The 55,542-nt window shown below is 60.6% G+C and carries 56 protein-coding genes, 1 tRNA gene and 2 riboswitches (2 of these 59 running past the window's edge); of the genes, 23 read left to right on the top strand and 34 right to left on the bottom strand.

Annotated features, from left to right (window positions below):
* From Q1A34_RS09520 to Q1A34_RS09500, 5 genes are all read right to left on the bottom strand, one after another.
* A protein-coding gene (locus Q1A34_RS09520) for a cytochrome c1 (RefSeq protein WP_300033370.1) crosses the window boundary here: on the bottom strand, positions 1–509 show its 5' portion. Its footprint begins 283 nt before the window's first position; only the first 509 of its 792 coding nucleotides appear in the window; the start codon lies at positions 507–509; its stop codon lies beyond the left edge, outside the window.
* Between the two features lie 12 nt (positions 510–521).
* On the bottom strand, positions 522–1,862 hold the full coding sequence (locus tag Q1A34_RS09515) for a cytochrome b N-terminal domain-containing protein (RefSeq protein WP_300033368.1): 1,341 nt from the start codon (positions 1,860–1,862) through the stop codon (positions 522–524).
* Positions 1,863–1,874: 12 nt separating this feature from the next.
* Positions 1,875–2,435 carry a ubiquinol-cytochrome c reductase iron-sulfur subunit gene (petA, locus tag Q1A34_RS09510; RefSeq protein WP_300033366.1) on the bottom strand — a complete coding sequence of 187 codons (561 nt, stop codon included), beginning with the start codon at positions 2,433–2,435 and terminating at the stop codon, positions 1,875–1,877.
* 194 nt (positions 2,436–2,629) lie between these two features.
* Entirely contained in the window at positions 2,630–3,241 is a 612-nt protein-coding gene (locus tag Q1A34_RS09505; protein WP_300033364.1) for a glutathione S-transferase, read from the bottom strand.
* A gap of 41 nt (positions 3,242–3,282) precedes the next feature.
* Positions 3,283–3,912 carry an FMN-binding negative transcriptional regulator gene (locus Q1A34_RS09500; RefSeq protein ID WP_300033362.1) on the bottom strand — a complete coding sequence of 210 codons (630 nt, stop codon included), beginning with the start codon at positions 3,910–3,912 and terminating at the stop codon, positions 3,283–3,285.
* 63 nt (positions 3,913–3,975) lie between these two features.
* Positions 3,976–4,123, top strand: a riboswitch (FMN riboswitch).
* A gap of 76 nt (positions 4,124–4,199) precedes the next feature.
* On the opposite strand from Q1A34_RS09500, the gene Q1A34_RS09495 reads away from it, so the two are divergent.
* The gene (locus Q1A34_RS09495) at positions 4,200–4,643 is read left to right on the top strand and encodes a 6,7-dimethyl-8-ribityllumazine synthase (protein WP_300033360.1); all 444 of its coding nucleotides are present in this window, start codon (positions 4,200–4,202) and stop codon (positions 4,641–4,643) included.
* On the opposite strand, the gene Q1A34_RS09490 is transcribed toward Q1A34_RS09495, so the two are convergent.
* The 3 genes from Q1A34_RS09490 to Q1A34_RS09480 are packed head-to-tail and all read right to left on the bottom strand — an operon-like array spanning position 4,640 to position 7,834.
* The gene (locus tag Q1A34_RS09490; RefSeq protein ID WP_300033358.1) at positions 4,640–5,332 is read right to left on the bottom strand and encodes an ATP-binding cassette domain-containing protein; all 693 of its coding nucleotides are present in this window, start codon (positions 5,330–5,332) and stop codon (positions 4,640–4,642) included. The genes Q1A34_RS09495 and Q1A34_RS09490 overlap by 4 nt on opposite strands.
* Positions 5,319–6,836, bottom strand: coding sequence for a thiamine/thiamine pyrophosphate ABC transporter permease ThiP (locus Q1A34_RS09485; RefSeq protein ID WP_300033356.1), 1,518 nt, complete (start codon positions 6,834–6,836; stop codon positions 5,319–5,321). The genes Q1A34_RS09490 and Q1A34_RS09485 overlap by 14 nt, the downstream gene beginning before the upstream one ends.
* A gap of 14 nt (positions 6,837–6,850) precedes the next feature.
* On the bottom strand, positions 6,851–7,834 hold the full coding sequence (locus Q1A34_RS09480; RefSeq protein ID WP_300033354.1) for a thiamine ABC transporter substrate binding subunit: 984 nt from the start codon (positions 7,832–7,834) through the stop codon (positions 6,851–6,853).
* A 37-nt stretch (positions 7,835–7,871) separates the two neighbouring features.
* A riboswitch (TPP riboswitch) is annotated at positions 7,872–7,972 on the bottom strand.
* A gap of 92 nt (positions 7,973–8,064) precedes the next feature.
* Between Q1A34_RS09480 and aroC the strand changes: the two genes are divergently transcribed.
* On the top strand, positions 8,065–9,165 hold the full coding sequence (aroC, locus tag Q1A34_RS09475; RefSeq protein ID WP_300033352.1) for a chorismate synthase: 1,101 nt from the start codon (positions 8,065–8,067) through the stop codon (positions 9,163–9,165).
* 6 nt (positions 9,166–9,171) lie between these two features.
* On the opposite strand, the gene Q1A34_RS09470 is transcribed toward aroC, so the two are convergent.
* Positions 9,172–9,759, bottom strand: coding sequence for a TetR/AcrR family transcriptional regulator (locus Q1A34_RS09470; protein WP_300033350.1), 588 nt, complete (start codon positions 9,757–9,759; stop codon positions 9,172–9,174).
* 143 nt (positions 9,760–9,902) lie between these two features.
* Between Q1A34_RS09470 and Q1A34_RS09465 the strand changes: the two genes are divergently transcribed.
* Both Q1A34_RS09465 and Q1A34_RS09460 read left to right on the top strand, forming a co-directional pair.
* A complete protein-coding gene (locus tag Q1A34_RS09465; RefSeq protein WP_300033348.1) occupies positions 9,903–10,283 on the top strand; it encodes a DM13 domain-containing protein in 381 nt (126 codons plus the stop codon).
* A gap of 72 nt (positions 10,284–10,355) precedes the next feature.
* Complete coding sequence (locus tag Q1A34_RS09460; RefSeq protein ID WP_300033346.1) at positions 10,356–11,330, top strand: DMT family transporter; 975 nt, start codon at positions 10,356–10,358, stop codon at positions 11,328–11,330.
* A gap of 108 nt (positions 11,331–11,438) precedes the next feature.
* Here the strand turns inward: Q1A34_RS09460 and Q1A34_RS09455 are convergent, their stop codons facing one another.
* A complete protein-coding gene (locus Q1A34_RS09455) occupies positions 11,439–11,780 on the bottom strand; it encodes a nuclear transport factor 2 family protein (RefSeq protein ID WP_300033345.1) in 342 nt (113 codons plus the stop codon).
* 8 nt (positions 11,781–11,788) lie between these two features.
* The gene (locus Q1A34_RS09450) at positions 11,789–12,658 is read right to left on the bottom strand and encodes a branched-chain amino acid aminotransferase (protein WP_300033343.1); all 870 of its coding nucleotides are present in this window, start codon (positions 12,656–12,658) and stop codon (positions 11,789–11,791) included.
* 169 nt (positions 12,659–12,827) lie between these two features.
* Here Q1A34_RS09450 and Q1A34_RS09445 point away from each other — a divergent pair, with 169 nt between their 5' ends.
* The 5 genes from Q1A34_RS09445 (at position 12,828) to dxs (ending at position 17,173) form a co-directional block, all read left to right on the top strand.
* Entirely contained in the window at positions 12,828–13,340 is a 513-nt protein-coding gene (locus Q1A34_RS09445) for a MarR family transcriptional regulator (protein WP_300033342.1), read from the top strand.
* Complete coding sequence (locus Q1A34_RS09440) at positions 13,337–14,038, top strand: response regulator (RefSeq protein ID WP_300033340.1); 702 nt, start codon at positions 13,337–13,339, stop codon at positions 14,036–14,038. Before Q1A34_RS09445 ends, Q1A34_RS09440 begins: the two co-directional genes overlap by 4 nt.
* Before the next feature lie 80 nt (positions 14,039–14,118).
* Entirely contained in the window at positions 14,119–14,361 is a 243-nt protein-coding gene (locus Q1A34_RS09435) for an exodeoxyribonuclease VII small subunit (protein WP_300033338.1), read from the top strand.
* A gap of 1 nt (position 14,362) precedes the next feature.
* On the top strand, positions 14,363–15,232 hold the full coding sequence (locus Q1A34_RS09430) for a polyprenyl synthetase family protein (RefSeq protein WP_300033336.1): 870 nt from the start codon (positions 14,363–14,365) through the stop codon (positions 15,230–15,232).
* 9 nt (positions 15,233–15,241) lie between these two features.
* Positions 15,242–17,173, top strand: coding sequence for a 1-deoxy-D-xylulose-5-phosphate synthase (dxs, locus tag Q1A34_RS09425; RefSeq protein ID WP_300033335.1), 1,932 nt, complete (start codon positions 15,242–15,244; stop codon positions 17,171–17,173).
* A gap of 6 nt (positions 17,174–17,179) precedes the next feature.
* On the opposite strand, the gene Q1A34_RS09420 is transcribed toward dxs, so the two are convergent.
* From Q1A34_RS09420 to Q1A34_RS09390, 7 genes are read right to left on the bottom strand one after another with little or no spacing between them, the layout of a single operon-like run.
* Positions 17,180–18,040, bottom strand: coding sequence for an SDR family oxidoreductase (locus tag Q1A34_RS09420; protein ID WP_300033333.1), 861 nt, complete (start codon positions 18,038–18,040; stop codon positions 17,180–17,182).
* Positions 18,041–18,083: 43 nt separating this feature from the next.
* A complete protein-coding gene (locus Q1A34_RS09415) occupies positions 18,084–18,863 on the bottom strand; it encodes a carnitinyl-CoA dehydratase (protein ID WP_300034102.1) in 780 nt (259 codons plus the stop codon).
* An 11-nt stretch (positions 18,864–18,874) separates the two neighbouring features.
* A complete protein-coding gene (locus tag Q1A34_RS09410; RefSeq protein ID WP_300033331.1) occupies positions 18,875–20,902 on the bottom strand; it encodes an acetate--CoA ligase family protein in 2,028 nt (675 codons plus the stop codon).
* Between the two features lie 54 nt (positions 20,903–20,956).
* Entirely contained in the window at positions 20,957–22,117 is a 1,161-nt protein-coding gene (locus Q1A34_RS09405; protein ID WP_300033329.1) for an acyl-CoA dehydrogenase family protein, read from the bottom strand.
* Complete coding sequence (locus tag Q1A34_RS09400; protein ID WP_300033327.1) at positions 22,117–23,085, bottom strand: sterol desaturase family protein; 969 nt, start codon at positions 23,083–23,085, stop codon at positions 22,117–22,119. Before Q1A34_RS09400 ends, Q1A34_RS09405 begins: the two co-directional genes overlap by 1 nt.
* Complete coding sequence (locus Q1A34_RS09395) at positions 23,082–24,074, bottom strand: sterol desaturase family protein (protein ID WP_300033325.1); 993 nt, start codon at positions 24,072–24,074, stop codon at positions 23,082–23,084. The genes Q1A34_RS09400 and Q1A34_RS09395 overlap by 4 nt, the downstream gene beginning before the upstream one ends.
* Positions 24,064–24,819, bottom strand: coding sequence for a class II aldolase and adducin N-terminal domain-containing protein (locus Q1A34_RS09390; protein ID WP_300033323.1), 756 nt, complete (start codon positions 24,817–24,819; stop codon positions 24,064–24,066). The genes Q1A34_RS09395 and Q1A34_RS09390 overlap by 11 nt, the downstream gene beginning before the upstream one ends.
* A gap of 106 nt (positions 24,820–24,925) precedes the next feature.
* Between Q1A34_RS09390 and Q1A34_RS09385 the strand changes: the two genes are divergently transcribed.
* Positions 24,926–25,816, top strand: coding sequence for a LysR substrate-binding domain-containing protein (locus tag Q1A34_RS09385; protein ID WP_300033321.1), 891 nt, complete (start codon positions 24,926–24,928; stop codon positions 25,814–25,816).
* On the opposite strand, the gene Q1A34_RS09380 is transcribed toward Q1A34_RS09385, so the two are convergent.
* Positions 25,786–26,205, bottom strand: coding sequence for a glyoxalase (locus tag Q1A34_RS09380; protein WP_300033319.1), 420 nt, complete (start codon positions 26,203–26,205; stop codon positions 25,786–25,788). The genes Q1A34_RS09385 and Q1A34_RS09380 overlap by 31 nt on opposite strands.
* Before the next feature lie 51 nt (positions 26,206–26,256).
* Between Q1A34_RS09380 and ade the strand changes: the two genes are divergently transcribed.
* The 3 genes from ade to Q1A34_RS09365 all read left to right on the top strand — a co-directional run bounded on the left by ade (position 26,257) and on the right by Q1A34_RS09365 (position 29,950).
* On the top strand, positions 26,257–28,059 hold the full coding sequence (gene ade, locus Q1A34_RS09375) for an adenine deaminase (protein ID WP_300033317.1): 1,803 nt from the start codon (positions 26,257–26,259) through the stop codon (positions 28,057–28,059).
* Entirely contained in the window at positions 28,056–29,519 is a 1,464-nt protein-coding gene (locus tag Q1A34_RS09370; RefSeq protein ID WP_300033315.1) for an AMP nucleosidase, read from the top strand. The genes ade and Q1A34_RS09370 overlap by 4 nt, the downstream gene beginning before the upstream one ends.
* Positions 29,520–29,659: 140 nt before the next feature.
* The gene (locus Q1A34_RS09365) at positions 29,660–29,950 is read left to right on the top strand and encodes an HU family DNA-binding protein (protein ID WP_300033313.1); all 291 of its coding nucleotides are present in this window, start codon (positions 29,660–29,662) and stop codon (positions 29,948–29,950) included.
* 172 nt (positions 29,951–30,122) lie between these two features.
* Here Q1A34_RS09365 and Q1A34_RS09360 read toward each other — a convergent pair whose 3' ends face one another.
* Positions 30,123–30,749, bottom strand: a complete 627-nt coding sequence (locus Q1A34_RS09360) for a LysE family translocator (RefSeq protein WP_300033311.1) — start codon at positions 30,747–30,749, stop codon at positions 30,123–30,125.
* 129 nt (positions 30,750–30,878) lie between these two features.
* Between Q1A34_RS09360 and Q1A34_RS09355 the strand changes: the two genes are divergently transcribed.
* A complete protein-coding gene (locus tag Q1A34_RS09355) occupies positions 30,879–31,748 on the top strand; it encodes a DMT family transporter (protein ID WP_300033309.1) in 870 nt (289 codons plus the stop codon).
* 63 nt (positions 31,749–31,811) lie between these two features.
* Positions 31,812–32,795: a GlxA family transcriptional regulator gene (locus Q1A34_RS09350; RefSeq protein WP_300033307.1), complete on the top strand. Its 984-nt coding sequence runs from the start codon at positions 31,812–31,814 to the stop codon at positions 32,793–32,795.
* A 3-nt stretch (positions 32,796–32,798) separates the two neighbouring features.
* Here the strand turns inward: Q1A34_RS09350 and Q1A34_RS09345 are convergent, their stop codons facing one another.
* Positions 32,799–33,428, bottom strand: coding sequence for a class I SAM-dependent methyltransferase (locus Q1A34_RS09345; RefSeq protein WP_300033305.1), 630 nt, complete (start codon positions 33,426–33,428; stop codon positions 32,799–32,801).
* A gap of 31 nt (positions 33,429–33,459) precedes the next feature.
* Positions 33,460–33,987 carry a glutathione peroxidase gene (locus tag Q1A34_RS09340; protein WP_300033304.1) on the bottom strand — a complete coding sequence of 176 codons (528 nt, stop codon included), beginning with the start codon at positions 33,985–33,987 and terminating at the stop codon, positions 33,460–33,462.
* Between the two features lie 134 nt (positions 33,988–34,121).
* Between Q1A34_RS09340 and msrB the strand changes: the two genes are divergently transcribed.
* From msrB to Q1A34_RS09325, 3 genes are all read left to right on the top strand, one after another.
* On the top strand, positions 34,122–34,571 hold the full coding sequence (msrB, locus tag Q1A34_RS09335; protein WP_300033302.1) for a peptide-methionine (R)-S-oxide reductase MsrB: 450 nt from the start codon (positions 34,122–34,124) through the stop codon (positions 34,569–34,571).
* Positions 34,568–35,080, top strand: coding sequence for a peptide-methionine (S)-S-oxide reductase MsrA (msrA, locus tag Q1A34_RS09330; RefSeq protein ID WP_300033300.1), 513 nt, complete (start codon positions 34,568–34,570; stop codon positions 35,078–35,080). The genes msrB and msrA overlap by 4 nt, the downstream gene beginning before the upstream one ends.
* A 93-nt stretch (positions 35,081–35,173) precedes the next feature.
* The gene (locus Q1A34_RS09325) at positions 35,174–37,240 is read left to right on the top strand and encodes a PAS domain S-box protein (RefSeq protein WP_300033298.1); all 2,067 of its coding nucleotides are present in this window, start codon (positions 35,174–35,176) and stop codon (positions 37,238–37,240) included.
* Here Q1A34_RS09325 and Q1A34_RS09320 read toward each other — a convergent pair.
* The 8 genes from Q1A34_RS09320 to Q1A34_RS09285 all read right to left on the bottom strand — a co-directional run bounded on the left by Q1A34_RS09320 (position 37,213) and on the right by Q1A34_RS09285 (position 48,857).
* Positions 37,213–39,252: a hydantoinase/oxoprolinase family protein gene (locus Q1A34_RS09320; protein WP_300033297.1), complete on the bottom strand. Its 2,040-nt coding sequence runs from the start codon at positions 39,250–39,252 to the stop codon at positions 37,213–37,215. The genes Q1A34_RS09325 and Q1A34_RS09320 overlap by 28 nt on opposite strands.
* A gap of 63 nt (positions 39,253–39,315) precedes the next feature.
* Positions 39,316–40,350, bottom strand: coding sequence for a tRNA epoxyqueuosine(34) reductase QueG (queG, locus tag Q1A34_RS09315; RefSeq protein ID WP_300033296.1), 1,035 nt, complete (start codon positions 40,348–40,350; stop codon positions 39,316–39,318).
* A gap of 63 nt (positions 40,351–40,413) precedes the next feature.
* Positions 40,414–41,079, bottom strand: a complete 666-nt coding sequence (locus Q1A34_RS09310) for a glutathione S-transferase family protein (protein ID WP_300033295.1) — start codon at positions 41,077–41,079, stop codon at positions 40,414–40,416.
* Positions 41,080–41,135: 56 nt separating this feature from the next.
* The gene (mtgA, locus tag Q1A34_RS09305; RefSeq protein WP_300033293.1) at positions 41,136–41,864 is read right to left on the bottom strand and encodes a monofunctional biosynthetic peptidoglycan transglycosylase; all 729 of its coding nucleotides are present in this window, start codon (positions 41,862–41,864) and stop codon (positions 41,136–41,138) included.
* A gap of 43 nt (positions 41,865–41,907) precedes the next feature.
* Positions 41,908–46,440, bottom strand: a complete 4,533-nt coding sequence (gene gltB, locus Q1A34_RS09300; protein WP_300033292.1) for a glutamate synthase large subunit — start codon at positions 46,438–46,440, stop codon at positions 41,908–41,910.
* A complete protein-coding gene (locus tag Q1A34_RS09295; RefSeq protein ID WP_300033291.1) occupies positions 46,437–46,874 on the bottom strand; it encodes a GFA family protein in 438 nt (145 codons plus the stop codon). The genes gltB and Q1A34_RS09295 overlap by 4 nt, the downstream gene beginning before the upstream one ends.
* Positions 46,871–47,302 carry a GFA family protein gene (locus tag Q1A34_RS09290; RefSeq protein WP_300033290.1) on the bottom strand — a complete coding sequence of 144 codons (432 nt, stop codon included), beginning with the start codon at positions 47,300–47,302 and terminating at the stop codon, positions 46,871–46,873. The genes Q1A34_RS09295 and Q1A34_RS09290 overlap by 4 nt, the downstream gene beginning before the upstream one ends.
* A 121-nt stretch (positions 47,303–47,423) precedes the next feature.
* Positions 47,424–48,857 (bottom strand): NAD(P)-dependent oxidoreductase, encoded by a 1,434-nt coding sequence (locus tag Q1A34_RS09285; RefSeq protein WP_300033288.1) that lies wholly within the window; start codon positions 48,855–48,857, stop codon positions 47,424–47,426.
* A 222-nt stretch (positions 48,858–49,079) separates the two neighbouring features.
* Between Q1A34_RS09285 and Q1A34_RS09280 the strand changes: the two genes are divergently transcribed.
* Positions 49,080–49,883, top strand: coding sequence for an undecaprenyl-diphosphate phosphatase (locus Q1A34_RS09280; RefSeq protein WP_300033286.1), 804 nt, complete (start codon positions 49,080–49,082; stop codon positions 49,881–49,883).
* Here Q1A34_RS09280 and Q1A34_RS09275 read toward each other — a convergent pair.
* Positions 49,880–50,863: a complex I NDUFA9 subunit family protein gene (locus tag Q1A34_RS09275; protein ID WP_300033285.1), complete on the bottom strand. Its 984-nt coding sequence runs from the start codon at positions 50,861–50,863 to the stop codon at positions 49,880–49,882. The genes Q1A34_RS09280 and Q1A34_RS09275 overlap by 4 nt on opposite strands.
* Positions 50,864–51,048: 185 nt before the next feature.
* On the opposite strand from Q1A34_RS09275, the gene Q1A34_RS09270 reads away from it, so the two are divergent.
* The 3 genes from Q1A34_RS09270 to Q1A34_RS09260 all read left to right on the top strand — a co-directional run bounded on the left by Q1A34_RS09270 (position 51,049) and on the right by Q1A34_RS09260 (position 52,423).
* Positions 51,049–51,134, top strand: a tRNA-Leu gene (locus tag Q1A34_RS09270).
* A 497-nt stretch (positions 51,135–51,631) separates the two neighbouring features.
* Entirely contained in the window at positions 51,632–52,012 is a 381-nt protein-coding gene (locus tag Q1A34_RS09265; RefSeq protein WP_300033283.1) for a hypothetical protein, read from the top strand.
* Positions 52,013–52,030: 18 nt separating this feature from the next.
* A complete protein-coding gene (locus tag Q1A34_RS09260) occupies positions 52,031–52,423 on the top strand; it encodes a hypothetical protein (protein WP_300033281.1) in 393 nt (130 codons plus the stop codon).
* A gap of 19 nt (positions 52,424–52,442) precedes the next feature.
* On the opposite strand, the gene Q1A34_RS09255 is transcribed toward Q1A34_RS09260, so the two are convergent.
* The 3 genes from Q1A34_RS09255 to pncA all read right to left on the bottom strand — a co-directional run bounded on the left by Q1A34_RS09255 (position 52,443) and on the right by pncA (position 55,349).
* On the bottom strand, positions 52,443–53,360 hold the full coding sequence (locus Q1A34_RS09255) for an aminotransferase class IV (protein ID WP_300033280.1): 918 nt from the start codon (positions 53,358–53,360) through the stop codon (positions 52,443–52,445).
* An 11-nt stretch (positions 53,361–53,371) separates the two neighbouring features.
* Entirely contained in the window at positions 53,372–54,661 is a 1,290-nt protein-coding gene (pncB, locus tag Q1A34_RS09250; protein ID WP_300033278.1) for a nicotinate phosphoribosyltransferase, read from the bottom strand.
* Between the two features lie 91 nt (positions 54,662–54,752).
* Positions 54,753–55,349, bottom strand: a complete 597-nt coding sequence (gene pncA, locus Q1A34_RS09245) for a bifunctional nicotinamidase/pyrazinamidase (protein WP_300033275.1) — start codon at positions 55,347–55,349, stop codon at positions 54,753–54,755.
* A gap of 124 nt (positions 55,350–55,473) precedes the next feature.
* Between pncA and Q1A34_RS09240 the strand changes: the two genes are divergently transcribed.
* A protein-coding gene (locus tag Q1A34_RS09240) for a rhodanese-related sulfurtransferase (RefSeq protein WP_300033273.1) crosses the window boundary here: on the top strand, positions 55,474–55,542 show its 5' end (the start). Its footprint extends 819 nt past the window's final position; the window shows 69 of its 888 coding nt (coding positions 1–69); the start codon lies at positions 55,474–55,476; its stop codon lies off the right edge, out of view.

The following is a 55,542-nucleotide window of genomic DNA, read 5'->3' as shown; positions in this document are numbered from 1 at the left end:
GCTTCTTCTTTTTCCTTGCCGGTATACCCTGTGAGGAGTGAGGCGATGTATTCTGGCCCGCCGATACCCTTGAAGAACTGGTTGATGCCCAGACCATAGGGGCCGTGAAAGCCCGCGCGCGCTTTGGCCATCAGACTGAGGTCAGGTGCGTTTGCGAGGCCTGATTCCGGAAAGTGGTCAGCAGGCGTTGCCGTACGAAAGTCGTCCAGTTCTGCATCAAAGACTTCGTAGTTCTCTGCGTATGCGCGAACCTGATCCTCAGGCATATCCGGGCCGCCTTCTTCAGAAAGCGAACGGATCGGCACAAATTTCAGACCGTGGCAGGCAGAACAGACCTCGGTATAGACCTGAAGACCGCGTTGCAGCTGGTTCTGGTCATAGGTGCCGAACGGACCTTCGAAGGAAAAGTCAAAATCTTCAATGTGGGTGTCATAGGCACCGGCTGCATAGACAGCGCCTGCTGACAGACCGAGAGTTGTTGCGGCCACAAGGGCAAGTTTCTTAATCATTGTCATTGTCCTTTATTCCGCAGGTGTCGCAGCTGTGTCACCACCACCGGAGCTGGCCTTTTTCGACGCAAAGTCTTCTTCGATCGTCGCGGGCTGAGCCAGCGGTTTTTCGATCACACCGAGAAGGGGCAACAGCACGAGGAAGTATGCAAACCAGTAGGTCGAAGCAATGAGCGAGATCGTGTTGTACGGCTCTTCCGCAGGCATTGCGCCCACCCACATCAACACAAAGAAATCAACCACCAGCAGCGCAAACCACCATTTGAACATCGGGCGGTAACGACCCGAACGCACCGACGAGGTGTCCAGCCAGGGCGCCAGCGCCATTACGGCAATGGCCCCGAACATCGCGATCACACCAAAGAACTTGGCGTCGATGATGCCGCCGGTCACGAAGGATGCGATCTGAACAATCCATACCTCGTCTGTGAAGGCCCGCAGGATGGCGTAGAACGGCAGGAAATACCACTCAGGCACGATGTGCGCCGGTGTCGCAAGCGCGTTGGCTTCGATGTAGTTATCCGGGTGGCCCAGATAGTTAGGCATAAACCCGACGACTGCAAAAAACACGGCCAGGATAACGGCCAGAGCGAACAGATCCTTGATCACAAAGTAAGGCCAGAAGGGCAGCGTATCTTTCTCTGCGTCTTCCTTGGACGTGCGGCGCACCTCGACCCCGGTGGGGTTGTTGTTGCCGGTCGTGTGGAAGGCCCAGATGTGCACGACAACAAGGCCGAGGATCACGAAGGGCAGCAGATAGTGCAGCGAGAAGAAGCGGTTCAGTGTTGCGTTGTCTACCGCAGGCCCGCCAAGCAGCCATGTTTGCAGCGCTTCACCGATGAACGGAATTGCGCCGAACAGGCCGGTGATAACGGTCGCGCCCCAGAAAGACATCTGACCCCAGGGCAGAACGTAGCCCATAAAAGCTGTGCCCATCATCAGCAGGTAAATCAACATACCGATGATCCACGTGATCTCGCGCGGCGCTTTGTAGGAGCCATAGTAGAGACCGCGGAAGATATGCGCATACACGGCCACAAAGAACAACGAAGCGCCGTTCATGTGGATATAGCGTATCATCGCGCCAGAGTTCACGTTCCGCATGATGTGTTCAACGGAAGAGAACGCCAGATCGACATGAGGCGTGTAATGCATCACCAGCACAACGCCGGTTGCGATCTGCAGCACCAGTACAAAAGTCAGGACGATGCCCCAGATCCACATCCAGTTCAGGTTCTTGGGCGTGGGGATCATCAGCGTGTCGTAAAGCAGGCCGACGATCGGCAGGCGTTTTGCCAGACCTTTTTCCCAGTCGGCTTTCGGTTCGTAATGGTCGTGAGGAATTCCAGCCATCAGGTTTCTCCCTTAACCGAGTTTGATCGTTGTATCGTCGACGAATTCTGCAACCGGCACGGGCAGGTTGCGCGGCGCCGGACCTCTGCGGATGCGGCCCGATGTGTCATAGTGCGATCCGTGGCAGGGGCAGAACCAGCCGCCAAAATCACCCGCGTCACCCAGCGGCACACAGCCGAGGTGGGTGCAGACACCCATCATAACCAGCCATTCGCCGGATTCGTCGAGAGAGCGGTTCTCGTCAGACGCATCAGCGTCCGCACGGACGTTGGCATTGTCTGCCAGCGGATCCGGGAGCGCTGCAACGTCTACGTCACGCGCGGCGGCGATCTCTTCTTCGGTACGGCGGCGGATAAAGACCGGTTTGCCAAGCCATTTCACAGTCAGCTGAGTGCCGGGCTCAATCGCGCTCACGTCGACACGGATCGACGAAAGAGCGAGAACGTCTGCCGAGGGGTTCATCTGGTTGACCATAGGCCAGATTGCGGCACCGGCTGTTACGGCACCCGCCCCTGCGGTTGCGTAGTAAAGGAAATCCCTGCGGGTGCCTTCCTGATCATCTGCATGCGACACGGGTTCACTCCATTTCAAGGGCCCGGCAGGGCCAAATAACGTACCGGCCGCGCGAACGCAGCCTGTCTGATGCGGGTATGTAGCCGTGTGACGCCCGCGCGTCCAGTAATCTTAGACGCGCAAACCGTCGCAGGCGGCACCGGAATACCCGGATTTTCCGGTGATTAGCGGTCAAAACCTTATTATCTGTAAACTCACGCCTCAGGCGGACGGGTTGCCTGCATCGAAGGCCGCGAATCAAACGCGGCATGCCAGTCTGCCAGCGCTGCATTTCCACCCCGCCAGTTGCGGGCGCCGTGCCGGAAATCCACATATGACAGCGCGCAGGCAACGGACACATGGGCCATGCTCACCGGCCCGGCCAGATGTCCCATCCATCTGCTGTTCAGGACCGAAAGCGCCCTGTCAACTTTCGTCCACTGTGCCTCGACCCAGCCGTCAGACTGTTCATTTTCAGGCCGCAGTTTGCGTTCATAGGCCATAGAAACTGCGCAATCCATGATACCGTCCCCGGTCGCCTCGAGGGTGCGGTTTTCCCACTGGCCTGCGCCGGTCGGGTACATTGAACCATCGAAAAGGTCATTCAGATACCCGCAGATGACGCGGCTGTCGTAGAGAGTGACCCCGTCATCACGTTGCAGCGCCGGAATTTTGGCCAGAGGATTGGCTGCCATCAGCCCGTCGTCCGATGCAAAGGCCGTGGTTGCAATCGTTTCAAGCGCAACCGCGTCCGTTTTTTCCAGCTCATGCAAAAGCACAACGACTTTGCGCACATAGGGTGACAGCGGGGAATGAAAAAGTTTCATGGCGGATCCTTCTGAATGCCCCGCCGACCCTATCAGAGATGTCAGCCCTGTCCATCCGCGGCACGCATCAGCGCCGCGAGCAGCGCCAGATCCGTTCCCTGCCCAAAGGCCTCGACCTGGTCAGCCGCACGCAGGCGCACATCGTCAGGTTTGTTCTGGTTCAGCTTCCACGTGCCGTCGATGCCTGTCACCTGCATCCGGCAGGGTACAATTGCCCGCATCATACGGTCCATCACACCGTCGCTCATTTTGCCGGTCGTCCAGGGCGTTTTGGGCAGCAGACGGTCTTCAAACAGTTTTGACTGCCGGTCCAGCAGCGGATGCAGCTCTTCGTGCGGCAAAAGCTCAAGCATGCCAGTGAGATGCACAGCGACGTAGTTCCACGTCGGCACCTGATCAGGCACCTCATACCAGTCGGGCGAGACATAGCTGTCAGGGCCCGAAACGGCCACGCGCGCCGGTACAGGGCCGTCTTTCAACGCCCGCGCAATCGGATTGGAACGCAACAGGTGCAGCCACAGCCAGGTCCCGTCATCCTCCAGCAGAAACGGGATATGCGACATCCAGGGTCCGTCCGCACCGCTGATCGCCAGCACACCAAAGGCACGTTCCCGTGCCCAGGCCAGGTTTGTCTGCGCGTCTTTTGTGTGGAAAACCGGGTTCGGGTGCATCGCTTTGCCCTCTGCAAGTGTCGCATTTGCTCTTGCAGGGTTTTTGCCTGGCTGACAAGCTGAGCGCATTCTCAGGGCGGGGTGAAACTCCCCACCGGCGGTATGCAGGCACGACCTGCGAGCCCGCGAGCGGCCTTTCATCAGGAAGGTGTCAGCAGACCCGGTGAGACGCCGGGGCCGACGGTTACAGTCCGGATGAAAGAGAATGCGGTGTCACGGCCCCGGGAGGGCCGTGTGTAACCGTGATCGCCTTGGGTGGACGTGTCTGACCATGAAAGGAGATCCAAATGACACACACCCGTTTCGCCTTTGTCAAAGCGCAGTGGCATGCTGATATCGTCGACCGCGCATACGAGGGATTCACACAAATCATTCCGGCCACGCAGGTCGACACGGTGGACGTGCCCGGCGCATTTGAGATGCCGCTGATGGCGCGGGATCTGGCAGGAACCGGAAGATACAGCGCCATCATCTGCGCGGCATTTGTCGTGGATGGCGGCATTTACCGGCATGATTTTGTTGCACAATCCGTCGTGGACGGGCTGATGCGCGCGGGACTGGATACCGGCGTGCCGGTGTTGTCAGTGTCGCTCACGCCGCATCATTATCAGGAAACCGAGCATCACAATACGATCTACCGCGCGCATTTCGTGACCAAGGGCAAAGAGGCCGCAGAGGCGGCTCTTGTTATCCTGAAAGCGCGGGCAGTGCTTGCCGCGCAGGCGGCTTAACCCAGATAGGCGCGAAGCGCCGGCGGCGGATTGTCCATCAGTGCCGCCGCCGGTTCGGGCGCCTGCGCCTGGCCGCCCTCAACAAAGATAACGTCATCTGCAATACGCTGAACATCCTCGGGCGCATGCGTGACCATCATCAGTGTCGCGCCCGTTTCTGTGGCGAGGGCCCGGACCAGATCCAGCATTTCGCGTCGCAGTGCCGGGCCCAGAGCGGCAAAAGGTTCGTCCAGCAGAACAACAGGCCGGTTCTGCACAAGGATGCGCGCCAGCGCCGCGCGGCTTTGCTGTCCGCCTGAAAGCTCACCCGGTCTGCGGTTCTGCAACCCGGCAAGGCCGACCCGTTCCAGCGCATGCGAGAGGCGGGCCGTTTCGTCGTCGTTCAGCCTGAGCGCAGGTCTCAGGCCAAGCCCCGCATTCTGCGCAATTGTCAGGTGCGGAAAGAGATTGTTGTCCTGAAACAGCATGGATACAGGCCGTGCGCCGGGTCTGGCATCTGTAACGTCCTGCCCGTCGATGGACAGCGCGCCGGATATCAGGGGAACGAACCCGCCAACCGCCCCCAGCAGTGTCGATTTGCCGGCACCGGACGGGCCGATCACCGCCACGCGGCGGCCCTTTCGCACTGTCAGATGCGCCGCGAGCCTGAAATCGCCCTGCCCGATCTGAACATGTTTAAACGTCAGCATTCCAGCGGCCTCCACGGTCACATATCCAGAACACCGCCAGCGCCATGAACAGCAGCAACAAAGCTGCTCCGGCGGCGGCTTCCGTTCGGTAAGCGCTCATCAGTCGGTACATCTGCAGCGGCAGCGTTGTTCGGTCGGGATCGGAGAACAGCGCAATAACGCCCAGATCACCCACAGACAGTGCGCCGGTCAGCCCCGCAGCAAACCCGATCTGAGCGCGCGCGCGGGGCAGGATCAGCCAGCGCCAGGTCTGAAAACTGCTCAGCCCCAGTGTCACACAGAGCCTGCCGTATCCGGTGAGGGCGCTGCGAACACCCGGAACCATGATGCGCAGGGCAAAGGGCAGCGCCATCAGCGCGTTGACCACCGCGGTGACAGGCAGCGACAAAGCCACCGGATCAGCGATGGGGTTGATCAGGATGAACCAGCCCACACCCAGCATGAGCGGTGAGGCCGAAAGGCCAATGAGGCCCACCGCCTCGGCACCACCTTTGTCCCGGATGGCGATCCAACCTGCAAGGGGCAAAGCCAGCGCCAGCATGACAGCAACACTCAGAGCAGCGACCCACAGTGATGTAAACGCCGCCTGCCAGACAGTTGCCGGCATCTGGCCGAGACCGGCCAGGCCGGACAGTGTCACAGCCAGAAGCGGGCCCAGCAGGAAAACACCGCCCAGAAGAATGCAGAGCGCATCAATCGCACGCTGCAGACCACCGCGCGCGTCAAACCTTTTTACCCGGCGGTCCATTCCCGCACCCATCGGGATGTCCGGGATGATCCGCAGGGCGAGAACAGCGGCGGCCCCCGCCAGTATCAATTGTAATATAGAAAGAAACGCAGCACGGGAGAGATCAAAGTCAAATCGGAACGCCTGGTAGATTGCGAGTTCTATCGTCGTGGCGCGCGGCCCGCCGCCCAGTGTCAGCGCCACGGCAAAACTGGTCAGGCAAATGACGAAAATCAGAGCCGCAGCCCCGGGCAGTATCTGGCGCAACATCGGCCGCTCAAGAGTTTGGAACACCATTGCAGGCGGCAGATCCAGCTGTGCGACCAGGCGAAAATGCTCGCCCGGTATGCTTTGCCAGCCCTGCAGCAAAAGCCGTGTTGCAAGCGGCAGATTGAAAAACACATGCGCAAGCACCACGCCGTGCAGCCCGTAGATGGACACTTCCGGCAGGCCCAGAACACCGAACAGCTGGTTGACCAGGCCGTTGCGCCCAAAGATTGCCAGCAGACCCAGGACTGCGACAATGACGGGCAGAATAAAGGGCGCGCCCAGCAGCGTGACCAAAAGCCTCTTGCCCGGCATGTCCCGTCTTGCCAGTGCCCGCGCAAGCGGCACCGCGAGAATCACAGAAAAGAAGGCCGACAGCAGCGCCTGGACAACGGTAAACCGCAGCGCGGCCCAGTCCGCCGGGCCCAGGCCGGATCCAGGCTCTGCGCGCAGGCCGATCCCGACAAAGGCCAGCAGGACCGCCGCGACCACCAGGATCGCGGCGAGCATGCCGGATCGGCCGGTTACTGGCTGAGCGCTGCGCGCCACGTCTCGATGGCCTGCGTCTGAAGCTCAGTGGATTCCGCTTCGCTGTAAAAGAGAACGTTTTCCGGCAGGTTCAGCTGCGACCAGCCTTCAGGCCACTGATCCTTTGGCAACGCTGCGGGCAGCGACCAGTTCGCCGTCGGGATCATCGACTGAAAATCTCCGGACATCACATAAGCCATAAAGGCATCCGCCAGTTCCGGCTGTTCCGTTTTGGCGATTTTGCCGACGGTTTCGACCATGAAATAGTGACCCTCGGGGAAGATCGCGGCCTTTTTGGTGAAATCCTCCTCGGCGAACATGTGATAGGCGGGCGACGTGGTGTAGCTCAGCACCATATCAGCCTCGCCGTCTGTGAACATGCCATAGCTGGTGGACCAGTCTTTAGTGACCGTCAGGATTTTAGGGGCCAGCTGCGCCCAGGCCTCGTCCGCCTTATCGCCATAAACCGCCTGCACCCAGAGAACGAGGGCGAGACCGGAGATGGATGTGCGCGGATCCTGGATGACGATTTTCACATCGTCCGGCAGGGCGAGCATTTCCTCAAAACTCGCGGGCGGCGCGTCCATGGTGGTTTCATTATAGATGAAAGCCGTATGGCCATAGTTGAATGGCAGGAAAGTCTCGTCGCTCCATTCCACCGGCAGTGTCAGTGCGGCGTTGTCCTGGCCGTGCGCGCCGAAAAGCCCGGTTGCCCGCGCCTTGGCCGTCACGTCCGACGTCAGACCGATCACCACGTCTGCCTTGGTGCGCTCGCCCTCGAGCAGCAGGCGCGGCAACAAATCGCCGGTCGACCATTGCAGGTCGCATTCACAGAAGGCTTCAAAGCCCTCTTCAATCATCGGGCCGGGGCCCCATTCGGAGGTAAAGTAGTCGCCTGCGTAAACAGTGAGCACAGGTGTGTCGGCCGAGGCCTGGGCCGCACAAAGCAGGGTTGCAGCAATTACAGTAGTCTTACGCATGATCATTCCTTTTCATATGCGTCAGACGGCGAAAGAGGATGATCAGGTCAACCTTCCCTCCGCCGGTCTTAACCGGTTCAGGTTCTACGGGTCCGCGTGTTACGCATCTCAGCCGGAAAGGCCCCCCGAGGTGCGATCAGACGTAAAGTGCCACTGCGGGATTGGCAAGCGATAAGGTCTTGAGGCGCGCCGCCTGCGCCGCTAAGCACCAGGGTCAGAGGAGCAAGCGCATGTCGATGAACAGTTTTGGCCATCTTTTCCGCGTGACGACCTGGGGCGAAAGCCACGGGCCGGCGCTTGGTGCGACAGTGGATGGCTGCCCGCCGGGCGTGGAAATCGACGCGGCGATGATCCAGCAATGGCTGGACAAGCGCAAACCCGGCCAGAACAAATACACAACCCAGCGGCGCGAGGCCGATGAGGTCAGGATCCTGTCGGGCACCTTTGAGGGCGTGACCACCGGAACGCCGGTGCAGCTGATGATCGAAAACACCGATCAGCGCTCGAAAGACTACGGAGACATCAAAGAGAAGTTCCGCCCGGGTCATGCGGACATTACCTACTTCCAGAAATATGGCGTACGCGATTACCGCGGTGGCGGTCGCTCAAGCGCGCGCGAGACCGCTGCACGCGTTGCGGCAGGTGGTCTCGCGCGCGCGGCACTCCGCTCACTGGTCCCCGCGCTGGAGATCAAGGGGTATATGACCCGCATGGGCGCGCATGAAATAGACCGCGACCGGTTTGACTGGGCGCAGATTGATGAGAACCCTTTCTGGGTGCCGGACGCCAAAGCGGCAACGGACTGGGCGGCCTATCTGGACGGTCTGCGCAAATCGGGCAGCTCGGTAGGTGCCGTCATAGAGGTTGTTGCGCGTGGTGTCCCCGCCGGACTGGGCGCACCCGTTTATGGAAAGCTCGATACAGACCTGGCCGCTGCGATGATGAGCATCAATGCGGTAAAGGGTGTTGAAATCGGTGAAGGCATGTCGGCGGCGATGCTGACCGGCGAGCTGAATGCAGACGAGATTTCTATGGGGCCGGACGGGCCGGAATATTCCTCCAACCATGCAGGCGGCATACTGGGCGGCATCAGCACGGGGCAGGACGTTGTAGTACGGTTTGCGGTCAAGCCGACATCGAGCATTCTGACCACACGGCGCACCATCACCAAAACCGGTGAAGAAACGGAAATCATCACAAAGGGACGTCATGATCCCTGCGTTGGCATCCGTGCAGTACCCGTGGGTGAAGCAATGATGGCCTGCGTGATCCTGGACCATCTGCTTTTGCATCGCGGTCAGATCGGCGAAAACCAGGGCGTGATCGGCTGATACCGTTCAGCGCGCTTTCAAAAGCTCTTCGATACCGCGACTGCTCTGTTCAACGATGCCCAGCGGCAGGCATGACCGCGCCAGAACGCGCAGACCGATGTATTGTGTCAGCAGCAGGTTGGCGAGTGTCTTGCGCTCGTCCTGTTTCAGCGTGTCATGCAGTGGCGAAGCGGCCAGCGCGAGGCCCAGAGCATCGCGGATCCGTCGCAGCCCGCCGTTCACAGCAGCGGCGATTTCGGGATCAGACATCTCGCTGCCCGCAGCGGCAGTACACAACAGGCATCCGCGTCGGTCACCCTGGTTCACCGCCTGCACGACCCCTTTGAAGAAGCCCAGAATACGTCGCCGGCCATCGGGTACATTTATGTCGGTCAGACACGCAACCGCGTCGTCTACTGCGGTTGTTTCATAATAGTCCAGAACGCGCAGAAAGAGGGACTTCTTGTCTTTGAAGGCCTTATACAGGCTGCCCCGTGTCAGCCCCATACCGTCCAGCAGGTCCGGCAGGGTAGCTTCCTCATAGCTTTTTCGCCAGAAGACCTCCGCCGCTTTCCGGATCGCCTCATCTGTGTCGAATTCTCTGGGCCGTGCCATATCCACCTCATCTGTGATGCAGTGTCATATAGTTTGGAACTGATCGTTACACAATCACAGAATTGTGTATTGTACCGATTGGTTCCTAATTGTATCTGCTGTGTACCGGCAACGGCAATCACAACACCAGGAAAGAGACCGACATGAAAAACCTCCTCTCAGCAACGCTCATTCTGGGCCTGACCGCGCTCGCAACTTTTGGCGCACAGGCTGACGTTACAGGCACATTCACAGGCGCCAGTGACCACATCACAACGGGTGGCATTACCATCGTCAAAAACGCAGACGGTACGGCAACTGTCACACTTCACGAAGACTTTTCGCTTGATGGCGCACCAGATCCGCGCGTTGGGTTTGGCAAGGACGGAGCCTATGCCACTGAAACAGACCTCGGCCCGCTGAAGAACCTGACCGGCGGTCAGACTTATATCGTACCTGCATCGGTCAGTGTTGATGACTTCAATGAAATCTACATCTGGTGCCTGCAGTTTTCGGTACCGCTCGGCGTTGCTTCGCTGAACTGAGACACCTGAGATCAGGCGCTGTTCTCCCTTGCGGCGCTTGATCTTTTTCCGGCAGAGGCGCAAAGAGCCTCCATGCCCGCAGACCTTACCCAGAACCGACCCGGCCGCGCCATCGCCCTCAAGCTTGGCGCGGTCTTTCTGTTCATGGTGATGGCCGCGATCATCAAGGCGGTGTCCGAAGAAGTCCCCCCCGGGCAGGCCGTCTTTTTCAGATCGTTTTTTGCAATTCCCGTGATTACCCTGTGGCTCTGGCAACGCGGGCAATTGCGCTACGGGCTGGTGCCTTCAAACCTGATGGGGCACGTCTGGCGCGGGCTCTTTGGTACATCCGCAATGGGCCTGACATTCGCGGGGCTGGGCCTGCTGCCATTGCCCGAAGTTACAGCAATCGGCTACGCCACCCCAATATTCGCAGTGATCTTTGCGGCCATCTTTCTGGGCGAACGGATCAGACTGATCCGGCTTTCCGCTGTTGGGCTGGGTCTGATCGGTGTCCTGATCGTAATTGCTCCCCGCCTGAGCGTTGGCGCTGATGCCATGTCTGCCGCCGCGACTGCCGGTGCTCTGATGGTGCTGATCGCCTCGGTGCTCCGCGCGCTGGTGCAGATCCATGTCCGCCGTCTCGTTCAGACGGACCATACCGCGGCGATCGTCTTTTATTTTTCCGTGACGGCCAGCTGCCTCGCGCTGCTCACTCTGCCGGTTGGTGTCATATTTGATCACCCTGCGCTGGTCTGGGTGATGCCCCCTGCATGGGTTGTCTGGCTGCTGATCTCTGCCGGGCTGGTAGGCGGCGTGGCGCAGATAATGGTCACCTCTTCCTACAGGTTCGGCGGTGCGTCTATGCTGGCCCCGTTTGACTATGCATCCATGATTTTTGCCGGGCTGATCGGCTATGTCGTCTTTGACGAGCTGCCAACCGGGCCCATTGTCCTTGGCGCGGCACTGGTTACCGCGGGTGGCATTCTGATCATATGGCGGGAGCGACAACTGGGCATGGACCGGAGCAAATCAAAACCCAACCAGACGCCCACCGGCGCGCCCTGACACAGGATCAATGCGTCGGGCGAACCTCTGGCGATGGCAGACAGCGCGTATCCGCAACGGTTTTGACAGTTGTAAACGCAGAGACCCGCTGCCCCACCGTGACGTCAGTTATTCTGCGTGGCACGCGGACGCTTCGATCACCAGACCGTCCGGTCCGAAGCGGATCGTTTCCGCCGCCAGGACATCACGTTGATTTCTGTATGTGATGACCATCATGCCATGACCGCGCAGGACATCGACAATCACAAACGACAGATCGGGTTGCTGTTCAAGAGCGGCCGCCCAGTACGCCCTCAGCGCATCCCGCCCAAAGAGCTCACCACGTCCTGTCAGACGCATCGCTTTCTGGGAACGGAAAACCACATCCGGGCTGTAATGGGCCAGGATGCGGTCCAAGTTGTGGGAATTCCACGCGGCTTCCCACTCTTCGGCAAAGGCTTTGAAATCCACGGTCCTGTTCAGGCGCGGACGAGCTGTTCGTACCCTTCCGCGATGTCGCGTGTGAGGCTGCCAACCTCAAAGTTGTAGTCACCGATCTGGCCCACGGGTGTGACCTCAGCCGCGGTACCGGTCAGCCAGCACTGCTCAAAGCCTTCAAGCTCTTCGGGCATGATATGACGCTCGTGCACTTTGATCTGGCGGTCTTTGAGCATGCTGATGACAGTCTGGCGCGTGATCCCGTTGAGGAAACAGTCCGGGTCAGGCGTATGCACCTCTCCGTCTTTGACAAAGAAGATGTTGGCCCCGGTGGCCTCGGCGACATAGCCGCGATAATCGAACATCATCGCATCAGAGCAGCCTTTGGCCTCTGCGGCGTGCTTAGACATAGTGCAGATCATGTAGAGACCGGCGGCCTTCGCGTGGCTCGGGATTGTCTCGGGGCTGGGGCGCTTCCACTTTGAGATGTCCAGCTTTGCACCTTTCATCTTGGCGTCGCCGTAATAGGCACCCCATTCCCAGGCCGCGATCGCCAGACGGACGGGGTTGCGCGCAGACGCGACACCCATGTCCTCGCCTGCCCCACGCCAGGCGATCGCCCGGACATAAGCATCCTGCAGACCCGAAGCCGCGAGAACCTCGACCTTGGCCGCTTCAATCTCATCCACTGTCCAGGGGATCTCAAAGTCGATCATCTCGGCAGAACGCTTAAGACGTTCTGAATGCTCCCGGCTTTTAAAGATTTTGCCGTTATAGGCCCGCTCACCCTCGAAAACAGAGGAAGCATAGTGCATCGCATGGGTCAGAATGTGGACGTTCGCCTCGCGCCAGTCGATCATCTGGCCATCCATCCAGATCGTTCCGTCACGGTCGTTATATGCACCCGCCATTTCGTTTCCTTCCCGGGATTATCTCAAAGTTTTCGAATGTTGCGCAAAATACGACCGAAACGGACATAAAATTGCGCAAAACCTGCGATTCGATAGCCCTTCACACTTGGAATGTCAACAAGACTGACGTATGCTGTAACAAACCTGACAGGCAAAACGGGGATATCCTATGGCTGAGGGACAGGCACCGGCCAGCTATCGCAATGAAAACCTTCTGTTTCTGACGGACGAGCAGCTGCGGCAGGGGATCGAGGCAATGTTCTTTGCCTATCGCGGCTTCACGGCAGATCCGGATCGTATTCTGTCGGACATGGCCTATGGCCGCGCACATCACCGGGCCGTTCACTTCATCAACCGCGCCCCGGGCACAACTGTGAACAATCTGCTGAACATTCTGGGGGTCACGAAACAGTCGCTGAACCGTGTGTTGCGTACACTGATCGAGGATGGTCTTGTGGAGAGCAGGGTCGGAAAGGCTGATAAGCGCGAAAGGCATCTTTACCTGACAGAGGAGGGCCGCGCGCTTGAGCAAACTCTGTCGGACGCCCAGCGGGCCCGGATGCGCATGGCCTTTCGTGACGCAGGACCAGACGCAGTTGCGGGTTTCCGTCGTGTTCTTGAGGCGATGATGGATAAAGAAATGCGGTTCGCTTACACAAGACTGAAAGATAACACCCCATGAGCGATTTTGACGCCCACCTGCTGATCATCGATGACGATGAGCGCATCCGCACCCTGCTCCAGAAGTTCCTGATCCGGAACGGATTTCTGGTGACGTCTGCGCGCGATGCGGCCCATGCCCGCCGTATTTTGTCGGGTCTGGATTTTGATCTGATCGTAATGGATGTGATGATGCCGGGCGAGGACGGACTGGCCCTGACCCGCGCACTGCGCGAGACCAGTACGGTACCCATCCTTTTGCTCACAGCGCGCGGAGACACAGACAACAGGATCGATGGTCTCGAGGCCGGGGCAGACGATTATCTGCCCAAGCCCTTTGAGCCGAAAGAGCTGTTGTTGCGCATCAACGCCATTCTGCGCCGTATGCCCGAGGCACCGGCCAGCGAGGCAGCGCCCAAGGTGCTGACACTCGGCCCGATCCGCTATGACATGGAACGCGGTGAGATGTGGCGCGGCGAGGAACTGGTGCGTCTGACGGCGACGGAAATTCTGCTGATGAAAATCTTTTCCGGCAACTGCAACGAACCCATCAGCCGCGCCCGGCTGGTCGAAGAGCTGGGCCGCGATCGTGGTCAGGCCCAGGAGCGGGCGGTCGATGTTCAGATCACGCGCCTGCGCCGCAAGATTGAATCCGATCCCAAACAGCCCCGCTACCTTCAGACCGTACGCGGGGCCGGATATATGCTGGCACCCGAATAACAGCGGGTGCCGCGCCTGCTCTGGCGCGCGCGCGGGATACCCGGTATATGTGCGGCAGAAATCAGAACCGGAATATCACCATGTCAGAAACCCCCGTTGCAGAAATGAGTTTTGAGGAGGCGATGGCCGAACTGGAAAAAGTTCTGGGCCAGCTCGAACGCGGGGATGTAGCACTGGATGAGAGCATCGCACTTTATGAGCGCGGCGCGGCGCTGAAAGCCCGCTGCGAGACCAAGCTGAAAGAAGCCGAGGAAAAAGTGGCTGCGATTACGCTCGATGGCGACGGCCAGCCCACCGGGACAAAACCTGTCGAAGGCCTCTGACATGTTCGAGACGCGGCTGCGGGAGGCAGCCCGGGCAGTGCAGGCATCCTTTGACGGGGTGCTCAGTACGTTTCAGCCTCTGCCGGTGGTGGCGGCCATGGCCCATGCCACCCATGGCGGCAAAAGACTGCGCGGCTTTCTGGTGATGGAAAGCGCGCGTCTGCACGACATCCCGACCAAACAGGCAATCTGGCCTGCGACGGCAATCGAGGCTCTGCACGCCTACAGTCTGGTGCATGACGACCTTCCTTGCATGGACGATGACGACCTGCGGCGCGGGCAGCCGACCATTCACAAAAAATGGGACGAGGCCACAGCGGTCCTTGCCGGTGATGCGCTGCAGACCCTCGCCTTTGAACTGGTCAGCCGGCCAGACTGCAGCCCGGATGCCGCTGTCAGGGCAGAGCTTGCGCTGACACTGGCACGGGCGAGCGGCGCGCAGGGCATGGTACTGGGTCAGGCGCTCGATATCGCCGCAGAGACACGGGAAACATCGCTGGATCTCGACGAGATTACAGCGCTTCAACAAGGAAAGACCGGCGCGCTGATTGAATGGTCGGCCATGGCCGGGGCGCGCATGGCACAGGCTGATACGGGCCCGCTGAGCCGTTATGCCCGTGCTCTGGGCCTCGCCTTCCAGATTGCAGATGATCTGCTGGACATTACAGGCGATACCGCAACGGTCGGCAAGGCCGTGGGCAAAGATGCGGACGCCGGAAAGGCGACGTTTGTTTCGCTTCTCGGCATCGACGGCGCGCGGGCGCGGGCCGATGCGCTGGTGGAGGAAGCCTGCGACAGCCTGGCAGCTTACGCCGGGGGCGCAGAAGCCCTAAGAGAGGCTGCCCGCTTTGTTGTGACGCGGACGCACTGAGGAAAACAGATGACAGCCGAAAAACCGACAACCCCGCTGCTCGATCAGATTTCCCGCCCGGCAGACCTGAAAGGTCTCAGTGACCGCGCGCTGCGTCAGCTTGCCGACGAGTTGCGGTCGGAAACGATTTCCGCTGTTTCGGTGACTGGCGGACATCTGGGTGCGGGTCTCGGCGTTGTTGAGCTGACAGTGGCGCTGCACGCGGTTTTTGACACGCCGCGTGACAAGGTGATCTGGGACGTCGGCCACCAGTGTTATCCGCACAAGATACTGACCGAACGCCGCGACCGCATCCGCACGCTGCGCATGATGGATGGGCTGAGCGGATTTACCAAGCGCAGCGAAAGCCCCTATGATCCCTTTGGTGCTGCACACAGCTCTACCTCCATCTCCGCGGCCCTGGGCTTTGCCGTGGCGCGTGATCTGGGCGGTAACACACCCGAGGGTCTGGGCGATGCCATTGCGGTAATCGGTGACGGCTCGATGAGCGCGGGCATGGCCTATGAGGCAATGAATAACGCGGGCCATCTGAAAAAGCGCCTGATCGTTATTCTGAACGACAACGAGATGTCCATCGCGCCCCCTGTCGGCGCTATGTCCTCCTATCTCAGCCGCCTCTACACCGAAGAACCATTTCAGGATTTCAAAGCAGCGGCAAAGGGAGCCGTCAGCCTGTTGCCTGAACCTTTCCGTGAAGGTGCGCGACGTGCCAGGGACGTTCTCAAGGGCATGGCCATGGGCGGCACGCTTTTTGAACAGCTCGGGTTTTCCTATATCGGTCCGATTGACGGACATGACATGGACCAGCTGCTGCCGGTTTTGCGCACCGTCAAAGCGCGCGCAACAGGTCCCATTTTGATCCATGTGCTGACCAAAAAGGGCAAGGGCTACGCACCGGCAGAGACCGCCCGCGACAAAGGGCATGCGACCGCCAAATTCGATGTGGTGACCGGGGAGCAGAAAAAAGCGCCCTCAAACGCACCCAGCTATACAAAGGTTTTTGCGGAAAGCCTGCTGCAGGAAGCCGCCGCAGACGACAAAATCTGCGCTGTGACTGCCGCAATGCCGGATGGAACCGGCCTGAACCTTTTTGCCGAACGCTATCCCAGCCGGTGCTTTGACGTGGGCATCGCCGAGCAGCACGGTGTGACTTTCTCGGCCGCTCTCGCGGCGGGTGGCATGAAGCCTTTCTGTGCGATGTATTCTACATTCCTGCAACGCGGCTATGACCAGGTGGTGCATGATGTTGCGATCCAGCGCCTGCCTGTGCGCTTTGCCATCGACCGCGCCGGTCTGGTGGGCGCGGACGGCGCAACACATGCCGGGTCTTTTGATATCGGATACCTGAGCAACCTGCCTGGTTTCGTTGTAATGGCCGCTGCGGATGAGGCAGAGTTGAAACATATGGTGGCAACGGCTGCCGCTCATGGCGACGGGCCGATTGCGTTCCGCTTTCCGCGGGGAGAAGGCAACGGCGTTGAGATGCCGGAGCGTGGGGAGGTTCTGGAGATCGGCAAAGGCCGGATCATCACCAAAGGATCACGTGTGGCGCTGCTGTCTTTCGGCACGCGGCTGGCGGAAACTGAAAAGGCCGCCGAGGGTCTGCGCGCGCGCGGCATCACACCAACCATTGCGGATGCACGGTTTGCCAAACCGCTTGACCGTGCTCTGATCCTGCAGCTGGCTGCGGACCACGAAGCGCTGATTACCATTGAGGAAGGTGCCGTGGGCGGCTTCGGCAGTCACGTCGCACAGCTTCTGGCAGAGGAAGGTGTGTTTGATACCGGGCTGAAGTACCGCTCGATGGTGCTGCCCGATACGTTCATCGATCAGGCAAGTCCTGCGGATATGTATGCCGTTGCCGGCATGAATGCGGCAGATATCGAGAGTAGGGTTCTGGCAGTTCTGGGCATTGCCCAGATCGGCGAAGCCCGCGCCTGAGTTCGCTCAGGTCCCTTTCTCCTGCGCCAGCATGGCCTGCAGACCGGCCCGGTAGTCCGGATAGGCCAGCGTGACACCCAGCTCCTTCAGGATCAGGTCGTTGCGGACCTTTTTGCTTTCGGCATAAAAACTGCGCGCCATCGGCGTCATATCAGCCTCTTCAAAACGGATCGCGGGCGGCAGCGGCACACCCAGTAACTCAGCCGCATAGCTCAGAACATCCTGGGGTGGCGCCGGATCGTTGTCACAGACGTTATAAACCGCACCCGGTCTTGGCTGTTGCATCGACGCCAGCAACACCGCCGCAATATCCTTCACATGGATGCGTGAAAACACCTGGTCTTTTTTGATAATCCGCCGGGCCGTCCCGTTGCGCACTTTGGCAAATGGCCCGCGTCCGGGCCCATAGATGCCAGCCAGGCGAAAGATATGCAGCGGCAGCCCGGGGATCGCCGCCCACGCGGCTTCGGCCTCTACCCGCGCCTGGCCACGTTTTGTGGCAGGGGTCAGTGGCGCGGTTTCGTCCACCCATGCGCCCTTGTGATCCCCGTAGACGCCGGTGGTCGACAGGTACCCGACCCACTCAAAACCTGTTGCGGCGGCTTCAATCTGCGCCCGGCATTCTGCCAGAACCGGGTCACCTTCAGAGCCTGGACCTGCCGAGATCAGAAGAGCATCCGCCTCCTGCAGAAAGGGCGTCAGATCACAGCCCGGCCAGATCAGCGGTTCGACGCCTGTCCCGGCAATATCTTGTGCCTTGTCTTCTGAACGGGTTGTTCCAATGACGCGCCAGCCTTGCGGCACCAGCAGGGCGGCGAGGGCACGGGCGCTGAAGCCATGGCCAAGGGACAGGAGAGTTTTGCTCATGCGCTGAAAGTGGCCTCAGGTGCGGACGGGCGCAAGACCCTGTTCAGCGACCTTTCCAGACCGGGTCCCGTTTTTCGGCAAAGGCACGCGCGCCCTCCAACTGGTCTTCAGACGCATAAAGCCGGTCAACTGTCTCCAGCTGGCGCCCGGTGATCCGGTTCATTGCGTCCTGAAATTTGGAATCCTCGGCATCCCGCACGATCTCCTTGATCGCCGCGTAAACCAGCGGTGGCCCTGAGGCGAGCAGATCCGCCAGCGCCCGCGCCCGTGTCATCAGGTCTGCGGCCGGGACAATTTCATTGATCAGCCCCCAGTGTTTGGCCTCTGCTGCATCAAACCAGCGGCCGGTCAGCAGCAGCTCCATCGCAATGTGATATGGAATGCGCTTGGGCAGTTTGACCGAAGCCGCATCCGCGACCGTGCCAGAGCGGATTTCCGGCAGCGCAAACTGCGCATGATCGGCAGCAATGATCATATCCGCACTCAGCGCCAGCTCCAGCCCGCCGCCACAGGCGATCCCGTTCACGGCAGCGATGACCGGTTTGTTCATGCCGCGCAGTTCCTGCAACCCGCCAAACCCACCGACGCCATAGTCGCCATCCACCGCATCACCATCCGCCGCAGCTTTAAGATCCCATCCCGGGCAGAAAAACTTGTCGCCTCCACCCGTAACGATCGCAACACGCAGGTCAGGATCATCGCGGAAAGCAGCAAAGACCTCGCCCATGCGCCGGGAGGTTTGCAGATCAATTGCATTGGCTTTCGGTCTGTCGAGGGTGGCTTCGAAAACCGCCCCGCGCGTGACTGTTTTTATCGGGTCCATCGTCTTTCCTGTCATTCAGTTTCCGGCGCAAGAGACATCAGCGCATCGGCTGCGACTGCAGCGTCGGGGGTGCAGATCATCGGGTTAATCTCAACTTCGCTGATCCTGTCGGCCAGCGCAATCACACAGTCCTGCAGGGACAGCACGGCTGCGATGATGGCATCGACATCCGCCGCAGCTTTTCCGCGATACCCGGTCAGCAGTGGCCAGCAGCGCAGTTTCTGCAATGCCCCGTTGATCTGGGCAGACGACACAGGAAGCAGCAGCGATGTCCGGTCCTGCCACAGCTCTGTCAGAACCCCGCCTGCAGCAAGGGTCAACAAAAATCCATGCGCCTCATCCCGCGTGACACCGACAAGAAGCTCGGCCACGCCACCCTGCACCATTTCCTCGATCAGCAAAGAACCGTCCGGCATTTCGGATGCCGCGCACGCCAGGTCCGCATGTGCCAACCCAAGCACGACCCCGCCGGTATCGGACTTATGCGCAACACCTGTCGATTTCAGCACAAGCGGCGCGGTCAGGCCGCCCGCAACCACAGCCGGATTTTCCCCTGCATCACACCGCACGCCGCGCGGCACCTGCATCCCATAACCCGCCAGCAGCGATTTTGCCTCTGGCTCGGTCAACACGGCACTGTCACGCGCCGCGCCCGGTTGCAGGGGCGGTCGGTCCTGTGGCGCACCGCAGGCCGACGCAGCCTCGGCTGCATGCACCGCTTCGGTCAGACCGGACATCGCAATAACCCCGCCCGCCATCAGCTCTGCCGCCACATCCTCCGGCATGAGCTCGGGCAGTGTCGCAACAACAGCCACCGGACAATGTCCCGCCTTCTGCACCATCAGCGCGGCTTCTGTGGCACTGCACCAGTCTGTGGCATCTGTGTGCGGATAATCCACAATGATCATCAGCAGACCGATATGCCCGGCTGCCATCGGCAACCAGGCGCGCGCCATCCGATCAGCATCGCCCCAGATATAGGTGTGATAGTCCAGCGGATTGGACAGCGCCACCATCGGTCCCAGCGCCTCGGACAATGCCGCTTTCTGATCTGGTTGCAGCGCAGGAAAGGAAACCGCGCGCCCCTCAGCGGTATCCCCCATCAGGCTGGCTTCCCCGCCAGAGCAACTGATCGAGGACAGGCTGGATGACCGCAAAGGCCCCGCGCAATGCAATACCTTCAGCGTCTCCAGAAACGTGGGCAGGTCACGCACCCGTGGGATTCCAAGCCGCTCCAACAAAGCCGCCGCCCCCGCATCACTGCCCGCAAGCGAAGCGGTATGCGAGACAGTCGCCGCCCGGGCCTGCTCTGAAGCGCCCGCTTTCAGCGCAACCAATGGCACACCCTTCTCCTGCGCACGCAGAGCAACAGTGTGCCAGGCTTCCGTATTTCCAAATCCCTCTACATGCAGTCCTATCGCGGTGATCCGGGGATCTTCCAGCAATGCCAGCGCAATATCTGCCTGACTGGTCTGCGCCATATTTCCGCAGGTCACGATCATACCCAGTGGCAAAGCCCGTTTTTGCATCGTCAGATTGATGGCGATGTTTGAGCTTTGGGTCAGGATGGCGACACCGCGGTCACAGAGCTGGCACCCGTGCTGATCCGGCCAGAGCAGCACTCCGTCCAGAGCATTCACAAACCCATAACAGTTCGGACCCAGCAACGGCATATCGCCGGCGGCGGCAACCAGTTGCCCTTGCAGATCACCGGCACCGGCATCCTCTGCCACAGCCTCCGAAAACCCGGAGGCAAAACACACAGCACCCCCCGCACCCATACGCGACAGGGCCGCCACACTCTCAACTGTCAGGTGCCGGTTTACCCCGACAAACGCAGCATCCGGCACACCGGGCAAAGCGTCCAGATCAGCAAAGGCCGCAATACCCTCAACAGGTGCCGGGTCGGGATGCACCCGCCAGATATCTCCTGAAAACCCCATGCGCTGCAGTTGCCGCACCACCTGGCGACACCAGGCACCGCCGCCGATCACTACAACAGAAACTGGCCGCAGCAGCCGCGAAAGATCACGCGCCATCAGCAGCCCGCTTCTTTCTTCTGGCCCGAAATATCCTCGCCGAAGGCATAAAATCTAAGCTCCCAGCGCCCGCAAAAGGTCCCGGCTGATGATGTGGCGCTGTATCTCCGAGGTACCGTCCCAGATCCGCTCGACCCGTGCATCGCGCCAGAACCGCTCCAGCGGATAGTCATCCATCAGACCCATACCCCCATGCACCTGGATCGCCGCATCCGTGACCCGTGCCAGCATCTCAGAGGCATAGAGTTTCGCACTCGCAATCTCCCGGTTTGCTGGCAGTTCTTTGTCCAGCCGGTCGGCAGAGGCCAGCGTCAGCAGGTCTGCCGCATCAATCTCGGTGATCATGTCGGCCAGCTGAAAACTCACGCCCTGGAATTTCCCGATCTTCTGGCCAAACTGTTCGCGTTCAGCTGCGTAATTCAGCGCATAGTCAAACACGCGCCGTGCCCGGCCCACCGACATGGCGGCAACGGTGATGCGTGTGGCATAGAGCCATGTGTTCATCACCTCAAACCCGCCATCAACCGCGCCCAGAACCTGGGCATCCGGCAGGCGGCAGTCGTCGAAATCGAGGATCATGTTTTTATAACCGCGGTGGCTGACAGACTTGTACCCGTCCCGGATCGTGAATCCGGGCGTGCCCCGATCAACCAGAAAGGCGGTGATCCGTTTTTTGGGCCCCTTTGGTGTCTGATCCTCGCCGGTCGCAATAAACACAATGATAAAATCGGCATGCTCCGCGCCGGAAATGAAATGCTTGGTGCCATTCACGACCCAGTCGCCGCCATCACGCACGGCCGCACATCTCATACCCCGCACGTCCGATCCTGCCCCGGGCTCCGTCATCGCCAGCGCATCCATGCGCTCTCCGCGCACGGCAGGCATCAGATAGCGCTCCACCTGGTCGCCCTCGCAGGCCATCAGGATATTCTGCGGCCGGCCAAAGAAATGGTTCAGCGCCATGGAGCCACGGCCAAGCTCACGCTCAACAATGGCAAACTCAAGGTGGTTCAGGCCCGCACAGCCCACACTTTCGGGAAAATTGCAGGCATAAAAACCGAGGTCGATGGTCTTTTGCTTAATGTCCTGCGCGATCTCTGCGGGCACTTCGCCGGTCCGTTCAACCAGTTCCTCATGCGGATAGATCTCGTTTTCAACAAAGCTGCGGACGGTCTCCGCAATCATCTGATGTTCATCAGAAAGCCCGTAGTGCATTATCTTTTCCTTGCCTGCAGACGCGCCTTCATGGCCGCTTTTCCTGCGTCAGTACCGTCGTGAAAAGAGCCAAATAGCTTGTCCCAGGGCACATCCAGATTGCCGTAGTTCACCTCAAAATACCGGTGGTGCAGCTGGTGGTGAAAGTTCCCCAGATGCATGCGCTTTTTGTTCCGAAAGAGCAGCCCCTCGAACCCTGTGTGCGAGGTGATCGCGAGCAACCCGTAAAACATCAGATGAAAAATCAGATGCGCGGGGTGCGTGGGCAGCACCAGATGGATAATCACCGTGCCGAAATAGAACAGATGCTCGACCGGGTGCATCGACAGCCCCGACCAGGGTCCGATGTCCGTGTTGCGGTGGTGCAGCGCGTGAAAGCGGTAAAACAGATCCGTGTGCAGCAGCCGGTGGATCCAGTAAAAGTAAAAACTCTCCCAGATTGGGATCAGAAAGAAAAAGGCGACAAACCAGACCGGGTTTGCGGCAAAGCTGGTTGATGGCACGACCCCATTGGCCAGGCCCCACCAGATCAGCGCCTCCAGTACCGACCAGACGGTGACGCCCGAGGCCAGCGTCCAGATCATGTTGTCCTTTACCTGGTCGTTCAGCGTGAACATCCGGCCCTTGCGCGGAAAGGGGCGCGGATCGTATTTCAGCTCTTCGCCCTGCACGGCATAGCGGTGAAACCACAGATGCAGTGTTCCGGCCACGACCGAGACGATCACAAAATTCCGCACCCAGATCAGTGCGATCCACCCGGGCGCCACGCGGGCGGTCTGTTCCAGCGTCGGGCTGGCCACCTGCCAGGTTGCAAAGGCCAGGCCCAGGATTGCCATGTTGATAGTCAGGAAAAACCAGCTGTCCGTATACCATTTCAGCGCGGCCAGCGGTTTCGGCGGCCATTGCCAGAGGGGCGAGACCTCGATCGCGCCATCGGGGCGGTGGTTCCATTCCTGTCGGGTGCTCATGTGTACATCTGCTTTTTGCGCGCGCGGGTCTCGGCGGTGGCCCGTTCAGACCCATCATGAAAAGACCCGAACCACCTGTCCCAGGGCATTTCAACGGTGCCGTAGTTGCATTCAAAATAACGGTGATGCAGCTGGTGGAAAAAATCGCCCATCTTTGCCCGCTCACGATCCCGGACGACCAGCTGGTCAAAGCCCGAATGGGAAAACACAGGGTGCACCGACTGCATGTAGCCATGAAACAGTACGTGTATCGGATGGCTTGGCACCACCAGATGGATCAAAAAGTTGGTATAGAACAGCAGGTGCTCAACAGGGTGCATCGAAATCCCCGACCAGGGCCCGACATTGACGTTCCGGTGATGCAGCGCGTGCGCGATTTTGTACAGCGCTGGTACATGCAGCAGACGGTGCACCCAATAGAAATGAAAGCTCGACCAGATCACCAGAAACGGGAACATCAGCACAAACCAGACCGGGTTTTCCGGAAACAGAAAGGCCGGGGCCCAGCCGTTGGCCATGGCCCAGAACACCAGCCACTGGGCAATCGTCCACTGCGTCACGCCGCTGGCGAGCGACCAGAACATATTGTCTGCCACCTGGTTGCGGAAGGTAAAGGTGCCATTGTCCCGCGCCAGATCCCGCGGGTCATATTTTGTGCGCTTGTCTTGTGCGCGCCAGTGATAGAGCCACATATGCAGTCCGCCGGCGCAAATCAGCATCGGCAGCAGGTTGGCCAGCCAGACCCGGACCATCCAGCCCGGCGCGAATGTCTGCATCTCGCTCAGCGCGGGCAGCAGGGCAAACCAGATCGCGACAGATATGATCACGGTGACCGTCGTCGTGGATATCGCCAGCCAGTAGGCGGCATACCATTTCACAACAGCGCGCGGGTTGGGCGGCCAGGCAAAAAGCGGGTTGTTCGCGACAGCCCGGCCCGGATGGTAATGCCAGCGCGCCGCCTCGCCGCCCGCATCGAAGTCAGCTGGCATAGGGGGAGCCTTCTTCGTCCAGGATCGCCTTGAGCTCTGCCAGATGGCGGATGTCCTGTTCGGGGTACTGCTCGATCTCGCGCGCGGTTTTCTCGGCAACATCATCGGGCAGGACACGCAGGGGTTTGCCGGTCTGCAGTGCCAGGATGTATGTCTGGCAGGCGCGTTCGAAATAGAACATCCGGTTGAACGTCTCGGCCACCGTATCGCCGATGATCATGATGCCGTGGTTGCCCATGACCATGACCTTCTTTTTCGGGTCATCAAACAGCTGCGCACAGCGCGCGCCCTCTTCCTCGAACGCCAGACCGCCATAGTTCTCGTCGACGACGACACGGTCAAAAAACATCGCGCCATTCTGATCCACCGGCGGCAGGCGGCTGTCGGCCAGCGAGGCAAGTGCTGTGGCATAAGGCGAATGCACATGCATCGCACAGCGCGCATGCGGGCAATGACGGTGCAGCCCCCCGTGCAGCCCCCATGCGGTCGGGTCCGGTGCATCCGGCCCTTCCAGGGTTTCGGGATCATTGGCATCGACCACGATCAGGTCGCTGGCCTTGATCCGCGAGAAATGCATCTGATTGGGGTTCATCAAAAACTTTGTGCTGTCGTCATTAACTGCCAGACTGAAATGGTTCGCTACAGCCTCGTGCATGTTCAGCCGCACGGTCCAGCGAAAGGCCGCAGCCAGATCGACCCGTTCCTGCCAGTTTTCTATATTCGGGCGCATTTCAGTGACGGACATGCCGGTTCCTCCATTCAGACGCCTTTATCTCACCATGGGCCCGGGCTGCTTGACCAACGAAAAAAATACAGGCTATGCATTAGCTGAACTTATGTATGAGTTATGAATGTCCGACCTGCCCCCTCTGAACTGGCTGCGCGCCTTTGAGGCCTCGGCCCGCAACCTGAGCTTTACGGGCGCGGCGCGGGACCTGAACATGACGCAAAGCGCGGTCAGCCAGCAGATCAAATCGCTCGAGGCGTTTCTGGGACGGCCGCTCTTTCACCGGCGGGTCAGGGCGCTGGAACTGACACAGACCGGGCTCAGTTATCTGCCTGTTGTGCGCGATGCCTTCCGCACCCTGGCGCATGGTACCCGCGCCCTGACGCGCAACGAAAACGATGTCCTGAACATCCAGTGCAATCTGACATTCGCGATCCACTGGCTGGCCCCGCGCCTGTCTGCCTTTCGCCAGTTGCACCCCGACGTGCAGCTGAACATCACCACAGAACTCTGGGAGCCGCGCGACAGTGTCGAGGGCGCGGATGTGGAGATCAGATATTCCCTGCGCCCGTCAGACCGCGTCTATGCCGAACTGCTGGCGACGGATCACTATTTCCCGGTCTGCGCGCCTGGATATGCGGTCACCCTCGCAGATCTCGCCCGGCATCCGCTATATGACTGTTCGAACATGATGGGCACCTGGACCGTCTGGGCCGAAGAGCAGGGCCTGCCCTGGCCCGACCCGCCGGTGACCTATGCAACCACCTATTCCGTTGCGCTGTCCGTAGCGATGAGCGGCGGGGGCCTGGCCCTGGCGCATGACGCAATTGCGCGCGGGCTGATCGGCCAGGGCCATCTGGTTGCACCCTTTGCCCACCGTTCGGTGATGCAGGAGGCCTATTTTCTGATCCAGAGCCCCCGCGCGCAGGACATGCCCGCAGCCCGGGTTTTCACCGACTGGCTGCGGGCCGAGGTAACCGCGTTTTACAGGGGCCGGCTGGGCACCCAGGCGTAACCGTCGTTGCACAGGATATAGCATTCGCGCAGCCCGTGCGGCTTGTCCGTCGGCCTTTGCAGCACCATGAACCCCAGGGCCTCTGCCCGGCCTGCGGCTCTGTCCGGATCCGCGTCATAGAGCCTGATTTCGACACCCGCCCCACGCGGTGGATTCTCGGGCAGAATGCTCAGCAGGGGATTGGCTGCATATGTGCCATCACTGTGGAGCTGAAACACATCAGCGCCGATCGTGATGATCGCAAAATCATCGCTCAGCCGGTGAACACCCACGTCAAAGACCGCTTCCAGAAAAGCACTGGTGGCCCGCACGTCGCGCACCAGAAGGTTCAGCCCGATACCGCGCAGAGACTTGCCGAAATCCTCTGCTGAAACCGTTTCATAGTCCATTGCGCATGTGCTCCCGCTTGAACATTGTCAGAACCCGTGGCAATCAGGGCCATGACGCATGTTACTTTTCCTTCCTGGCCCGACAGCGCATCCCAACTCATCGACGTTGCAACAGGCAGAACCCCGGCTGACACGATCATCAAAGGGGGCGTCTGGGTCAATGTCCACACGCGCGAAATTCTCGAAAACCACGATATTGCCATCGCTGCAGGCCGTATTGCCTGTGTCGTGCCGGATGCCGGGTACTGCACCGGCCCGCAGACAAGGATCATCGAGGCCCTTGGCCGCTATATGATCCCCGGGCTCTGCGACGGGCATATGCACATCGAAAGCGGTATGCTGACCCCTGCGGAGTTTGCACGCGCCGTCATCCCGCATGGCACCACCAGCATGTTCACCGATCCGCATGAGATCGCGAATGTGCTGGGCCTTGAAGGCGTGCGCATGATGCATGACGAAGCCCTTCTGCAGCCGGTCAATATCTTTACGCAAATGCCCTCCTGCGCGCCCTCGGCTCCGGGTATGGAAACCACCGGCTATGAGATCACGCCCGAAGATGTCGCCGAGGCGATGACATGGCCAGGCATCATCGGGCTGGGCGAGATGATGAATTTTCCGGGCGTCTCGAACGCGGACCCGAAAATGCTGGCAGAAATGGCCGCCACCCGGAACGCGGGCAAAACAGTTGGCGGGCACTATGCCTCGCCGGATCTTGGCCCTGCCTTTGCGGGCTATGTGGCGGGGGGGCCGGCGGATGATCACGAAGGCACCTGCGAGGCGGATGCCGTCGCCCGGATGCGCCAGGGCATGCGGTCCATGATCCGGCTGGGCTCTGCCTGGTATGACGTGGAGAGCCAGATCACAGCGATCACTGAAAAAGGGCTGGACCCCCGGAACATGATCCTGTGCACAGATGACTGCCATTCCGGTACGCTGGTGAACGACGGCCATATGAACCGTGTCCTGCGGCACGCCATCGACTGCGGGTGCGATCCGCTGGTGGCGCTGCAGATGGCGACGATCAACACCGCCACCCATTTCGGACTGGAGCGGGAAGTCGGCTCGCTGACGCCGGGGCGCCGGGCTGATGTGATCCTGACCTCTGATCTGAAATCCCTGCCCATTGACCTGGTGATGGCACGGGGTCAGGTCGTCGCGGAAAACGGGGAATGTCTGGTGGACTGCCCGCATTACGACTGGCCCGCACATGCGCGCCAGACGGTACGGATGGGCAAAAAGCTGGCCGCCGATGACTTCGCCATTCCGGCAGCCCCCGGTGCCAATGCCGTCACCGCCAATGTGATCGGCGTGGTGGAAAACCAGGCCCCGACCCGCGCACTGAAATTTGAGCTGCCGGTGACAGAGGGGCGCGTCCAGGCCACGGGCGAGGTCTGCCAGATCGCGCTGGTCGAGCGTCACCGCGCCACCGGACAGGTCACCAACGCTTTCGTCTCGGGCTTCGGCTACGAGGGGCCCATGGCGATGGCTTCGACTGTGGCCCATGACAGCCACCATATGATCGTCGTCGGCACAGACGCGGATAATATGGCACTGGCGGCAAACCGGCTGGGCGAGGTCGGTGGCGGTATCGTCATTTTCAAAGACGGCGCGGAACTGGCCCTGGTTGACCTGCCCATCGCCGGTCTGATGTCTGACAGCCCCGCGGCCGAGGTTGCCGAAAAGGCCGAGGCCATGATGCAGGCCATGCGCGATTGTGGCTGCACCCTGAACAACGCCTACATGCAGCACTCGCTGCTGGCCCTCGTGGTCATTCCTGAACTGCGCATTTCTGACCTTGGACTGGTCGATGTGCGCACCTTTGAATTTATTCCAGTAACAGAGCCCGTATCATGACAGAACTCCTCACCCCGGCAGCACCGGCTGCCGAAGAATTCCTCGACGCAAAGGCCGCTGTGGCCCGGCTGGAGGAGTTATACACCCAGGCCACAGAATTCCTTTGCAGCCATTTTGTCAGCGCCATGGAAAAGGGGGCGCCTGAAACCCGTGTGCGCGCCTATTACCCCCAGGTTGCCTTCAGCACTTCCAGCTATGCTCAGGTGGACACCCGCCTGAGCTTTGGCCATGTCTCGACCCCCGGCAGCTATGCAGCAACGATCACCCGCCCGGATCTCTTCCGGGCCTACCTGACCCAGCAGATTGACCTTCTGATCTGTAATCACGGACAGCCGGTGATCATCGGCCCCTCCCACACACCGATCCCGGTGCATTTCGCCGTGGCCAGTGACCCGTCCATTACGGTGCCCCAGGAAGGTGCCGCAGATTTCACTCTGCGCGATATCTTTGACGTGCCCGATCTTGCGACAACCAATGATGACATTGTGAACGGCACATACCAATCCGCCGACGGCATCAGCCCGCTCGCCCCCTTTACGGCGCAGCGGGTGGATTATTCGCTGGCACGGCTGTCACACTATACGGCGACGGATGCGGATCATTTCCAGAATCACATACTGTTCACGAACTACCAGTTCTATGTCTCGGAGTTTGAGGCCTATGCCCGTACGCAGCTGGATGATCCCGCCTCCGGCTATACGGCCTTTGTCTCGACCGGCAATGCCATCATCACCAGTGGGGACGAAACACTGGCAGCCGCCGACAAGGTGCCGCAGATGCCCACCTATCACCTGAAACGCGCGGATGGTTCCGGCATCACGCTCGTCAACATCGGTGTGGGCCCGTCGAATGCCAAAACCGCCACGGACCACATTGCCGTGCTGCGTCCCCATGCCTGGCTGATGGTCGGGCACTGTGCCGGGCTGCGCAACAGCCAGGCGCTGGGGGATTTTGTCCTGGCGCATGCCTACCTGCGCGAGGATCACGTGCTGGATGACGATCTGCCGGTCTGGGTGCCGATCCCCGCGCTGGCCGAAATCCAGATCGCCCTGGAACAGGCGGTGGCCCAGGTAACCGCCCTCGAAGGGTATGAGCTGAAACGCATCATGCGCACCGGCACCGTGGCCACAATCGACAACCGCAACTGGGAGTTGCGCGATCAGTCAGGTCCGGTGCAGCGCCTCAGCCAGTCGCGCGCCGTGGCGCTCGATATGGAAAGTGCGACCATCGCCGCCAACGGCTACCGGTTCCGGGTGCCATACGGCACGCTGCTCTGTGTCTCGGACAAGCCTTTGCACGGTGAACTGAAGCTGCCGGGAATGGCTTCAGACTTCTATAAAACACAGGTTGCGCGCCATCTGATGATCGGAATCCGGGCCATGGAAAGGTTGCGCACCATGCCGCTGGAGCGTATCCACAGCCGGAAATTGCGCTCGTTTGAGGAAACAGCCTTCCTCTGACACCGGATTTCCCCGGAAAACGGCGAAAATCATGATGTTTTTCGTTAATTTTCTCTACTAATCGTTGTGTTCGCACACAACATGCGGCTAGGTTTCCCGCATGAGGCCCAACTGTTCGGGCAGCGAAGGAGAAAAACAAAATGGCTACGAAACCAATGACGAAAACCCAACTCGTCGCCGCACTGGCCGAGGAAATGGGCACAGACAAGAAATCCGCAGGCGCAGCACTTGATTCTGTCTGCAACCTGATCACCCGTGAAGTGTCCGGCGGCGGTGCCGTGACCCTGCCCGGCGTTGGCAAAATCTACTGCCGCGAACGCCCCGAGCGTATGGTCCGCAACCCTGCCACAGGTGAGCAGTTCAAGAAAGAAGCCGACAAGGTGGTCAAGATGACCATTGCCAAAGCGCTGAAAGACAGCGTGAACGGCTGAGGCTCGCGCCTTACAGGTTCCAAAGGGTCGCCCGCGGGCGGCCCTTTTTTGTGGGTCCGGGCCACCGGGTGCATTTCTCAGGTCCCGGGCCAGCGCGCGGTAATCCGATGCGCGCTCAATCCGCAGTCACACTTTCAGGGACGGGAACAGCCATACAACAGGTCCGCGCGACCTACCGCTCCGCCATCAGCAGACGCAGTGCCAGGCCCGCAAACACCGCGCCCGCCACCCTGTTCAGCACAATCTGCGCACGCGGGCTGGACCGCAGCCATCCGCCCAGAAAGCCCGCCGTCCAGGCCACCGCCCCAAAGATGACCAGTGCGCAGAGGCCAAAGACCGCGCCAAAGACAAAGATCTGCGCCGTGACCGGGCCGCGCCCGGGGTCTGCAAACTGCGGAAGAAAGGCGAGGAAAAAAATTGCCACCTTGGGATTGGTCAGGTTCATGATCACCCCACGGGCGTAAAGCCGCCCCGCCGGCAACTGTGCCGGTGAGCCGTCCTGTAAATCCGCGGCACCTGCCCGCAGGGACTTCCATGCCAGCCACAGAAGATACCCCGCACCGGCAAGTTTGAGCAGCGTAAACGCTGCCTGCGAGGTCTGGAAAATCACCGCAACCCCAAGCGCAACAAGAACCGTATGAACCAGAACCCCGGTGACCAGCCCCAGGGTGACCATCAGCCCCGCAAAGCGGCCGCCCAGGGCCGCCTGTGTCAGCACAAATATATTGTCCGGCCCCGGCGCCAGGGCCAGAGCCGTCGAGGCCGCAATAAATACAAACAGAACATCAGCTGGGATCATGGGTTTCTCCGTCTTGTTCCCGGATGAACGCCCGTCCGGCACCGATGTCAAGCAGCCAGCGCACCTTGCAGCCCTGCGCGATTTCCCCGATGGTCGCGGCAGACAACCGCAGGGCAAGACAACAGGCATATGGACATCCGCGCAATTCTCATGGGGCTGGCCTTTGCTGTTATGTGGTCCTCGGCCTTCACCTCGGCGCGGATCATTGTGGCTGATGCCTCGCCGATGGCGGCGCTGACCCTGCGCTATGCCATTTCGGGTCTGCTGGGCGTGGGAAGCGCGCTGGCACTGGGACAGTCCTGGCGGCTGACGCGCGCGCAGTGGCGGGCGACCATCGTATTCGGCATCCTCCAGAACGCAGTCTATCTGGGCCTGAATTTCGTGGCGATGCAGACGATCCAGGCCTCTGTCGCCGCCATTATTGCCTCGACCATGCCGCTGCTGGTGGCGCTGGCGGGCTGGATGTTTCTGGGCGAACGCCTGCGCCTGCTGGGCATTGCAGGGCTTGTTGCCGGTGTGGCGGGCGTCAGCCTGATCATGGGCGCACGGATCGACGGCGGGGTTGATATCACCGGGCTTGTGCTGTGCGGGATCGCCGTCGTTGCCCTGACCATTGCCACCCTGTCGGTGCGCGGCGCGACATCGGGGGGCAACTTTCTGATGATCGTGGGGCTGCAGATGCTGGTTGGCTGTCTCGCCTGCGGGCTGGCCACCCTGCTCTTCGAGACACCGCGGCTCAATCCCAGCTGGCTGCTGGCTGCGGCCTTTGCCTACACCACGCTGGTGCCCGGCCTTGCAGCGACCTTCGTCTGGTTCTGGCTGGTGAACCGCATCGGGGCGACCCGCGCGGCCACTTTCCACTTTCTCAACCCGTTTTTCGGGGTCGCCATTGCCGCCGTTCTGCTGTCTGAACCGCTGGGCGGGCGGGACGTGCTGGGGGTAGTAATCATTGCTCTGGGCATTCTGGCCGTGCAGATTTCGCGACAGCGGGTGTCGTAAACGCGGTTTTGAGCAGCGGGCAAAGGCGCTAACCTGTCACGAACCAGTTCCGGATCCGGCCCGATGACAGACGCGCCCCCAGTCAGACCCTATGCCTTCCTGCTGATCCCCGGGTTTTCGCAGCTTGGCTTTTCCTGTGCACTCGAAGCACTCAGTCTGGCGAACAGATATCCGTCCGGCGGTCCATTCTACAGCTGGCGCGTTCTGTCGGAAACGGGTGCGCCGGTGCTGGCCTATAACGGGGTGTCTGTGGGGGTCGATGGCGCTCTGACAGAACTGAACCGCGACGAGACCATCGTTGTATGCGCAGGCGAGGACGTGGGCCGGCACACCACAAAAAAGATGCTCAGCTGGCTGCGGCGCGAGGTCCGGCGCGGCATGGATTTCGGCGCGCTGTCTTCGGGCACCTATGTTCTGGCGCTGGCCGGACTGGTGGCGGGTAAACGGGTGACAACCCACTGGGAGTACCGCTCTGCCCTCACCGAGGTTCTTCCCGATGTCATCATGGAAGACAGCATCTTTTCGGTAGACGGGCGTGTGTTTACCAGTGCGGGCGGTGCGGCCTCGATGGACATGATGCTCGACCGGATCCGCCGGGATCACGGCTCTGATCTGGCGACCTGGGTGGCTGATCAGATGGTCTATACCGATCCGCGGCTGCCGGATCACGCCCAGCGGATGGCGCTCCAGCCCCGCACCCGCGTGCGCAACGCCAAACTGGCGCTGGCCCTGCAGATCATGGAAAACAACATCGAAGACCCGATGACGCCCGAGGAGATATCAACACTCGTCGGGCTCTCCACCCGCCAGCTGGAGCGTCTCTTTGCCCGCTACGTGGGCAATTCTCCCAAACGCTATTACCTGCGGCTGCGGCTGGAAAAAGCGCGCGATCTGCTGCGCCAGACGGACTTTTCCGTGACGGATGTCTGTGTGGCCTGCGGGTTCCGCTCGCTGTCGCATTTTTCAAAAAGCTACCGGGCGGCCTATGGCATCAGCCCCGGCCTCGAAGGGGGCAGCGCCCCGCTGATGTGGCGCGACGACGGCTGAAGGTTACGTTTTGCGGAACACCACGAGCAACCCCTCATCGTCCTTATGCGCCCCCTCTGCACCGGGCCCGTAAATCGGCAGGCTGACGGTGGAAAACCCGGCAATCCGGTCTCCAAAACTCTTGAACTTTGCGGCAAACCCCCGCGCCTCGAAATGCTCCGTTTTCACCGTCAGCACAAAGAGCGCGCCCGGGGCCGCCACCCGCATCAACTCGTCCAGCGCTTCGGGGCCCACATGGCCGTGGGTAAATGTGCCCGAACTGACGACCCCGTTGTATTCGCCATCGGGCAGCGGCAGCTTTTGCGTCAGATCGGCAACGATATGGTTCCGGTAAAGCTTTTTGGAGGCGGCCACCGCCAGCATCTCCTGTGACAGATCCAGCGCGTCCATCTCAATCGCGCCGCCTGCCTGCATGGCTTCGGCCACCAGCCCTGTGCCCGCGCCGGCATCCAGCACCGGTCCCTGCCCTCCCTGCGCGCTGAACAGGCGCGCCACATGCCCGGGCATCAGGAACTCCATCGCTCTCGCAAAGCTCTGGTCATAGGTTTCCGCCCACCGCGCATACAGCGCCAGGTTGTCGCCGGGCGTCTCCAGCGCATAGGCGGTTTCCAGATCGGGGTCGTCTGCTGTCATCACGCTCTCCTGTGTGACGGCAGTCTGACAGTCAGGAGCCGTCCAGCAAAGCCTCAATCGCACCGGTGATTTCGCGCGACTGTGGCCTGACGGGCGCGCCCCAGGTGCCCGCAACCGCACCATCAGGGCCGATCAGCACCTTGTTGAAATTCCAGCGCGGCACAAAGCCGGTCTCCTCGCGGACCTCGCGGTAAAACGGATGCGCCTGGCGGCCCCGCACGCGGGTGATATCAGCCATCGGCAGATCAATGGCGAAATTCAGCTCGCAGAATTCTTTGACCTCTTCGGCGCTGTCCAGCTCCTGGCTGAAATCATCGGACGGCACTGCAATCACCACCAGACCCTCCTCGCGGAACCGATCATAAAGGGCCTGCAAACCGTCATACTGGCCGGTATAGCCGCATTGCGAGGCGGTGTTCACCACCAGCACCGGCTGTCCGGCCCAGTCGGCGGTGTCCAGCGTGCCCCCATCGATAGAGGCAAAGGTATGTGTGCCGATCCCTGCACAGGCGGATCCGGCAGACAACAGCGCGGCAAGGGCAATACCAGGGGTTTTCACAGGTCTCTCCTCCGGGGTTGGAACACTATATAGGGCGGGTTCACACGCAGACACGTGATCAGAGGTCGCAGAGTTTCCTCTTTTCATCGGCGCGCGCGACCTTATCTTTCAGATCAAAGGAAAAGGAGCATCTCATGCCCAGTTATGAAAAAACCGAAGAGGCCATCCGAAAGCTGTCTGTGGAAGAGTTCCGCGTGACCCAGCAGAACGGGACCGAGCGTCCCGGCACCGGCAAACTTCTGAAAAACAAAGAGCCTGGCATCTATGTGGACATCGTCTCCGGCGAGCCGCTGTTTGCCTCTGCGGACAAATATGAAAGCGGCTGCGGCTGGCCCAGCTTTACCAAACCGATCGAGCCTGCCCATGTGCAGGAGCTGAGCGACACAACGCTCGGCATGGTACGCACAGAGGTCCGCTCCACCCACGGCGACAGCCATCTTGGGCATGTCTTCCCCGATGGTCCGCGCGACAGGGGCGGTCTGCGCTATTGCATCAACTCGGCCAGCCTGCGGTTTGTGCACCGCGACGACATGGTTGCCGAAGGCTACGGCGATTACATTGATCAGGTGGAGGATGTGGCATGAGCCATGAACGCGCAGTACTGGCGGGCGGTTGTTTCTGGGGCATGCAGGATCTGATCCGCAAACGCCCCGGCGTCATTGCAACCCGCGTGGGCTATACCGGCGGTGACGTGCCCAATGCCACCTACCGCAATCACGGCACCCACGCCGAAGGGATCGAGGTCATCTTTGATCCCGCGATCCTGTCCTTTCGCGATCTGCTGGCGCTGTTTTTTCAGATCCACGATCCCACAACACTGAACCGCCAGGGCAACGACATCGGGCTCAGCTATCGCTCGGCCATCTACTATGTCGATGACACCCAGAAGGAGGTGGCGCTGGAGACGGTTGCGGATGTAGAGGCCTCGGGCCTCTGGCCCGGCAAAGTTGTGACCGAAGTTGAGGCTGCAGGCCCTTTCTGGGAGGCAGAACCCGAGCATCAGGACTATCTGGAACGCATCCCCAACGGCTACACCTGTCACTTTCCCCGCGCCGACTGGGTGCTGCCGAAACGCACGGCAGAAGTGGGCTGATACGATCCTGTTACGGACCGGGAAACTGGTCCGTAATAAAGAAGATTTTAAGTTCCTGTCCGGTAAACAGCCTGAAACCATCAGGAGATGTTCATGAGACTGTTCGGACGCAGGAATACCCATGAAGACACTTCCGCACCGGTGGCAGATGCCATTCTGGATGCGCTCAGTACCAATCACGGCTTGGTCTGGTTTGACCGTGACGGCAACATCACGCGGGCAAATGAAAAATTTTGCGAAATTATGGAATACAAAATCGAGGATGTGATCGGGATCAGTCACGATCAGCTGGTCGACCTCTCCAAACCCGAAGCGCAGGACGACACAGCCTTTGAGGACGCGTTGCAGCGCGGCACCTCTGCGACGAGTATTCTGGCGCGGAAAACGGGCTCGGGCAAATCGCTCTGGATCTCGGCGACATATCTGCCGCTGCGCGAAAAGGATCATAACGGCAGCTGCATGGTCAAAATCTGCCGCGACGTAACAGAGCGCGAATGCGCTGCGCGCCACTACCGCAGCCAGTACGATGCCATCTCGCGCGAGCAGTCCAAGATCCTCTTTGATACAGAAGGCAATATTCTGGAAGCAAATGATCGTTTCCTCGAAATGACCGGATACTCCCGCGAAGAGGTGGTGGGCAAAACGCAGAAAATGTTCCTGCACGAGGATTTTTCCGGAACAGAAAAACACGAGGAATACTGGCAGAATGTCCTGTCAGGCAAGTTGAAGTCGGGCGTATTCAAGCGGTTCGGCCGGGATAACCGGCCGATGTGGCTGCAAGCTGTCTATTCCCCGGTTCTGGATGTAAACGGCGTGCAAACAGGTGTTCTGAAAATTGCGACCGACGTCACCGAGCGCGAAGAGGCCTCTGATCAGGTCAAAGCCATTGCGCGCGTGCAGGCAGTTATCGAATTCACCATGGATGGTGTTATCCGCGGCGCCAATGATCTCTTTCTCAATGCCATGGGCTATACCGCCGAAGAGATTGTCGGCAAACACCACAGCATCTTTATGCCCGATGGAGAGGCCGACGATCCCGAGTACAAAAAACACTGGGAAGTTTTGCGCTCAGGCAATTTTCACACCGGACAATACCGGCGCAAACACAAGGACGGCTCTGACGTCTGGATTGATGCAACCTATAACCCGGTGTTCGGACCAATGGGCGAACCGGTCAAGGTCGTGAAGTTCGCCTCTGATATCACCCCGCGCATTCACGCGGTGGCAGAGCTGCGCAAGGGGCTGGAAGAACTGGCCGCAGGTAACCTGAGCGTCACACTCGACGAGCCACTGGCGCCGGAATATGAACAGCTGCGTCTGGACTTCAACACCACTCAACAGCGCCTGAGGCAGCTCGTCAGCAGCGTTGTGGCCGCCACCGAGGAAATCGGAACCGGCGTGACCGAAATGTCCAATGCGTCCGACAGCCTGAGCAAACGCACCGAAAGTCAGGCGGCCGCGCTGGAGGAAACTGCGGCCGCAATCGCCCAGATGTCGGCTTCTGTCAAATCTACCTCTGACACTGCGCAGAACACCGCCTCTGTGGTCCAGAAGGCGAAAACCCGCGCCGGCAGCGGCACAAGCATCATGGCGGAGGCACGCTCTGCGATGGATGCAATTTCCGAAAGCTCCTCGGAAATCTCAAGCATCACCTCGGTTATCGATGATATCGCGTTCCAGACAAATCTGCTGGCGCTCAACGCCGGGGTCGAGGCCGCACGCGCGGGCGAAGCAGGGCGCGGTTTCGCGGTTGTCGCCTCTGAGGTCAGAGCCCTGGCACAGCGCTCGTCCGAGGCCGCAACGCAGATTGCCGGGTTGATTTCTACCTCGTCCGGTCAGGTCAGCCAGGGCGTCGATCTGGTGTCCAAAACCGGCGAAGCGCTGTCCGAAATCGAAAAATACGTGGCCGAAGTCTCGGATATGGTCGGCAATATGGCCTCTGCCGCTGCCGAACAGTCCGGCGGTCTGTCAGAGATCACAACCGCCATCAGCGACCTGGACAGTGTGACCCAGAAAAACGCGGCCATGTTCGAGGAAACAAATGCCGCCACGCAGCTGCTGGTCGGCGAGGTCTCTTCGCTGGGGCAACTGACGTCATCGTTCCAGACTGGCGATGACAGCGCAGACAGGGCTCAGCCCCCGACGCGGCTCGCCTCCTGACGGGCCGCCGGTGACGCCACGCCAGGCCGGCCGGTCGCCTCCACGGTGACCGTGGCCTCGACAAAAACGCTGCGGCCCTCGACCGACGCGGTTTTCACGTCCTGAAACACCTGAGTATGGGTGTCTGCGGCACCGGCGCGCTGCGCCTTTTCAACGGCGCGCGCGCTCAGGGTGGCCTCCAGCGCGGCAAGCGCTGCGGTCTGATCGGTAAAATCGCGTGGCCCGCCTGCATCATGCACCCGGAAAAGCCCCTCGCCCGCCGCACTCACCGTCCCGGTCTCGCGCATCCTGATCCGCCCAACGACCGCGCCGATGGCATTGGCCACGTCACCGTGCCGGGGCAACACCATTTCGGTTCCAACCAACGTACCCACCGCCGGATAATATGCTGCCGCCGACGCGCCCAGCCCAATAACCGGCAGGTTCAGCCCCGTATCCAGCCGGACCATATTCCGGTGGCCCCGCAACCCCTTCTGCATCAGAACATGCCGCGCCATGGCTTCCGGCTCTGCCGCCAGCGCACCGCCCTCTTCTGCAAAACCCGCCTCCAACAGCGCAATACCCGTCTGTGCGGTCAGCTGCCCGATGACCATCTGCGCCATGTCCTGCGCGGATGCCGCAAAAACAGAGCCCGAACCGGCCCGCCGCCGTGCCAGCAGCTGCATCGCCTTTTCCGCCGCAGACCCGTCCCAGGCGTCCAGCCCCCCCACCACATGGCTCGCATCCGACGGCGTTGGCCCGGCCAGCTGCACCAGCCCGCGCCCCACCAGCCGCCGCAGCACCTCATGCTCAATGCGCATCCGGATCACCGACCCCAGCGGTTGAATCTCCGGCCCGATCCGCTCCAGCAAATCCGTCTCGCGGCTGCCCAGCCCTTCGGTGTTCTGGCCTTCGACCGCGCGAATAAACCGGGCATCAAACTCTCCGGGCACCGCGCTGCGCAGCTGCTGGTCCAGGCTGGAATGCACAACCTCCGGCGCGATCCGGGCCGCCAGCGAGACCGGCAAAACGCGCCGCGGCCCCAAAAAGACACCCCCCTGCAACCCCTCGCTCTGCAGCGTAATCTCACTGTCGCCGCCAAGGCCAGTGGTGCGCATGGCCACAGCCTCGACCATCGTGCGGTAGCTGCCGACCCGGGCCCCCGCCGGATCAATGGCGGGCTGGCCCTGCCGCAACAATGCGATATCGGTGGTCGTCCCGCCAATGTCGCTGACCATCGCATCCGTCGCGCCGGTCAGCCAGCGCGCGCCTACAATCGATGCCGCCGGACCGCTCAGAATGGTCTCAATCGGTTTTTCCCGGGCCTGGGCGGCCGAGATCAGCGCCCCGTCCCCCCGCACGACCATCATCGGCGCGGTGATGCCAATCTCGGACAGCACTGTTTCCGCCCGCCCGATCAGCCCCTCGATCATCCCGATGAGCCGCGCGTTCAGCAAGGCCGTCAGCGCCCGTTTCGGCCCGTTCAGCTTTGCAGACAGCTGGTGCGACGCTGAAACAGGCCGCCCGGTCCGCTCCCGGATCAGAGCCACAGCACGCTGCTCATGCGCCGGATTGCGGGTCGCAAACCGGGACGCCACGGCAAACCCGCTGACATGCGGGCCCTGCGCCTTCACAAACGCCCCAAGTGCATCCTCATCCAGCGCCACGGTTTCAGATCCGGCGTGATCGTGACCCCCTGCACAGATCAGCACCGGATCGCCCCGCAGCGCGTCCCGCAGACCATGGGCGTCCAGATCCTGTTTGGCAAAACCGATAAACACCAGGGCCGCGCGTCCGCCCTGGCCTTCAACCAATGCGTTCGTGGCCAATGTCGTCGACAGCGACGCCATCGCAATGTCACCCGGCGCAACGCTGGCTGCCGCAAGAACCTCACGCACGGCGCCACCAACTCCGATGGCCAGATCCCCGCGGGTTGTCAGTGCCTTGGCCGAGGCCAGCACACTCTGATCCTCTCCGATCAGAACCGCATCGGTATAGGTGCCACCGGTATCAACCCCGAGCAAAACCGCCATATCGTTACTCCTGTTTCCGGCGAAGCTTTAACGTCCCGCGACCCGTTTTCCCGTCAGAACACGTCAGCCGTCGTTCAATTGCGTCACCGCCCAGCGCGCCGCATCCGCGACCGCCCGATCGGGATCATCACAAAGACCCTGCGCTGCAGGCAACAGGGCTTTCTCGCCCGAATTTCCAATGGCATACAGAACATTGCGCACAAACCTGTCCCGGCCAATGCGCTTGACCGCCGAGCCGGAAAACCGCTGCCGGAACGCCGCATCCGACAGAGCCGCCAGGTCTGACAGTTCCGGCGCGCGCAACCCGCCATCTCCCAGCAGACGCATGTCACGGGCGGCAACCGCAAATTTGTTCCAGGGACAGACCGCCAGACAATCGTCACAGCCGTAAATACGGTTGCCCATGGCCGCGCGCAGATCCTCAGGCACCGGCCCTTTGTGCTCGATGGTCAGATAGGAAATGCACCGCCGCGCATCCAGCCTGTAAGGCGCAGGAAAAGCATCCGTCGGACAGATGTCCAGACAGGCACGACAGCTCCCGCAGTGATCTTCTTCCGCAGGGTCCGGCACCAGCTCCAGCGTCGTGAAAACAGCGCCCAGAAACGCCCAGTTGCCCCAGTCACGGCTGACAAGGTTGGTGTGTTTGCCCTGCCACCCCAGACCCGCTGCCGCTGCCAGCGCCTTTTCCGGAACAGGGGCCGTATCCACAAAAACCTTAACCTCACAGCCGGTTTCCGCAACCATCCAGCGCGCCAGACGTTTCAGCCTCTTTTTGACAACGTCGTGATAATCACGCCCCTGGGCATAGACGGAAACCGCCCCCCGATCGGGCATATCGAGCACCGCCAGCGGGTCATGTTCCGGCGTGTAACTCTCTGCAAGCATCACAACGCTTCGCGCATCAGGCCAGAGCACCGCGGGACTGCCCCGCCAGTGCACGCGCTCGGCCATCCAGGACATCTGACCATGATACCCCGCCTCCAGAAAAGCAGCCAGCCGTTCAGGTACCTGCGGCACAGCGTCAGGCTGGCAGACACCGGCAGAGGTAAACCCTTCGGCCACCGCCTGCGCCAGGATCCGTTCTTTCAACCCGGACATGGCATCGTCTGGCCGTAAGTATCCCCGGGGGTCCGGGGGCAGGCAGCCCCCGGCGCGATGATCTCAGAAATCCAGATCATTATAGTGACGCGGTGGCGGAAACCCGGGCACCTGGTCTGCAAGAATGGATCGGAACGCGGGGCGGGACTTGATCTTGGCGTACCAGTCCCGCACCACCTCCGAGCGGTTCCAGTCCACATCCGAGATATAATCCAGCGCACTCATATGGGCCGCCGCCGCGAAATCCGCCAGGGTCATCACATCACCCGCCAGCCAGCGGCGGTGGTCCAGCAGCCAGGTCATATAGTCGAGGTGATACTTGATCGCTCTGGCACCCGCCTTGACGTTGCCGCTGTCAGGGTACCCCTGCCCCATGACCTTTTTATTGACCCGCTCATAGAGCAGCTTTGACGTGACCTCATGGTGGAACTTGTCGTCAAACCAGCCCACCAGACGGCGTACTTCCTGCCGCGCAACAGGGTCTTTGGGCATCAGGGCAGGATCAGGACGCGTCTCTTCGACGTACTCACAGATCGCAGCGCTTTCGGCCATCATGATGCCGTCGATGCGCAGCACGGGCACTTTACCGGCAGGATTGCGGCGCATGAAATCCGCATCCTGCTCCCAGTATTTTTCCTCAACCAGCTCCACCTCGATCTTTTTCTCGGCAAGGCTGAGCCGGACCTTGCGGCAGAACGGAGAAAGGGGGACGTGAAACAGTCGCGCCATGCGGATATCCCGGAGTTCAGAAGTTCCCTCCTCAATGCCCGGTTGATCGCCTGGTTTCAACTCTCGAAACAGTCTGAACGCCCGTCTTTGCCAATTGTCGCCGCCCCGGACAGGATGGCGCGGGTGCGTTTACGCACAAAATCCGACGGGCGCGACGCCGAACGCCCCTTGGGGTCGGGCAGGATGGCTGCCAGCCGTGCGGCCTGCAGATCCGTCAACTGCGCCGGGCTCACGCCAAAATAATGCTGTGCAGCAGCTTTCACGCCAAAAACGCCCGTGTCGAACTCTGCCACGTTCAGATAAACCTCGATGATCCGCCGCTTGGACCACATCAGTTCCAGCAGCGGCGTCATCAGCGCCTCCAGCGCCTTGCGGGTGTAATTGCGGCCATGCCACAGGTAGACGTTCTTCACGGTCTGCTGGCTGATGGTCGAGGCACCCCGGGTGCCGCCCTCCTCGATCGCAGTGCGGATCGCCGCGACGTCGAACCCCCAGTGCAGGCAGAAATTCGCATCCTCTGCCGCGACAACGGCCCGGGCCATCACCGGGGCGACCGCATCAACCGGCACCCAGTCGTATTCCACACCACCCAGCCGGCGGCTTTCTGCAAACATATAAGGCGTGCTCCAGGGGTTGATCACCACCCCAAGGCCGACGCCCGCCAGAACCAGCACCACAAGGGCCAGAACCCCGCGCAGGACCCAACGGCGCAGCGTGCGCAGAAAAAGCTGCGGCGCCGATACCTGTTTCTTTTTGCGTGAACGCGTCGTCTTACGTTTTGCCATGGCCCGGGTATAGGCGGGCCATGGCAGCTTGTGAACCGCGCTGTTACTCGGCGGGCACAGCCGTTTTCTCAATGCCCAGCGGAGCGGGCAGATGCTCCAGCATCTCTTTCGGACAGATCTGCAGGAAATGGTGCTTTTCGCTGTCCCAGTGCTGCAGAATATCGGCCACACGACGGCTGCCGGTTTCCTCCAGATGCATCTCCAGCAGCTCTTCCAGCTCGCTCAGCCAGTGATCGACCGTCACGGGACAGGTCACCAGCGTTTCCATGTTCATCAGCAGCGGTGCCTTGCCTTCGGGATCATAAAGATAGGCCATGCCACCGGTCATCCCCGCGCCGAAATTGGCACCGATATCGCCCAGGATCACCGCGACACCGCCGGTCATATATTCACACCCGTTGGAGCCACAGCCTTCGATCACGACCTTTGCGCCCGAATTCCGCACGGCAAAACGTTCGCCCGCGCGACCGGCGGCAAAAAGATACCCGTCCGTCGCCCCATAAAGCACCGTATTGCCGATGATGGTGTTTTCGGCAGCCACAATGGGCGATGCCATCGGCGGGCGCACAACGATCATGCCCCCCGACAGGCCCTTGCCCACATAGTCGTTGGCGTCACCGGACACTTCCAGTTTCAGACCCGGGGCGGCAAAGGCCCCCAGCGACTGACCGGCAGAGCCCGACAGCTTCACCGTCAGGTGATCCGGCTGCAGCGTGTTGCGCATGCCGAACCGTTTGACGATATGGCTCGACGTGCGCGTGCCCACCGTCCGGTGCGTGTTCTGCACCGCATAGCTGAGCTGCATCTTTTCGCCCTCTTCCAGGAACCGTCTGCCGTCGCGCACAATCTGGCTGTCCAGCGTATCGGGCACTGCGTTGCGGTCCTTGTCGCGGTTATACACAATGTCTGCCGCGCCATCGACGGTGATCAGCAGCGGATTGAGATCCAGATCATCCAGATGCGCCGATCCCCGGCTGACCTGGGTCAGCAGATCCGCACGCCCGATCACGTCATCCAGGCTGCGCGCCCCGATCCCGGCCAGAATTTCGCGGACTTCGGTGGCGTAAAAGGTGATCAGGTTTACGACCTTGTCCGCATTGCCGGTGAACTTTTCGCGTAAGGATTCGTCCTGGGTACAGACCCCAACCGGGCAGGTGTTCGACTGGCACTGGCGCACCATGATACAGCCCATCGCGATCAGGGCGGCAGTGCCGATACCGTATTCCTCGGCCCCCAGCATCGCGGCCATGACAATGTCCCGGCCTGTACGCAGACCACCGTCCGTACGCAGGGTGACCCGTTCACGCAGGTTGTTCATCGACAGAACCTGGTGCGCTTCGGTCAGCCCCATTTCCCAGGGCAGGCCCGCGTATTTGATCGATGTGGCGGGCGATGCACCCGTGCCGCCGTTGTGGCCGGAAATCAGGATGATATCCGCCTTGGCCTTGGCCACACCTGCCGCAATCGTGCCAACACCGGAGGAGGCCACGAGTTTCACCGTCACCTTACAGCGCGGGTTGATCTGCTTGAGGTCATAGATCAGCTGCGCCAGGTCCTCGATGGAATAGATATCGTGGTGCGGCGGCGGCGAGATCAGCGTCACCCCCTTGGTCGAATGGCGCAGCCGGGCGATCAGGTCGGTGACCTTCATGCCAGGCAGCTGGCCGCCCTCACCGGGTTTCGCCCCCTGGGCCACTTTGATCTCCAGCTCTTCGCACTGGTTGAGGTATTCCGCCGTGACGCCAAAGCGGCCCGAGGCAACCTGTTTGATCTTGGCCGACGGGTTGTCGCCGTTTGCTTCCGGGACAAAATGTGCCGGGTCCTCGCCGCCCTCGCCGCTGTCCGATTTTGCGCCGATGCGGTTCATGGCCACGTTCAGGGTTTTGTGGGCCTCAGGGCTCAGCGCGCCCAGGCTCATGCCCGGCGTGACAAAACGCTTCCGTATGGACGTGATGCTTTCCACTTCCTCAATCGGGACCGGGTTGCCCATGGGTTTGATGTCCAGCAGATCACGCAGATGGATCGGCGGATTGCTCTGCATCTTGGCCGAATACTGCTTCCACATCTCGTAAGAGGCGCGGTTACAGGCCATCTGCATCATATGCATCGACGTGGCTTCCCAGGCGTGGGTCTCGCCGGATTTGCGCGCTTTATAGAACCCGCCGATGGGCAGCACGCTGGATACTTCGGCCCAGCCTTTGGCATGTACTTCCTCGGCCTTGCGCTGAATACCGCTGACGCCAATGCCGGAAATACGGCTGGTCATGCCGGGGAAATATTCCGCACACATCGCCCGGGAGAGGCCCACGGCCTCAAAGTTCAGACCACCCCGATAGGAGGAAATGACCGAAATGCCCATCTTGGCCATGATCTTGAGCAGACCCTGGTCAATTGCATTGCGATAGCGCGCCACAGCAGTGGTCAGGTTCACATCCAGCAGGCCGCGCTCGATGCGGTCCGCCAGGCTGTCCTCGGCCAGATAGGCGTTGACGGTCGTCGCCCCGCAACCGATCAGCACGGCAAAGTAATGCGGGTCCACACATTCCGCCGACCGCACGTTGAGCGAGGTAAAGGTCCGCAGCCCCTTGCGCGTCAGATGGCTGTGCACCGCGCTGGTGGCCAGGATCATCGGCATGGCCACCAGGCCCTCGCCGCTCTGCTGGTCGGTCAGCACCAGATGTCCCGCGCCTGAGCGCACCGCATCCTCTGCCTCGCGGCGGATGCGCTCCAGACCCTTGCTCAGGTTTCCGGTGCCCGGCTCAAAGCTGCAGTCGATCTGCACCAGGTCTGCGTTGAAATGCTCGGTCAGCGCCTGGAACTGGGCATTGCCGACAAAGGGGCTGTCCAGCGTCAGAATCTCGGTCTGGCTGCTGTCCTCGTCGAGCACGTTTTTCAGGTTGCCGAACCGGGTCTTGAGGCTCATCACGCGGAATTCACGCAGGGAATCGATCGGCGGGTTGGTCACCTGGCTGAAATTCTGGCGAAAGAAGTGGCTCAGCGGGCGGTATTTACCCGACAGAACGGCCGAGGGCGTGTCATCGCCCATCGAGGCCAGCGCCTCCTTGGCGTCTTCGGCCATGGGGGCCAGGATCTGCTCCAGCTCTTCGATGGAATAGCCCGCCGCAACCTGACGGCGGCGCAGCGCATCCCCGGTAAAAATCGCCTTTTCGGTGATCCCGCCCAGCTGGCTGTCCAGGTCCTTGATCTTGCCCACCCAGTCGCCAAAAGGCTGGCTGGCCGCAAGCCTGTTCTTGATGGCCGTGTCGTGGAACAGACCGCCCTCTTTCATATCCACCGCCAGCAGCTGACCCGGGCCCAGCGCGCCCTTTTCGACCACGCGGGCCTCGTCCAGCGGCACCATGCCGGTCTCGGACCCGGCGATCAGCATATTGTCGTTGGTCACCACATAGCGCATCGGGCGCAGACCGTTGCGGTCCAGCCCCGCGCAGACCCAGCGCCCGTCCGTCATGGCCAGCGCCGCCGGACCGTCCCAGGGCTCCATCACCGAGTTGCAGTAGGAATACATGTCCCGCCAGGTCTGCGGCAGTTCGACGGCCTGTTTCGACCAGCTTTCCGGCACCAGCATGGTCTTGGCCATCGGCGCATTACGCCCTGCGCGCACCAGCACCTCGAACACCGCATCCAGCGCCGCACTGTCGGAGGATCCCGCAGGGACAATCGGTTTGATGTCCTCTGCCATCTCGCCAAAGGCACCCGACGCCATGCGGATCTCGTGGCTCTTCATCCAGTTCAGGTTGCCGCGCAGCGTGTTGATCTCGCCGTTATGGGCCAGCATCCGGAACGGCTGCGCCAGCCACCACTGGGGGAACGTGTTGGTGGAATAGCGCTGGTGATAAATCGCAAAGGCACTCTCGAACCGTTCGTCCATCAGATCAGGGTAGAACTCGGCGACCTGTTCGGCCAGCATCATCCCCTTGTAGATGATCGACCGGCAGGACATCGACGCAATATAGAGCGTCGGCACCTGGGCTGCCAAAGCCGCCTTTTCGATGCGGCGGCGGATCACATAAAGCTCGCGCTCAAAGGTGTCTTCGTCCACGCCCTTGGTGTTGGAAATCAGGATCTGCTCGATCTCGGGCCGCGTCGCATTGGCCTTTTCGCCCAGACAGGAGATATCCACGGGCACGTGCCGCCAGCCATAGATATAGTAGCCCATGCGCAGCACTTCGGTCTCGACGATGGTCCGGCAGGTTTCCTGCGCGCCGAAATCCGTGCGCGGCAGAAACACCTGACCCACCGCGATCAGCTCGTCCTCGCGCGGGGAGTGACCGGTGCGGCGCACCTGATCGTAAAAGAATTCCACCGGGATCTGCACGTGAATGCCCGCACCGTCGCCGGTCTTGCCATCCGCATCCACAGCGCCACGGTGCCAGATCGCCTTCAGCGCTTTGATGCCGTTCTCGACCACGCTGCGGCTCTTTTTGCCGTCGATGGAAACCACCAGACCCACCCCGCAGGAAGAATGCTCCTCACCTTCGGAATAAAGGCCGTGCTCTGCCATAAAGGCCCGTTTTGTCTCTTCCTGCGCGACCCAGGCTTCATCATATACGGTCATGTGGCATCTCCCTGCACAGATTTGTTCTTTGATTCATAGACGGCGCGCGTGGCGGTCGGGTGATCACCCGACAACTGAACCGACGCCATCGCCTGGTCGACATAGACTTCCGAGCGCAGCGGCGCGCTCAGAACAGCATCAAAAAGCCCCGGCATCAGCTCGTAGCTGTCAGCGTCGCCATCGGTGTTGCGCATCCACAGATGCGACCCGCAACGGGGGCAAAAGGCGCGCTCCGAAAAGGCCGAGGAGGTATATTGCGCAACCTCACCCGTGACGGTCACGCCCTCTGCCGCCGCCTCGAAACACAAAAACAGCCCGCCGGACCAGCGCTGGCACATACGGCAGTGGCAGGCCCCCGGGCGCGGGTCGTGAAACCCCTCGACCGTGATGCGCACGGCACCACACAGGCATTGCCCTTCCAGACGGTCGGTCATGCACCGTCCTCCCCGTCTGAAAACAGCGCGATGGTCTCTGCGGTGCTCAGGCGGCGGTGCGCGCCCTCAAACCGGTAGCCACCCGGGCACTGATCAGCGAAATATTCCAGCTTGAGCGTTGCCCCCGCCGCATTGTCAAACAGCCCTGCCGCCGGGTGGCGCATGCCGTCATGCACCGTGCCGTACCACAGGGTCGATCCGCAGGTGCCGCAAAATCCGCGCTCCGCCCAGTCAGACGAGGCAAAGCTCTGCGCCGGACCCGCGACCTCCAGCGTGCCGGGCACAGTGTCCACCGAAATAAAAACGCTGCTGGTGTGGCGGCGGCACATGTCACAGTGACAGGCCTGCAGGCGCGGGTTTTCGGACTGAACCGTCACCGTGACAGCGCCGCACAGGCACTGGCCTTTCAGGGTTTGCGTCTGAACCATTTTGGCCCCCTCGCGTTCTCAGGTCAGCATTGCTGTCCTTAACAGTTTCTCACCGTACGCTGCGCACCGACGTAATACCGACGTTTTACCGACGTGATACCGATGCCGCACCGATGGCGTTTTATTCAGCGGCGATGGCGCTGCCTGCGCCCATCTTTTCCAGGATCGCTTCGGCACAATCGCGCCCGTCGCGGATGGCCCAGACCACCAGGCTGGCGCCCCGTACGATGTCGCCCACGGCATAGACACCGTCCAGGTCCGTGGCACCTGTGGTAAAGGCCGCCTTGATCGTGCCCCAGCGCGTGACCGGCAGTTCCGGCTGGTCCCAGAGCGTGGGCAGCGCCTCGGGCTCAAAGCCCAGCGCCATGATGACGATATCCGCCTCTTCGATGTAATCCGCGCCCTCGATCACCTCTGGTGTCTGGCGGCCCGTGGCATCCGGTGCGCCCAGGCGCATCTTTTGCACCATCACGCCCGTGACCGGATCGCCGGTGAACCCTTTGGGGGCCGACAGCCATTCAAAGATCACGCCCTCTTCTTCGGCGTTCTGCACTTCGCGCTGCGAGCCGGGCATGTTCGCGCGGTCACGGCGATAGAGGCATTTCACTGAGGTGGCCCCCTGCCGGACAGAGGTCCGCACACAGTCCATCGCCGTGTCGCCACCACCGATGACAACAACGCGTTTGCCTTCTGCGTTCAGCGCACCGGACTCAAATTCCGGCACCGTGTCGCCAAAGCTTTTGCGGTTGGAGGCCGTGAGGAAATCAATCGCGCGCACAACGCCCGCAGCACCCACGCCCGGGGCCTCAAGCCCCCGTGATTTATAGACGCCCGTGGCAATGATGACCGCGTCATGCTGTGCGCGGATGTCTGCAAAGCTGATGTCCTCGCCCACATTCATGTTCAGCCGGAAGGTCACACCGCCCTGTGCGAGCTGTTCGTTGCGGCGCACAACGATGTCTTTTTCCAGCTTGAAACCGGGGATGCCATAGGTCAGCAGACCGCCCGCGCGGTCATAGCGGTCATAGACCGTGACCTGCACACCGGCGCGGCGCAGCACGTCCGCCGCGGCCAGCCCACCCGGGCCTGCCCCGATGATGCCCACGGATTCCGCGCGTTCCTGCCGGGGAGAGATGGGCAGCACCCAGCCTTCTTCCCAGGCCGTATCTGTGATGTATTTCTCGACCGCACCGATAGTGACCGTGCCGTGACCCGACTGCTCAATCACGCAGTTGCCCTCGCACAGGCGGTCCTGCGGGCAGATCCGGCCACAGATTTCCGGGAAGGTGTTCGTGGCCTGGCTGACCTCATAGGCCTCCTGCAGGCGGCCCTCGGCAGTCAGACGCAGCCAGTCGGGGATATTGTTGTGCAGCGGGCAGTGGCTCTGGCAATAGGGCACACCGCACTGCGAGCAGCGGCTGGACTGTTCCTGCGCCTTTGCCTCGGCATATTCGGCATAGATCTCGCGGAAATCCTCGCGGCGCGCGGCAGCTTCACGCTTTTCTGGCATGTCACGTTCTACAGTAACGAATTTCAGCATCGGCTGTTCTGCCATGGTCCCGCTCCTCCGCAAACTTCAGTCCATACCGCTTACGGGATAGTTCAGGATAAATAAAGTCAGTATTGCTGACCTATAAACAGGAATTTTTCAAGTAAAATCAAGTCACGGGCAAAAATCTGCATGAAATTAGGTCCGTTTCGGTTTTATTTTGCCACTTTTCATTTGATTCCCTGCCCTTATACCACTCTGAAACCATCTCCTGTCAGGGCTTTGCACGTGACACTGTTTCATCTCATCCTCGTCGCTGTCATCCAGGGCCTGACAGAATTCCTGCCCGTCAGCTCATCGGGCCATCTGGCACTGCTGCCTGCACTGACGGGCAGCCCCGATCAGGGTCTCGCAATTGATGTGGCTGTTCACGTGGGCACGCTCTTTGCGGTGGTCATCTATTTCTGGCCCGATGTGCGTCTGGCCCTGTCCGGAACGCTGCGCCTGATACGCGGCAGGGTCGACACCCAGGGCGCCTTTCTGGCGCTCTGCCTTGGGATATCTACGGTGCCGGTGATCATCGTGGGTTTCATCATCAAAGTGACCGGCCTGGACGAGGCGATGCGGTCGGTTACTGTCATCGGCTGGACAATGCTGGGTTTCGGGCTGGTGCTCTGGTGGGCAGACAAAACCGGCAGCACCGACAAAAAAGCCGCCAGCTGGTCCATCCGGGATGCCGCCCTGATGGGCCTTGCACAGGTTCTGGCGCTGATCCCGGGCACGTCCCGCTCTGGTATCACGATCACCGCCGCGCGCCGCCTGGGCTATGACCGCGAAGGGGCCGCACGTATTGCCATGCTGATGTCTGTGCCCACAATCATCGCCTCTGGTGCGCTGCTCAGCCTTGATGTCATTGGCCAGGCCGACCGGGCTCTGGCGCGCGATGCCGCTCTGGCCGCTGCCTTTGCTTTCGTCGCCGCTCTCGGCGCACTTGCCCTGATGATGCGTCTGCTGAAAACCGTCAGCTTCACGCCCTATGTCGTCTACAGGGTGTTTCTGGGGATTGTTCTGCTGGTCTGGGCCTACGCCTAGGTCCGCAGGTTTTTCGCCGACTGTTTGATCGCGTCATACTGACCCGACGGGCGGAACCTCCACAGATATTCCGGCAGCACAGAGGTCATGGACACGGGCTCAATGCCCAGTTCCGCAAATCCACGGGCATCCTCAGACACCACATTATCCCGCGCCAGGTTGCGCACCTGATCCCGCGTGATCATGCTGTTTGTGAACAGTCCGCCCGAAAGCGTCTGCAAAAGATCAAACCCGAACGCCATGATCCGCGCGGCAAAAAACGGCACATTCACAATCAGGCGGCGACGGTGGATCGTGGCCAGCATCCGCTCCATCAGACCCCGGAACGTCGCCGCATCAGGCCCGCCCAGCTCATAGACACCCGCAGCGATCTTGCCGGTCAGCGCCAGTTCGGCAGCCTTTGCAACATCATCCACATAGACAGGCTGGAACCTTGTGTCCGCACCGACAACCGGCAGAACAGGCCCAAGCCGGGTCATGGAGGCAAAGCGGTTAAAAAACTGATCCTCCGGTCCGAAAATGATCGAAGGGCGCAGGATCACCGCATCCGGCATATGCCCGGTAACGCCCGCTTCACCCGCCGCTTTGGAACTGGCGTATTCGCTGTCTGATCCCGCATCTGCACCGATTGCCGAGACATGGACCATCGAGGCGATGCCCTGTTCGGCAGCAATGCGGGCAATACGGGCAGCACCTTCTGCCTGAACCGCCTCAAAGCTGTTCTTGCCGGTTTCGCCCAGAATACCGACGCAGTTCACAACCGCATCGGCACCCTGCATGACCTGCGCCACAGACGCATCATTGCGGATATTGCACAGGACCGGCTCGACCTGGCCCACGACGCCGTAGGGTTTGACAAAAATCGCTTCATTCGGACGGCGAACCGCGACCCGCACGCGCCATCCCGCTTTTGCCATCCGGCGCGCGATGTACCGCCCGACGAACCCGGAACCGCCGTAGATTGTGACCAGTTTTGACATCGCTTGCCTCTTTCTGTCGTGCACACCCACGGATGTACATTTGCACCGCTCCTGAGACAAGGCGCAAATCCGCGCGGGTCCCCGGACGGCTGACGCGGCAGGGCCATGACGCATGGCCGAGAAATGCTGAAGAATCCGTTTGACACCCTCGGGGCAACCCCTTAAACGCCGGTCTCACGACACCTGCCCAGGTGGCGGAATGGTAGACGCGCTAGCTTCAGGTGCTAGTGTCTGTATGGACGTGGAGGTTCGAGTCCTCTCCTGGGCACCAAGTCCCCCAAAAAATTCAGATACGCATCGTGCCCTGAGTAAGGGCGCTGAGTGTTGCTATTTCATCGCAAAGAACTGTGTGACCACGCCGGACCACGACCGTCGCACGACATCTTTTCGTCACATTTTGAGCAGGCAAACAGACGGACACTCCCGGGATTCTCTGTGCGCAACCCCCTCTGACATACGATTCGTGGCAGGTTGGCCCGCCCGAACAGGTGCATTCGGTTTGATGTCCCAAGAACTTTCCAAAGTTCTGATTTATTTCATCTTTTCAGTACATCATCCAGACATTCAACATATGCGGGAAGAATCTTTACCATATTCACATGGTCAATTCCGTCGGTATCGCGCGCACTGTTTCCAAAGACGTTCCGAATTTCAGTAAAATTTGAAATGGGACGAAAATGTGGCATAACAGTGGCCAGCCGGAGTCAGATTTTTGACGACGAGGTCCGGCTGACAAACCTGGGTGGGGCACACGCAGGAGTTTGTTGAATGAACCTCAGAACCGGAACCATCCTGTCATGCGTTTGCGCGGTGGCCATTCTTATGGCCGGATGCGCTGCGTTCAGTGGCAACGTGGTCAGCCGTGGCTTTTCCAGCACGTCTGAAACCGGCAAAGGGCTCATCTCTCCTTGTAACCCCGGCTTATCGTCCGGGCTTTTCTCAGGTTTGGCAGCGTCCTCGGGGCCTGCCACGGACTGTGCGGCCCCGTCCATGGCGCTGCTCAGGCAGCCCGAACACGTCGTCTATACGACCCGCGCGCCCGTCATTGCCGATGACGTTCCGCACGCTTCAGAAACAGAAAAAAGTGCCCAAGCGCTGGAAAACAGGTCCCAGGGCGCAGCATCCGTACCGGCAAAACCCTTTGATTAACCAGGTCAGGAAGTAACGATGAACGCAGAACTTGCACGCAACCGCCGTCTCGAAGCTCTCAGCTACCGCAAGGCAGACAGGGTACTGGTGAAACCCCGCCGTCACGCGAGCGAATTGAATCCACCCGCCGAAGGCACCACTGCCGCCTGGCTGATCGGCGCTCTGATCCACGGTGTAACCGTTGATGAGATCGAAAAGCGCACCAGCTGGTCCCGGTCATCCGTTTTTGTGAACCTGTATCAGGTGGCAAAACGGGCAGGCATTGGAATCAGACGGGAAGACAACGCGCTGCACATCATCCTGCCAGAAGGCGCCGGGCGCAATTCCTCTGCTGCCCGTGTGGTGAACCCCCCGCGCAACCAGGGCAACGTGCGGATGCTGCGCGAAAGCGAACGGATCATGGTTCACTGAAACAGGGACGTAACAGCCGTCACGCCGTGGTGGCAGCCACCAGGTCTTTGTAAAGCGCCCGGATCCGCGCAGTTACCGGGCGCTGCCCGTCTCCGATGGGCTTTCCATCGATTGAGGCGACCGGTGTCTGTGCCCCGAAAGTGCCTGTGAGAAACGCCTCGTTTGCGCCGTAAGCCTCGTAAAGGGAATAGTTTTTTTCAAAAACCGGGATATCGTTTGCACGGCACAGGTCGATCACTTTTTGCCGGGTGACCCCTTTCATGCAGTAATCCCCCGACGAGGTCCAAACCTCTCCGCCGCGCACGATAAAGAAGTTGCACGCGTTGGTCGTGTTCACAAACCCATGCGGGTCCAGCATCAGGCCTTCGTCCGCACCGGCTTCCTCGGCTTGCAGACAAGCGATGACACAGTTTAGTTTGGAATGACTGTTCAGCTTCGGGTCCTGCGACATTGGCAGCCCGCGCACCTGCGGCACCGTCGCAAGCCGGATGCCCTTTGACTGCAGGCCGTCCACGGGTCTGGAATGTTCCATGATAATCACAAGGGTCGGGCCCGTGCGGCTGAGCGAGGGGTGCTGAAAGGGTTTCACCTTGACCCCGCGGGTCAGCATCAGACGGCAATGCACATCCGTATGCATCTCATTGGCTTCAGCGGTGCGCGTCAGTGCCTCCAGAATGCCGGCACGGTCCATGCCGACGTCAAGCGACACTGTTTTGCACGACGCAAAGAACCGGTCCATGTGCTCATCAAAAAAGGCCCATTTACCGTTGTAGAGGCGCATGCCCTCCCACATACCGTCTCCCAGCAGAAAACCGCTGTCATAGACAGAAACCTTTGCATCATTCCGGTGCACCAGATCGCCGTTCACATAAATCTGAATGTCGCGGTTGCGGATATCCTCATCCGCGTCATGGGTCGTCTGACTGTCTGTCTGCACCGGAATTCCTTTCAGACAATAACGTCCTGAAGCGCCTGCCGGCCGACATTGAATACCCGTTTGTACCGGTCAATCTGATCCGCCGGGCCCATGGCTTTGTTGGGGTTGTCCGACAGTTTCACTGTGGGGCGCCCATTGGCGCTGATAGCTTTGCAAACCAGTGAGAACGGCGCCAGACGGTCATCGGGCACCAGGCCGCGGAAATCATTGGTCAGCAAGGTTCCCCAGCCGAAAGACACATTGGTGCGCCCGGCAAACTGCCCATGCAGCTCCCTGATTTTCGCAACATCGAGCCCGTCGCTGAAGATCACCCGTTTTTCAGACGGATCTTCTCCGCGGTCTTTCCACCATTTGATAGCCTGTTCTGCGGCCTGTGCCGGATCGCCGCTGTCGACGCGGATGCCTGTCCAGCCGGCCAGCCAGTCGGGGGCCTTCTCAAGAAAGCCCGCTGTGCCAAACGTGTCCGGCAGAATGATGCGCAGGTTACCTTCGTGCTCTTCGTGCCAGTCTGACAAAACGTCGTAGGGGGCCTGTGCCAGGGCGGCATCGTCCTCGGCCAGGGCCGCATAAACCATCGGCAGTTCATGTGCATTTGTGCCGATAGCTTCCAGTTCGCGCCGCATGGCGATGGCGCAGTTAGAGGTGCCGGTGAAGGCACTCCCCAGCCCTTCCTGCATGGCCTGGACGCACCAGTCCTGCCACAGATAGCTGTGGCGGCGGCGTGTGCCGAAATCGGCAATGGACAGATCCGGAATATCCCGCATCGCCTCGATCTTTTCCCAGACGCGCGTCATGGCGCGGGCATAAAGCACCTGCAGTTCGAATTTGCCCATGCGGTTGAGCACAGCACGCCCGCGCAGTTCCATCAGCACGGCGAGGGCGGGAATTTCCCAGAGCATGACCTCGGGCCAGCTGCCCTCGAATGTCAGCTCATACTGATCGCCTTTGCGCTCCAGATGGTAGGGCGGCAGACGCAGCTGCTCGAACCATTCCATGAAATCCGGGCGAAACATCTGGCGTTTGCCGTAAAAGGTGTTGCCCCTGAGCCAGGTACTTTCACCGCGCGACAGGGACAGGGACCGGATATGATCCAGCTGTTCGCGCAGCTCTCCCTCGTCGATCAGGTCGGCGAGCGGTACGGTTTTTGATCGGTTGATCAGGCTGAAGGTGACGCGCGTGTCCGGCTTGTTACGGAAAACAGACTGACACATCAGCAGCTTGTAGAAATCCGTATCAATCAGGGATCTGACGATCGGGTCGATCTTCCATTTATGGTTCCAGACGCGTGTTGCGATGTCCAAGGGTCAGACTCCGATGATTGTCCGGGCGTTTAAAGCAAACTGGCCTGGGCCTGGCAAGCACAGGCCGCAGCAGGTTCCGGCCATGCTGGCGTTATACCAGACTCACGCCAGCAGCCCGCATGCCGTCCCGCGCGGCATCCAGCGACCCGTCAAGGTCAATCGCCCGGCACAGCGCCTCGCGGACTGTGACGGAAAACCCCAGTTTCGCAGCATCCACAGCCGAAAAGTTGACACAAAAATCCAGCGCCAGCCCGACCATGACCAGATCGGTGATGCCACGCGTGTGCAAATAGCCTTCAAGCCCCGTCGGTGTTGTGTGATCATTTTCGAAAAAGGCCGAATAGCTGTCGATTGCGGGATTATACCCTTTGCGGATGATCAGATCAGCACGGTCTGTTGTCAGGTCGGGGTGGAACTGCGCGCCGGTGCTGCCCTGGATGCAGTGATCGGGCCAGAGCACCTGGGGGCCATAGGGCATCTGTTTCACATCATATGGTGCACGTCCCTCATGCGACGACGCAAAGGAGGAATGGCCCGCGGGATGCCAGTCCTGCGTCAGGATCACTGCCCCGAATTCTGCCATGAGCAAATTCACCCCGTCGACAATTTCATCTCCGCCGGGCACGGCAAGGGCGCCCCCCGGGCAGAAGTCTTTCTGAACATCGATAACAATCAGAGCGGTGGTCATTGGCGGGCCTCCTCGGTCTCCTTGCTGGGTATGCGTGGCAGCGCGCGGCGTCAATGCCAGGCCCGGGGACATGCGGTTTTCTGCCCGCTTGAAAGGCCGCAGACATCGGCGTATCCAGCCGCTCATGTACACGATTGCCGCCCTTTATCACTTTACCCGGTTCCATGATCCGGCCGCGCTGAAACCAGCGCTG

The organism is uncultured Roseobacter sp., from assembly GCF_947491795.1.
Taxonomy (GTDB): Bacteria; Pseudomonadota; Alphaproteobacteria; order Rhodobacterales; family Rhodobacteraceae; genus Roseobacter.
The sequence above is the reverse complement of the archived record's forward strand: the minus strand, read 5'-3'. Positions and strand labels throughout refer to the sequence as shown.

Bases quoted from the DNA above. Each gene is read 5' to 3' on its own strand.
- Q1A34_RS09515 (WP_300033368.1), bottom strand. From the start codon at position 1,862: ATGGCTGGAATTCCTCACGACCATTACGAACCGAAAGCCGACTGGGAA.
- gltB (WP_300033292.1), bottom strand. From the start codon at position 46,440: ATGACCGTATATGATGAAGCCTGGGTCGCGCAGGAAGAGACAAAACGG.
- Q1A34_RS09365 (WP_300033313.1), top strand. From the start codon at position 29,660: ATGGCTACGAAACCAATGACGAAAACCCAACTCGTCGCCGCACTGGCC.
- Q1A34_RS09350 (WP_300033307.1), top strand. From the start codon at position 31,812: ATGACAGACGCGCCCCCAGTCAGACCCTATGCCTTCCTGCTGATCCCC.
- Q1A34_RS09320 (WP_300033297.1), bottom strand. From the start codon at position 39,252: ATGGCGGTTTTGCTCGGGGTTGATACCGGTGGCACCTATACCGATGCG.
- Q1A34_RS09440 (WP_300033340.1), top strand. From the start codon at position 13,337: ATGAGCGATTTTGACGCCCACCTGCTGATCATCGATGACGATGAGCGC.
- Q1A34_RS09360 (WP_300033311.1), bottom strand. From the start codon at position 30,749: ATGATCCCAGCTGATGTTCTGTTTGTATTTATTGCGGCCTCGACGGCT.
- Q1A34_RS09370 (WP_300033315.1), top strand. From the start codon at position 28,056: ATGACAGAACTCCTCACCCCGGCAGCACCGGCTGCCGAAGAATTCCTC.
- Q1A34_RS09265 (WP_300033283.1), top strand. From the start codon at position 51,632: ATGAACCTCAGAACCGGAACCATCCTGTCATGCGTTTGCGCGGTGGCC.
- Q1A34_RS09435 (WP_300033338.1), top strand. From the start codon at position 14,119: ATGTCAGAAACCCCCGTTGCAGAAATGAGTTTTGAGGAGGCGATGGCC.
- mtgA (WP_300033293.1), bottom strand. From the start codon at position 41,864: ATGGCAAAACGTAAGACGACGCGTTCACGCAAAAAGAAACAGGTATCG.
- Q1A34_RS09410 (WP_300033331.1), bottom strand. From the start codon at position 20,902: ATGGCGCGTGATCTTTCGCGGCTGCTGCGGCCAGTTTCTGTTGTAGTG.
- Q1A34_RS09275 (WP_300033285.1), bottom strand. From the start codon at position 50,863: ATGTCAAAACTGGTCACAATCTACGGCGGTTCCGGGTTCGTCGGGCGG.
- Q1A34_RS09500 (WP_300033362.1), bottom strand. From the start codon at position 3,912: ATGCACCCGAACCCGGTTTTCCACACAAAAGACGCGCAGACAAACCTG.
- Q1A34_RS09385 (WP_300033321.1), top strand. From the start codon at position 24,926: ATGTCCGACCTGCCCCCTCTGAACTGGCTGCGCGCCTTTGAGGCCTCG.
- dxs (WP_300033335.1), top strand. From the start codon at position 15,242: ATGACAGCCGAAAAACCGACAACCCCGCTGCTCGATCAGATTTCCCGC.
- Q1A34_RS09290 (WP_300033290.1), bottom strand. From the start codon at position 47,302: ATGGTTCAGACGCAAACCCTGAAAGGCCAGTGCCTGTGCGGCGCTGTC.
- Q1A34_RS09310 (WP_300033295.1), bottom strand. From the start codon at position 41,079: ATGGCGCGACTGTTTCACGTCCCCCTTTCTCCGTTCTGCCGCAAGGTC.
- Q1A34_RS09460 (WP_300033346.1), top strand. From the start codon at position 10,356: ATGCCCGCAGACCTTACCCAGAACCGACCCGGCCGCGCCATCGCCCTC.
- Q1A34_RS09380 (WP_300033319.1), bottom strand. From the start codon at position 26,205: ATGGACTATGAAACGGTTTCAGCAGAGGATTTCGGCAAGTCTCTGCGC.
- msrB (WP_300033302.1), top strand. From the start codon at position 34,122: ATGCCCAGTTATGAAAAAACCGAAGAGGCCATCCGAAAGCTGTCTGTG.
- Q1A34_RS09395 (WP_300033325.1), bottom strand. From the start codon at position 24,074: ATGCCAGCTGACTTCGATGCGGGCGGCGAGGCGGCGCGCTGGCATTAC.
- pncA (WP_300033275.1), bottom strand. From the start codon at position 55,349: ATGACCACCGCTCTGATTGTTATCGATGTTCAGAAAGACTTCTGCCCG.
- Q1A34_RS09400 (WP_300033327.1), bottom strand. From the start codon at position 23,085: ATGAGCACCCGACAGGAATGGAACCACCGCCCCGATGGCGCGATCGAG.
- Q1A34_RS09470 (WP_300033350.1), bottom strand. From the start codon at position 9,759: ATGGCACGGCCCAGAGAATTCGACACAGATGAGGCGATCCGGAAAGCG.
- Q1A34_RS09390 (WP_300033323.1), bottom strand. From the start codon at position 24,819: ATGTCCGTCACTGAAATGCGCCCGAATATAGAAAACTGGCAGGAACGG.
- Q1A34_RS09480 (WP_300033354.1), bottom strand. From the start codon at position 7,834: ATGCGTAAGACTACTGTAATTGCTGCAACCCTGCTTTGTGCGGCCCAG.
- queG (WP_300033296.1), bottom strand. From the start codon at position 40,350: ATGTCCGGGTTGAAAGAACGGATCCTGGCGCAGGCGGTGGCCGAAGGG.
- Q1A34_RS09420 (WP_300033333.1), bottom strand. From the start codon at position 18,040: ATGAGCAAAACTCTCCTGTCCCTTGGCCATGGCTTCAGCGCCCGTGCC.
- Q1A34_RS09445 (WP_300033342.1), top strand. From the start codon at position 12,828: ATGGCTGAGGGACAGGCACCGGCCAGCTATCGCAATGAAAACCTTCTG.
- aroC (WP_300033352.1), top strand. From the start codon at position 8,065: ATGTCGATGAACAGTTTTGGCCATCTTTTCCGCGTGACGACCTGGGGC.
- Q1A34_RS09355 (WP_300033309.1), top strand. From the start codon at position 30,879: ATGGACATCCGCGCAATTCTCATGGGGCTGGCCTTTGCTGTTATGTGG.
- Q1A34_RS09465 (WP_300033348.1), top strand. From the start codon at position 9,903: ATGAAAAACCTCCTCTCAGCAACGCTCATTCTGGGCCTGACCGCGCTC.
- Q1A34_RS09405 (WP_300033329.1), bottom strand. From the start codon at position 22,117: ATGCACTACGGGCTTTCTGATGAACATCAGATGATTGCGGAGACCGTC.
- Q1A34_RS09325 (WP_300033298.1), top strand. From the start codon at position 35,174: ATGAGACTGTTCGGACGCAGGAATACCCATGAAGACACTTCCGCACCG.
- Q1A34_RS09415 (WP_300034102.1), bottom strand. From the start codon at position 18,863: ATGGACCCGATAAAAACAGTCACGCGCGGGGCGGTTTTCGAAGCCACC.
- Q1A34_RS09260 (WP_300033281.1), top strand. From the start codon at position 52,031: ATGAACGCAGAACTTGCACGCAACCGCCGTCTCGAAGCTCTCAGCTAC.
- msrA (WP_300033300.1), top strand. From the start codon at position 34,568: ATGAGCCATGAACGCGCAGTACTGGCGGGCGGTTGTTTCTGGGGCATG.
- Q1A34_RS09345 (WP_300033305.1), bottom strand. From the start codon at position 33,428: ATGACAGCAGACGACCCCGATCTGGAAACCGCCTATGCGCTGGAGACG.
- Q1A34_RS09285 (WP_300033288.1), bottom strand. From the start codon at position 48,857: ATGGCAGAACAGCCGATGCTGAAATTCGTTACTGTAGAACGTGACATG.
- Q1A34_RS09430 (WP_300033336.1), top strand. From the start codon at position 14,363: ATGTTCGAGACGCGGCTGCGGGAGGCAGCCCGGGCAGTGCAGGCATCC.
- Q1A34_RS09495 (WP_300033360.1), top strand. From the start codon at position 4,200: ATGACACACACCCGTTTCGCCTTTGTCAAAGCGCAGTGGCATGCTGAT.
- Q1A34_RS09485 (WP_300033356.1), bottom strand. From the start codon at position 6,836: ATGCTCGCCGCGATCCTGGTGGTCGCGGCGGTCCTGCTGGCCTTTGTC.
- Q1A34_RS09450 (WP_300033343.1), bottom strand. From the start codon at position 12,658: ATGGCGGGTGCATATAACGACCGTGACGGAACGATCTGGATGGATGGC.
- ade (WP_300033317.1), top strand. From the start codon at position 26,257: ATGACGCATGTTACTTTTCCTTCCTGGCCCGACAGCGCATCCCAACTC.
- Q1A34_RS09490 (WP_300033358.1), bottom strand. From the start codon at position 5,332: ATGCTGACGTTTAAACATGTTCAGATCGGGCAGGGCGATTTCAGGCTC.
- Q1A34_RS09295 (WP_300033291.1), bottom strand. From the start codon at position 46,874: ATGACCGACCGTCTGGAAGGGCAATGCCTGTGTGGTGCCGTGCGCATC.
- Q1A34_RS09505 (WP_300033364.1), bottom strand. From the start codon at position 3,241: ATGAAACTTTTTCATTCCCCGCTGTCACCCTATGTGCGCAAAGTCGTT.